Genomic DNA, 57,671 nt, shown 5'->3' on the forward strand with positions numbered 1-57,671 from the left:
CGAATCGAGCAGACTGATCAACGCTGCATTCACAGTAACCACAGGCCGATTAATCGACGATGTCACTGACAACACCACAACCCTGATCAGTGGAGAAAATAATACTACTCTCATATAAACTGTGGGTTTATCGAGCTAATCGTCGTCATTCATTAATCTAGCAATCGTAAGCCCCTACAATGGTATGACCACCGTGTCGCCGCTGGGCAACGGAATCACATAATAAGTGATGTCACTCGCGCCAAACTCGTAAGCCCCACTATCACACGCCCCGTCTCGTTGGTAGCCACGCTGATCTACCTTACCGATTGGAACTTTACAAAAACTAGTTAGCGCTAAATCGATAGCACCCGAAGTTGCCACCAGTGCGTGGGTTTCAGTTGGACCACCATTGTTCGCTAGTGGCGCTAACAGTGGGTCGCCATCGGCATCACCAGAACACGATGAATCACTAAACCAGTTTCCTTGCAAACCGGTGTCAGCGGGCACATTACAATCACTAACACCATTCAAGGCGATGATTGAATTAAGCAAAGACACACTCGATGACGCCCCTCCCCAATAAATACCGGATGCGTCGCTACCACCGCTGTTCTGAAACACGGTTGCATGAACTAGCGACGCATTGGAGTTACTCAATTGAATGCCTCCAATCGAAAACCCTGCTGTATTGAGCGAGACCGTTGAGTTCAGCAATTTCATTGCGGAGCCATTGGTAGCCGAAATTCCAGCAGCAACATTCGAACTATTCTCAGATATGGTTGAGCGTTCAATAGTTAACTCCGAACCGTCGATAGATACCCCGCCGGAGCTGTTGATAGCGGAATTGCTCTGAACCGAAGCGTCTCGCAATGTGACCGAAGAATTGCTTACAATCAATAAACCGCCCGCTTGATCAGCAGCATTGCTCATAATTCGGTCTCGAGTCATGACAACATCACTCGACGCTGCAACCACCATACCCCCGCCATAACCATCAGTAGAGTTAAGATTAATGAGGTTATTACTTAACCGTGTTGCATGTCCATTGTTAGCCACATAAACAGCACCACCAGCAACTAAGGCATGGTTGTTGGCCACATTATTATCGGATAGCGACAGTTCTGAATAGCCCGAATAGATTGCACCACCGCTAGACGCGTCATTACTGTTCAGAGTGGAGTTTGACAGGGTTAGCGTCGAGTTCCGCCCATCAACCCCGCCGCCAGTGCTGGCGGAGTTGAAGGTGACCGATGAGCTGTCAATATGGGTAATATTCGAGAGGCTGTATATGCCACCGCCGCCGCCAGTCATTACACTGTTCTCACTCAACTGACTGTTACTAAGCGTTAAATCAGCATCTTGGGTCGAAATGGCACCACCATCAAACCCAGCCTCATTGCCAGACATAGTCGTTTGCTTGATTGTGACCACACCAAAACTCACGCCTACCGCACCACCGGACTCATCTGCCTGATTACCAGTGAACTCGGAATCGCTGATATAGCTAGAGACCGAATCTATGAGAGCCAATGCACCAGCGTTAGACGCACTGTTGTCATTGATTTGCACATCGCTAATCGTCGTGACGCAATATTCAACAGCAACACCGCCACCGGTCTCTGCTTGATTCGCAGATATATCGGAGTTGCTGAGCGAGACCGAACTCGTTAGCGCAAAAATAGCGCCACCGGTATTCGAAACGTTATTTGAAAAACTGGATAAGCCATTGACCGTCAATGAACAATTGTCGCTAGCGATAGCGCCACCTTGGATGGAACTGCTATTGCGCTGCAAATTAGAATTAGACACCGTCAATGTGGCTTGCGTACAAAGAATACCGCCACCAGATGGCGCCATCCCGTTGACTATTTCAACATCGTTAATCGTAAGGTTTCCGGCGCTGCCCACCGTAAGTAACCGAAAGTCCGGAGTCGTTAGCGACGCGCTCCGCGCTAACGATGAATTACTGCCTTGTATAGTGATTTGTGAATCAACAACCGGCAATGCTGAGCCGCCTGAAATATCGACTCCGGGCTCGGCGTTGGAATAAGTCAAGGTCCCTGAGGGCAAGAAAATCGTATCCGCACCAGAGCCGGCTGAACAACCCCCAATCGGACTATTCTGATTCGCCGATATGATCGCATTCTTGAGCGTGCAAGCACCACTCACACTAATTGTTGCCGCCGATAACGGACCAGATGTCGCCAGCGATACTGCCAACGCTACCTTAGTAAAAGCCGCTCTAGTCGAAGTTAACTTGGTAAATTCAAATCCAGCTGAAGTAATACTAGTTGAAGAATTGAATCCTTTTAAGCATGTTCTGTTTAGCATGTTATACCCTTTATCCTGACTCCCAACCTAACCACACTGCCACTTCCTTAATTGGGCCGCATAGCACTCGGTTGAGAAATTACCCCACACTCTTCATCATACCCATATTTTAGTTTTGGTAGCGATCATTTGGCATCTAGCTTGCTTTAGCGGGCATCGTGCCCTCTAAGGAATCGAAAATTAGGTATCTACACTCATGAAATACCGCTAGCGAACATTCAAAATAGACTTCTGTAAAATTAACTAATAGCCGTATCAATATTCATTACCTAAATCATGTATGACACGAGCGTTTTGAACATCTAAATGCCACGATTTTCAACTAGCATTTACCTAGCTCACGTTTTCCGCAAGCCACGCACGGGCGAACAACGGCTCCAGTCAATAACCATGGCACTAGTGCACTCCGAAGATACGACAACCCAAACTTGATTTTAAGTTGAAATATCCTGATCACTCATTTTTCGATGCAAAACCGATTCAACTAGGGTACAAATAGACTATGCATACCCTGCTAGAACGTGACCAACAACTCGCTAGCCTTCTCGAAACTATTGAAGGTTGTAAGCGCGGCCGCGGCGGTGTGATACTGATCAGTGGAGAAGCCGGAATCGGCAAGACGACGTTATTGGCTGCTGCACACGAACAGCTCGACAACGACCACGAAGTACACTGGACCGGGTGCGATCCGCTATTCAACCCAAAGCCACTCGGACCGCTATACGATCTACGCGGCGATATTGGCGACAAGGTGATGCCAGTCTTGCGTCAAAGCAGCGATCAAAATGAAGTGTTCAAAGCCTGTCTTAACGCGCTCGATCGCTCAAAAATAAATAACTTTCTAATTATTGAAGATGTGCACTGGGCCGATAACGCCACGATTGACTTTATTAAATATTTGGCGCGGCGGGTTCAGTTCATTTCCTGTGTAATGTGCTTAACTTTTCGCACCGATGAAGTCGTTCCTACACACCCATTATATTCGGCATTGGAAGTACTCCCCCACGCTCACACCACACGAATAGCATTGGAACCACTGAGCGCTGGTGCGGTTGCGTTACTAGCAGATCAAGCGGGGCAGACCAGCGACAATTTGTATGATATTACTCAAGGCAATCCGTTTTTTGTGACTGAGTTACTTTCCGACCCAGCGAGCGACGCGACTGACTTACCATCATCCATTCAGGATGCGGTTAATGCGCGGATAAATCGACTCGTTGCAATGGAGGCATCTTTTCTCGAAACTATCAGCCTGCTTCCTACTGGTGCGAGCCCAGCGATTCTATCGGCGTTATTTCCTGGTCATGGGGAAACGCTCGCAATGGCTTGCGTGGCGCGAGGGCTACTAATTATTGATACGTCGCATGAGTTTCGCTTTCGCCATGAGTTGGCACGGCTCGCTACTAAAACGCGCATACCGACTCATCAGCAACCCGCCAGACACGCAATCATTTTTAAAGCGCTTGAGACACAAACCGATGTTGAGCTTGGCACCTTTGTGTACCATGCCGTTGAATCACAGAATAGCCAAGCCGTATTACTCTATGCCAGTCAAGCCGCCAAACAAGCGTCACTGCAGGGCGCACATAAAGAGGCCACTTCGTATCTGGCCACGGCACTGAAATTTGTCGACGCGGCAGACACGCAGACCGCCGCACAGCTGTATGAAGACTGGGCTTATGAATCCGGTTTATCACAATCAATAAGCAATGAAGTGATCGAAGCTAGAAAGCTAGCAATTACCCTTTGGCGTGCTCAACAACGACCCGACAAAGTAGGCGAGAACTTGCGCTGGCTCTCTAGGCTACATTGGTACCGAGGCGAAGCTACCGCCGCCAACCGTTACGCTGATGCCGCCATAGACACCTTAGAAAGCTGCCCTCCCTCAAGCGAACGTGCCATGGCCTATTCTTTTCGCTCACAATTAGACATGCTGAACGACCGCATGAGTGATGCTATTTATTGGGGCGAGAAAGCACTCGAAATGGAAACCCAGCAAAACAATATTGAAGTCCGGATCCACGCCATGACTAACATCGGCTCAGCCCAGGTCATGCGCGGCAACGAAGAAGGCAAAACACTATTACTGTCGAGCCTTGAACTGGCTCTGGCGCACGGCTTTCACGAACACGCGGCACGGGTCTACACCAACCTATCTGATTACGCCATGCGGTACCACCATCTTGAGTTTGGTGAACACATCATCAGTGAAGGTATCGCATTTGATATTCAACACGAGCTCGACTCTTGGACTTATTATCTAGTTGGCATTCAAGCACAACTACGCCTAGAACAAGGTCGCCTACTGGATGCAGAGTCTATTGCATTGGGCGTTCTTGGCCTGAGTCACCAGACTAAATTAATGAAACTCCCTGCAAGCCTGGTACTAGCCAGAGCACAATTGCGACGCGGCCAACCGGACGCCAAGAAGAGCCGAAAAGAGGCACTGGCAGTGGCCAATGAAGTGGGGGAACCGCAATACAGCGTACCTGCTCGACTTAGTTTTATTGAGGCTGCGTACCTTGAAGACAACACCAGCGAAGCATTCGAACACTTAGAACAATTAGCTACGCAAGCTGATTCAATGTTAGATAATTGGCGTGCCGAACTCGCATTATGGTGCCATCGATTTAACTTTTCGTTGGCAAACCCCGCCACTCTACCCGCCTCAATTGAACTTGAAATTAAAGGCGACGCAGATCAAGCAGCCAAACGTTGGCTCGACATGGGTATGCCAATCCATGCCGCACATGCTTGGCTGGCACAAGCTAGTCCTACCCTGCAACAAATCACCAGTGCCTCTGAAATCATTCAAAGTTGCCAAGCACACGGCTTGCAAGGCAAACTAGCTCACCACGCGAATCGACTAAACGCGCCCGCCCTAATTACCAAGAATAAGCGCGGACCTTATAACGCCAGTCGACAGCACCCTTGTGGGTTAACCGCCAAAGAACAACAGGTATTCGCGATGGTCTTGCAAGGCTGCAGCAATCGACAAATCGCCGACACACTTTCAAGGTCAGCTCGAACCATCGAAAATCACGTGTCGTCGATCCTAAGCAAGCTCAATGTGCATTCTCGCATGGATGCTGTTTTACGTGTGCAATCGGAACCGTGGTTGGAACCTAAACAGCGTAGCTAAACTCGCTCAGCCCTCATGTTGAACGATATCATTTACTCAAAACTTAACTACTTAACTAGTTTCAAACTTAGTTAATTTCGTAACACCAACACGGCTAATCATTCCAACTCCTTAACCTAGCCCAAGCCTTCAAGAGCTCGGCGAAGACACAACGCTCACGATAACCGCAGCCAACCAGCCCGTTTAGCTCAATTAGCATTAATGACGTGCATCCTCCCGGATTGTTGCTCAATCAAGCCGACTCATCTAATACTTGCGTCGCCTCGCCGGAGCTGTCTGTGGCCAACGGCCGATACAATTAGACTAATACCACGCTGCCCGCCAGTGGCGCTGCAGTGGTCGACGAGTTTAATCGAAGCTCTGTATTCATTGGCTAAAACGGTGTGCTTTCTTACACAATTACTAACGACGCACCAATCGAACTCCCCGGAGGTTTTGATCAAGCCACGCTGGTAGTAGGTCAAGCGGGTTCAATTTCATGCCTAATTAAAAACAATGAGCCGTTCTCAATCACGGGTATTGAGATTTCAACCAATTTGCCCATCCAGCTAGACCTAGATACAGTCAATTCATCAACGATCTGTAACCGTTCGCACAATATTATTGCATCAGTTGATCGCTGTAATATCACCGATGCCACCTTTGCTCCTAACTCGAGTCGGTCGATTATCATACGTTTCATCACTAACGCAGTAGGCACGGCCAGTGTTGCCACAGCTCATAATTTCGAGATTATTCTAACAACCGTAACCAGCGATAAAGCCGCTTCAACGCCCGCCCAAATGTCGGCATATAGACAATCGTTGAGCCTTAGTAAGCAGCTTAGCGATAAAAAGGGAATACAGTTTTTCCACAACACGCCTTTCTAGTTGAATTGACAACTAGGCGGATAACAATCAAAAAAGTCTCCAGCCTGTTTGGTTATACATGAGCGGCGAAATGGATGCTCTTCCGCTGTCTAAGGGCGTTCAACAAACGCCCAAAGATCAACTTACTTTAGATCACGTGATCGTATACAATTGCGCGCTGCCATGACGCTCACTCCGCCAAAACACCATGAATAGAATAATTCTTACTTGCTTTTTCATTAGCACTCTATCTTCTTGTGGTGGTGGGGGCTCGTCCAGCGGCGGTGGAGAGGATATGGTCGATAACAACGTATCTCATTGCGTCATCGAGACCACTAAAAGGACTCAAATCGCACTTACGGATACTAGTTATACAAAGATTGAGTACACATGGATCAATAACTGCGGCTTCACTGTGAATTTGTCAACAGCCTTTCTAACGTCAAGCACGATTGAGACAATTTCACTGGCCAGCAATGAAACTCACTCCGATTCAACAATTGCTATTCCTATAAAATTTGTTGCATGCCGGCCTCCGTCAACCGGAATTGACGTGGCCCCAGAGGAAGCACTTCTCCAATTTGGTTGCAGCTAGTCCGCCGGCTACGAGTAACCGCGCAGCCTGTAGCAAAAATAATTCATACCGTCCTAGCGACCGTTTAGAGTCGAGCAATGAAGCTACCGTTAACGCATGCTGACATACCGAACTAGAGCCTACTGGCCTAGCGGAAACTACATGAGCCAATATTTAAAGGCACTGCCCGCCAATTATGCTTTTTTCAGGATGCGAACAACGAGTAGTAAGAAGGCTGCTCCGGCAGTTGCCGTCACGATAGAACCGATTAGTCCTCCGGCTGCAATACCCATAACACCAAATATATAGCCACCTAGCACCGCACCGACCACTCCAACGACGATATTGCCGAGCAGGCCAAAGCCACCACCTTTCATTAAGGTACCCGCCAACCATCCTGCGATGGCCCCAATTGCCAAAAATATAATTAGACCTGTGATATCCATAAATTCACCTTTGTAGTTAATGTTTTGTTGTCATGATGGAGTCGAACTACTCATTTTGAAGCAACGACTTATGCTTAGTGCGCCGCTTGTCCAAATTGCTTAAGCCGTTTGCAGTATGCGCTAGATTTCACGACAGTACTACGACCTCGCGACTTTACCCTTGAAAAGTGATTTCCTTGTCTCTGTGCTGGTCATTGGTGGTGGGTCGCTTCATATACAGTACGTTGTTTAGGCCACGACAATTAGTTAGCGAGACCAGCTTACTGAACGTTGACGATCACCCGAGAATAACGCGTGAGTCTCGGTGTACCATGATCCGTCACCGCTAAAATAATATGCATGGTGCCGGTACCTGGCGGCATTACACGCTTGGTTTGAACGTCAAACCAAGCCTTTGCTTGATCATGATTTTTGATATCGAGCATTACCCCAGTGCTCGCATTCGAAATACCTCGCGTTCCAGCCTCAGCATAAACAAACCATGCATACGACAACGCATCTCCATCAGGGTCATGCGACGAGGTAGCACTTAACTCAACGCGCTCACCGGGCGCAGCCTCGATGTAGGCTGGATGATCCAATTGCACTACCGGTGGATGATTCGCATCCTTGTAGTCTTTGATACTCCAATCCATTCGAGCTGAGAAGTCATTTTGGTATGCCGAGCGCCAACGCCAAATACTAGCGTGATTACTAGTATGCCATTTGCCATCTGTACCAAAAACTTCATCCTGAGCATTAGTCCAGATTGGACGGGTCTCCTCTTCGAGAAACCATTTCTCTTTACGCGGGGTATACAACTCGTAGCGCCCGCCCCATCCTCCCCAATTCGGGTTCTCTGGTGCATTTAAGCCATTATTCAACAAATACAGAAATGCTGGCGTGTCGCCTTCCATCATAAACTTCCAATGTGGATAGACTCCTCCCAGCGGACCTTTGCTACGCACATTTTTATTCAACCATTCATTAGTAACCAGCTGGTAATTTGCGCCTCCAAAACGGCCGTGGAAATTATCGCCACCAATTGCGATCCACGTAGCATGATGAAAGCCACCTCCGGCATTTACTCCGGGCGTGACTATATAGAATAAATTTGGAAATTCCTTGCGAATCCACGGGCCACTATTATCTTGATCAGATATGGCATAGACGCGTAACTTACTGACAAACTGCTGCAGTTCCAAGTCAGTACGTGTATTACGAACCTTCCATAGAGCCTGCGCAAGTACATTAGGGCCGCCCCAAACATTCACCCATAAAGGGCGATCATCATCACGATCTACTGCTCGTATTAGCTGATCAGAACCAGGAGAATCCTTACCTTCACCGACTCCGGCCATATCATGAATAGGGACGCCCTTAAACACCACACGCAGCAGCTCATCAGTACTAGGAAACCCCTTCTCATGGCGTTCCAAGTTGTCTCGTACTTGGCTATAGGCGTTTATAATGCGCTGGATTTTCTCAGGGTGTAATTGATTTTTATCCGCACCAGTAGGGGTTGCCACCAAGCCTTCAATGTCGAAATGGTTAGCGTACGTAAGCAGGCGAACCATTGACATTTGATCATCAGGGTCACCACCGATGTCAGTCAACACAAACAATCGGTGTTTCATACCAACTGACTCATCGACAGCATCACCTTGCGCCGACGCGAACTGATTCGACGTAAGCACCACCATCACCAGCAAAGCACAGCAACGAGACAGACGAGATATTAGATCATTGCGCATACTGATCCACTTATTACTTATACCCTGCATTTATCTATTCCTAGTTAGTTGTCACAATGCATCGCTGCAGACACAGCGCAACGCCGTTTAAACAGTCTTTACGCTAACGAGTTATCAAGCTTACACCGAGATGCCCAGCTTCACTAAATTCGCAAGCTAGCTTATCATTTAAAAAACCACAAGCGCTTATCATGCGGCTGATTTTCTGTCATAACAATTGCATTTGCCTATTATTCAACCTCGCGCACCAACATCACTTTGCCCAAACCAGTGCGGAAATTCGAATTTTGAATACCATCTAAAAAGTCAAACAATGGTGCGGTGTCGTCTCGGCCACTCAACAAACTAATCTCCGCTGTCCAATAAAAATTATTTCTCGATTGAACATTGGGAAATATTGCTAGATTAATGGCCGGGCTTCGGCAACTGTAGTTTACTAAGCTACGGTATTCGTCCACATTTGGAATACGCCAATCTCGATAATCAGCCCATTCAGAGTCGGCCGCAGCCTGCATAGCGTCACGCCAATTAAATTTGGCATCTTCACCAAGCTCGCAAGATTGGCCAGAGTGTCCAACGGTGCAGCGCGCCCACATCAAACCGGTTAATTTATCGGTTACCGTGGAGTCTGCATGGACGATGTATCGAGCATCGGGCACGTCATCAATTATATAGTCGATACAAGTCTGCTGACTGTAGGCTACGCTGCTCACGCTTAACACAAGCACAAAAGTTAACGCGCATGAAAATTTTTTTAATAGGTAATTGAATATCATGTTATTTCACCGAGTCGAAATTTTGATAGTCATCAGTTCGCACTAAGCGCACATGATAGTGACTATATTGCCCAGAGCGATACCAAGACCGATCCACCGCATCGTCGAAGTCAAAGCGGCGCGCACGTCCGATGTCATCGCCGTTTTCAGGATGACCTGGCGTAGAACTCCAGTAGTAATCAGTTTGGGTATTCGGGAAATAATTCGTATCGATGCTGGGCCCGATAGGCTTGCCACGGTCAAGCAGGGTTCCTAACTCTTTAATATGAGGCACTCGCCAATCGTCGAAACCACACAACGGCTCGGTGTTTGCGGCCTCGATCAACGGATTCCAATCATCATAGTAAATTCCGTGTGCGCCGTCGACACCACGACCCTCAGCACTAATGCCGCCCCAAAAATAAGTATTATCAGTATCGCGTAGGCCGCCATCGTCAGTCTTAACTTCCCAAACAAAGCCAGTGACATTGTCTCGAACACAGGCCCAACTTTCGGCTGAGGCGGGCAAGTCGTTACCGTTAACATCAAGCTTGGTGTAGCTAAATCCTGCTCGGCCATCTGAATCGTCGTAGTCGCTTACGTCACGCCCGTGTGAGCATGTCTGTTGGCTAACTACAGCGCCACTGCAAGTAGCATTGTTCCCAGTTGGGTAATTACCTGCGATTAACACACCGGAATCAGGAAGGCGGTAAGTGACGGAAGTTATTGGTGCCGAAGGCTCGTTATCTAACAACAATAACGACATAGCGCCAGTCGGTAAACTCTGCTGCTGAGCCACCACCTCAGCGCTAGTAGGCAATAATAGTAAGGCTAAAATGCCACTTATGCATTTCGTCGCAGTGCACTGACTTCTCGACTTCACGGTGTGACCATTCACTGCAACAGTTTGGTAGCGTCGCCATGACAGGCTCCGAATTAAACTATTGATTCGAGGAATTGAGATTTGAAAAATTAAGGTCTGAGCGGTTAAGACGCGCCCTTTATGTAGTTGAGTCACTACTTTACTAGGTACTATTTTATAGGGACTAGGCATATAGATTCCATCGCGCTAAGGTTATGTACCCCAAGCTCATCACTGAGCCCCTACCGCCGTCAAATTATCATAAATTGACAAACAAATGGAAAAAACTAGCTGAGAATAATCATTACTCCACATGGCTACGTTACCCGTGATACTGATCCAGCATCCACACGTTTAAGCCTAGTTACCGCATCATTATAGCTAAGCGTCCGACCAAATTCCCCTCGTGACCTAATTCTCATACCCAAACTAATCACAATATCGTCACTTGAGTTGCTCAATTAGGGTTAGTATTCTGCTAACTCTTAATCAAGCATCGAGCTAGCTCGATGCCTATTTTATGCATGTGTTATGAACAATATTAAGCTCCGAATACTCTCTCTAATTTACTTTGGGATGTTTGCTGTTTTGCCTTTCGCCTATGCGGAGTCAAGCAACCACAAAAACTATCCGGCTATCATCACCGACATCCAAGCTTGTTCAGCAGCATCGGTAGATGCCGAACGACTCAGTTGCTTTGACGCGCTCGCGCAATCAGTCGCACAACCCAATACCCAAGTATCGGTAGAATCAAGTAACAACAAGGAACCAGAAACATTACCTGACAACATTGGTGGCGGAAAATTTAACGACAACACTGAAACCCCAGTGGGCGTTCGTGGATTGGTCACATCGTGTCAAAAAGCTCACGACGGAAAATGGTTCTATATTTTTAGCAGTGGCCAAGTATGGAAACAAACAGATCGCTCAAAACGTCGATATCGCGAGTGCCACTTCTATGTCACCATCTTCGAAGACGGTTTTGGGTATAAAATGCGCGTCGACGATGAGACTCGAATAACCCGAATAAAACGACACAAATAGTCGTTACTAGGAAATCGAACTAGGCAACCGAATAGCAGCGCACAAGGCTGTGCGCCTAGATTTTTAGCGGCGATGAAAGATATCCATCAAACTGACTTCGTGTAATCGCCCAAACTCGACACATCACGCAATATTGCTTTTCAAATCAGTAACTGGACACTTGTTTTGTTGCCAACTCTCATCTAAGATAATAGCTGAGAGGAAAAACACAATAACATCAAGTATTTGCATCAGTAAGCAAGCTGGTATCGTTAAATACTTGATTCCTGTGTTTTCGGAGAAGTCGGGTTCTTCCGACTAAAAAGCGTAAGCCCAAAGCGATTCTAATATTGCGTATGCGATCTACGGGAGTTCAAACTTTCGGATCTATGTCTTAGTCGACCATATGCTGCCGATAAACGGCATCAACTCACACTTCACCTCTTTTTGCTAAATCACAAACGAGGAATCGGTGGTAGATTGCGGCCCAGCCTGGTAAACGATTACCTTGCATATCTCGGCACCTCGCTCAAGGCTTACGAGCAGTCAGTTGGTCAGGAGTTAGCAACTCTAGTCCAAACTGAGAGCAATCGACCGAAGGTGTGTGCTTAGCGGTGATTTTAGAACCTACTGTCTATCATCACATGGCGCTGGTTATTCCGGCACCAATCCAGCATAGCTCAATCTTGCGTCTTTAGTTGTTTGCTAACAATAATTCACCACTAAGGAGCCAACAATGAAATCACTTATTCAAATCCTACTTGTTTTAGTATTTTCGACACTATCTTACTTTTTCTCGAGCACGCAAGCCTACGCACATGGCCTCATGGTCGACCCGCCCGCTCGTAATGCGCGATGCGGCTTACCTGAAGACCAGAAGCCCCACAACGCAACCGAACCGGCCTGTGTCGCAGCATTCGCCAATGATCAGAATGGTGGCTACCAATTTATGAGCGTACTAAGCCATGATGTCGGACGCCAAGGGGTAAGTCCATTACCGAGCAATGTTTGCGGGTTTGATAGTGAAACTTGGGACAATTACAACAATGGCAATACCACACCATGGGACTTGCCCTTGAATTGGCCAACCAGCTCGGTAAATGCTGGAGCGTTCGATATCACTTGGAATATTTCTTGGGGCCCACATTTTGATGACACCGAAGAGTTCGTTTACTACATCACCAAACCAGGATTCCAATACCAAGTCGGCACACCACTCACATGGAACGATTTTGAAACGACCCCGTTTTGCAAGCAAACCTACAACGATGCAACTCCCAACGCGAACCCGAATGTTATTGCCGATAAAGGCGCGACGACCTTTAAAACCTCATGCACACTGCCGAACCGCAATGGTAGACATGTAATCTATGGCGAATGGGGCCGAAACTATTTCACGTACGAACGCTTTCATGGCTGCATCGACGTCAGTTTTGGAGGCGGAACCGGCAACAATACTTCGCCAGTTGCAACCGCACAAAACGTGTCGGTTGATGAAAACTCATCAGTGCCAATTACGTTAATGGGCAGTGACAGCGACGGTACCATCACCGCCTATACCATTGTCGCGGGACCAAGCAATGGAACACTTACCGGCAGCGGAGCTAACTTAGTTTACACGCCAACTGTAGGCTACTTCGGCACTGATTCATTCACCTTTAGTGTTACCGATAATGATGGAGCGGCCTCGTCTGCCGCCACCGTCAGCATTACCGTGAACGAAGAGTCTACTGGAGGCAATCAGGCGCCTCTGGCAGACTTTAGCTACAGCGCATCAAACCTAAGTGTAAGCTTTGATGCTAGCGCGTCTTCCGACCCTGACAACGGACCTCAGCCCCTGAGCTATACGTGGAATTTCGGCGACGGGCAAACCGCCTCCGGAGCAAGCGCATCACATGTTTTCGCCACTTCCGACACCTACTCTGTGACGCTCACGGTGGACGATGGGCAAGACAACGCCACGCAGACCAAAGCTGTCACCGTCACCTCAGAACCCAGTACCGGCGATGTCAGCTGCGAATACGTTATCTCAAATCAATGGAATTCTGGATTTGTTGCTGAGATTCGAATCATAAATCGTGGCACAACAACCGTAGACGGCTGGAATGTAAGCTGGAATTACAACGATGGTAGTGCAGTGACTAGCGCTTGGAATGCCAACTTAGTCGGCAGTGGTCCTTACACGGCTAGCAACATTGCATGGAACGGCTCTGTCGCTCCAGGCGAAACAGTAGCCTTCGGAGTTCAAGGCACACATGGCGGCTCTACGGCGCCGGTAACAGTAACTGGTGACGTGTGTAATTAGTCAGTAATTTTATTAGCTTTGTAATTAGGCGCAGAAGCACATGCTTCTGCGCTTGGTTACTAAACTCAATCTATTATTGTGGGCACTTGCCAGGTCACACAACTCACACAAACCAGCCCCAGTCCCGCAGCGTGTATAAAGTTCGAAAATGCACTTAACCTGACTCAAGGTAAGCTCTCAGCATCGACCCACTAAATTAGCGACGCTAATCATATTAATAATTCAAAAAGGTCGACTTGCGTGAACCGTTGACTACCTAAAGACACATTAAAAATAGACACGTCAATAAATGTGCTAGAAAACAATTCAGATAACTTCTCATAGCCCAAGATCCAAATGAGTATTAACTAGGCACTATCAATTTCTCCAAGCCACGCCGGTCATTCACGACCTGCATTGTCATTTAACGAAGAATACTTAGAAGTTCTTTAAGGTTGACTAGCGAAGATTTGCCTAGTATCTTTTTGCGCTTGCCAAGGATCGGGGCTCTTCAGTGCATGCCCACCACTGTCCTCAATATTGGTGAGAGCTAATGCGTTTTAGATTGCCATCAAGCAACTCACGCCAGTCGCCGCCATTGATAGTAATTCCGCATGGAGGCCCTCATGGCGTACGCGACCATTGGCAATTCGACGAAGAAACACAGCTCTTAGCAAACCGTGGGTATGCAGTACTCAAGGTGAATTTTCGAGGCAGCGGTGGATACGGCGAGGCCTTTGAAAAGCTTGGGTATAAGGAATGGGGCGGCAAGATGATCGACGATATTATCGACGCCACTAACTGGGTTGCTGAATCTGGCCAAGTTGACCAACACCGAATGTGTATTTATGGCGCTAGTTATGGTGGTTATGCTGCACTTATGGCAGCCATCAGAGCACCTGACTTGTATCGCTGCACGGTAGGTTATGTTGGGGTCTACGATTTACCTACGATGTATTCTGATAGTGATATTCCGCGTAATTGGGGCGGCGTAGGTTATTTAGAAAAAGTGATAGGACGCAATGACAAGCAGCTTGCCGAGTATTCGCCTGTCAACCATGCAGACAAGATCAAAGCCGAAATCATGCTCATTCACGCCACTGAGGATCGTCGAGTGCCGATTAAGCATGCCGACTTGTTACGCGAAGCGCTCGAGGATGCAAATAAAAAATTCACCTACCTTGAGTATGGCGACAGTGGGCACGGTTTGTGGAATGTCGATAAGCGCAAAGATATGTATACAAAACTGCTAGCTTTCTTCGATAAAAGCTTGAATTAATCAGGTCGAGGCAGAAACGAGCGATTCTGGCCAGAACCGAATGCAAATTCGGGTCTACCTATAATCTTGTTAATTGTCCGAAATATGAAAAACATCCGCCTCGGCATTGCGATTAGGATGCAGTGTCGAGTCGCGCAAATGGCTAGTTTGTTGCCATTCAATCAGTTTCTTCAGTGCCCACTCAGGAGCACGGTCTTGATGACAGTCATTGCAAGCATTCGGTGAATTTTCAACACCGTAGCGAATACTTAAATACGGGTTAGGAATACTACCCATATTGTGACTCCGCACATAGTGAACATCGCCGGCAACCGCATTCGCAATATTTTTCGGCATGTGGCAATCATAACAATATGAACCGGCTTGACCAGCCGCGTGCTTAGTGTGCGCTAGTTGGTCGCTAGCAATATCAGCGTGGCAATCTAAACAAAACTGATTGCTGGCAAAAGAAGCACTTTTTAGTCCAGCAGCCGCCTCAAGCTTATTATTATGCGCGTCGTGGCAGCTGTAACAGCGCATATCCGTTTGTGCATAGTGTCGTGAGTCGGCGAAAGAACGAAACAACATACCCAGACCTTTCGGACGGCCGTCTTTCCAGACTTCAACAGTTGGGGCATTACTACCGGGTATTAGCTTTGCTTCAGTAAAGTACCGAGACAAATCGTTATAACGACCATGCTGATCAAACCCAGGTTCATAAGTTCGATAGAGGTCCATGCGCTTGCGCTTTATGTCGGAGCCGTGACAACGAGCACAAACGCTAAGCGCAACACCTTTGTCCAAACTCGAAGCATTCATAATGTACGGCGCAGTTTTTTCATTGAGTATTTGATTAAAGAAACTCATTAGGCGGTTGGTAGGCTTGCCTCCCATGTACTCAACATGTTTTCTACCGGGGCCATGGCAAGTCTCACAGCCAACTCCTGGCTCGGTCCAATTAGTATTCGCTATGGTGTGAGCAGGGTCTTTTGCCAGCACATCTAAGTTAGTCGTGTGGCAGCGCGCACAATACAAGTTCCATGCTGAGTTTAACGGCTGCATTTGCTCCCATAAATCTTGCACCGAATGCTGACTTTTTTCTTGCTCGTTCCAATATGAGAAAAAGTCACCGCGGCTAACCGACCATTGCACCGGCAGTCGCCTGAGTACACCGCCTCTTTCTTGGGTTAAGTAGGTCTGGCGATACTGATAACCAACCACACGGTCAACTTTAAACGGGTAATACTGGGCGCGCCCTGGATAACGCAGTGCCATAAAAAAGCTATCGCCTTGCGTATATGTTTTAATCGCGGGCAAGTCGTCTAATGGCGTTTTACGGTCTTTTTCAGGCAATAACCATTGGCCATTGTTAAAATCACCGACTACCGTATCGACGTTTGGCTCTTGCGTAATTTTGTGGTGTGGCGATTGCTTCCATGCAGCATGATTAATCACATGGCAACCACCGCACACATCACTGCCTATGTAGCTTGATTGGTAAACCTCAGTGTAGTCATCGTGCAAAACCCACACCGCCAAACCAAGCAGTATCAAGGTGATTGCAAGCCCTGCACCGATCGCCTGCACCAAGCGTATTTTCAAGTGTGATCCCTCATACAACAATCATAGCGGCACTAATGGGCAAACGTCAAAAAACGAACAGCTAATATAGTTCCCTGTTCAGCTGCCTCAGGTAAAACTAACTCAATTGTAGCTAGACTTAATTACCCGGCTCTAGCTAGGCGTCAACGGTAACTGAGTAGTTTGTTTCAAGGTCTCCATTACAAAAGCGGCGCTTACGTCGAGCAACTTCGCTTTCACTAATTTCTTATAGAGTCGATCATAGCTAGCCATATCAGCCACCACTGCTTTGAGTAGGTAGTCTAGGTCGCCGCTCATACGATGAACCTCAAGCACTTCAATCAGCGACTCCGACAATTCTTTGAACTCCTTATACCAGTCGTCATCGTGCTGATTAGTGCGCACTGAGATATAAACCGTTAGTGCTAAGTTGACTTTCTGTGGGTCAAGAACCGTGTACCGCCCTTGTATTACCCCGTCAGCTTCAAATTTTTGAATTCGACGCCAACATGCAGATTTGGAAATACCAACTTTATTGGCGATCGCTTCAACCGACATTGAGGCATCTTTTTGGAGTAAGGAGAGTATCAAAATATCGGTCTTATTGAGTTTTATCACTGTGCTTTACTCGGTCAATGTGGCGCTCAGAATTACCCACATATTACAGGAGAAAAACGGAATTTCTTTCCGATTTACCGCAAAAATCAAACCATATTCGGAACACTATTGTGCAGCGTAAGTTCTATCATTTAGCACAACATTATTCATTTCTTCGCCAACTAGCATGAGCACACTTCTCAAGAATATACGTCAATCAGTGATTGGCGACGGCATATTGATCGACACGGCATTTGGTGAAAAGCCTCTGATCTATGCTGACTACACGGCTTCTGGGCGCTCACTAGAATTCATTGAAAATCTGATTCGCGACCGCGTACTACCCTACTACGCCAATACTCACACTGAAACGTCGCACACCGGCGCCGTTACCACAAAACTTAGAGAGCAGGCACGTAATGAAATACGAGAGGCGCTAAATGCATCGTCAGACTACAGCATACTGTTTTGTGGCTCTGGTGCTACCGCAGCCATTCATAAGTTAATCGAGATATTAAATCTGCGAATACCCGCTGACCTAAATGCACGCTATCAACTTGATCAGCATATTCCCGACGAGCAGCGGCCAGTGGTGTTTATTGGCCCCTACGAGCATCACTCAAATGAACTACCGTGGCGAGAATGCTTGGTTGAATTGGTGGTGATACCGCTGGATGAACAAGGAGGCATTGATCAAGCGGTATTAGCCGAACGTCTCAGCTATTTTCAAAGTCGACGGTTAAAAATTGGCAGCTTTTCGGCCGCATCCAATGTGACAGGAATAATAAGCGATGTGGATGCTATTAGCTCCCTCCTGCACGAACATGACGCACTTGCATTCTGGGACTACGCCGCCGCTGCCCCTTATGTGGCGATCGACGTGCAAGGCAAAGAGACCGCCAGCATAGATACCAGTAAAGATGCGGTGTTTCTGTCGCCACATAAGTTCGTTGGCGGCCCAGGCACGCCCGGCGTTCTGGTAATAAAAAACACATTACTAACGAACCGTGTTCCCGCCGTTTCGGGAGGAGGTACGGTGACTTATGTAACACCTCATGATCATTGTTACACCAGCGACTTTGAACGTCGCGAAGAAGGTGGCACACCGGCTATTGTGGAAACCATGCGTGCCGGTCTAGTTTTTAAGTTGCAGCAACAAGTCGGTACTGACCTAATCAAAAAACTTGAATCAAATTTCATAGAGCGCGCGATTGCTCGTTGGCAAAAACACGGTAACATTAAACTCTTGGGCAACCTTTCGGCCAAGCGCCTCTCGATTGTTTCGTTTACGGTCAGCCATCAACAAAGACAGCTGCATTATGGTTTTCTGGTGGCAGTACTCAACGACCTATTTGGAATCCAGTCTCGTGGCGGATGTTCATGCGCTGGCCCTTATGCACATCATCTGCTCGACCTGAGTATGAGCCATAGCAAAGAGATCGAAAGCCAATTAGTCGCGGGTCAAAAAATTCTGCGTCCAGGCTGGGTCAGACTCAACTTCAACTACTTTATTGACGAAACAACATTCAATTATATCGTCAGCGCCGTGGAACTCGTGGCAGACCATGCATGGCGTTTGCTTCCGTTTTACGTCTATGATTCCGAGCGAGGACTCTGGAATTATCAGGGTCAAACTCGGCGACTTCCTCTTGGCTTTGATGATCTTGACTTTAATTGTTCAGATGCAATGATCACGCCTATGCAGCGGAAGGTTAAATCAGCACAATTAACAGATTACCTACAGCAAGCAAGTATAGAATTGAGACGCGACCGCACCAACGAAACCCGCCATCAGCTAGCGCTACCCGAGAGCACAGAAGCATTGCGTTGGTTTGTGTTACCGCAGGAGATTGAACTAACTGCATCTTAAAAATCGATGAATAAAGTCAATCCACGGTCACGAGCACTGCAGATAATCGACACGGTTAAAGGCATAATCTCGGGTTTGAATTACTAGCCATAAACCGTTCTCACAATCTGGATTATTAAACTATGAAAAAACTCCTAATCACACTCCTCGCAGTAAGCTCGATACTCTCGGGTCAACTGGTAAACGCCATGGACGAAGAGCTAAGTGCCAAACTGTCAACGGCTATGCTGGGCGACCATCGTAGCGACAAGAACAAAGAGCGAAACACCTATCGCCATCCAATTGAAACGCTTGATTTTTTCGGCATGAACGCAGACATGACCGTGCTGGAAATTGCGCCAGGCGGCGGATGGTATACCGAAATTCTGGCTCCGGCGTTACGTGATACCGGAACCTACATTGCCGGCAGCTACGACGTCACGGTTGAAGGTCAGCCAAAATATCGCTACCGCCAACACCAAGCGCTACTAGAACAAATCATCAAACAACCCGACTTATACGGACAAGTAAAGGTCGCCACTTACTCACCACCGCAATCACGCACGCTGTGGCAAGCAGACTCAGTGGATATGGTGCTGACCTTTAGAAGTAGCCATGGTTGGGTTCGAGAAGGTCTAATTGACGATGTCTACGCTGACTTCTATAAGGTTGTTAAACCCGGCGGCATACTTGGAGTAGTACAACACCGAGCACCAGAAGGCGGTGATGCTGTTGAATGGGCCAAGCAGGGTTATGTACCCGAATCCCGAATCATTCAAGCCGCAGAAAAAGCGGGGTTTGTACTAGATGGAAAGTCTGAAATCAACGCAAACGCCAAAGACCTGAAAGACAATAATGAAGGTGTATGGCGCTTGCCACCAACTCTGAGCTTAGGCGATCAAGACCGAGAGACGTATCTAGCCATCGGCGAAAGTGACCGTATGACGCTTAGATTCAAAAAACCAAAAAACTAGCGTGAATAACGGCTCATTGAGTCGCCATTGATTATCATGCCGAGAGTGGCGCAAGGTATGCGTGCTCTCGGCAGCTACCCGAATAAAACTAATCGATACTTGTGTGTGAGCGACCAAATGGCACGCAGTACCCTCACGCATTAAACCTGTTTATTTGAACTGCGACCAATCTAGTAGCCCGTCAATGCCGTGCGAAATTTATAATATTTGCTTTTACCCCGCCCTATTAACTAACATACAAGCCTAGAACTAACCGATAAGCTTGAGCTCTCAGTTATTAGCAATCCATTCAATGTCAATCTACTACTGGATTGGAATACGCGAATTCTCACTCTCTATTGTGCATTAGCTCGGCTACGGCACGACAACACAGCAATTCACTACTTGTTTCAGAATCCAAAATTATAATGTCAAAAATCAGCTTGTTCAGTCTCTTAATAGTCAGTGCGTTCTGCATAACCACAGTCAATGCGCGTGACTATTTTATTTATGGAGACAAAAGAGAAGGAACAAAATTTCGCGAGGTTGTGTATACATGGCCAGTCTCGTTAAAGAAAAAATATGCGCGCTTAGCTGAAGCTGAAAAACAAATTGTTCGGGCGAGCTACCCAAATTTGAACGAAGGCGACACGCCTCCATACCCCAAAAAAGGAGTCATCAAAATTCTTAAGCCGTATGTTAACAAGTTTCGCTGGTTCGGCGACGATACCTCAGGGCTACTACTCGCAGACATCGGCGTTGATGGCAGAGCAACAAAGGTTCGAACAAAAGAATGGGTAAGGCCTGAAATTGTAAGATATATGGCGACGGTTTTACACAAAATCCAATTCGACCCAGCATTATGCTCCGGAGTTCCGTGTGCAATGACCTTTCAAATTGAACTGCTGCCGATTGAAAACCCGATTAGAAATAACGAAATTTTTTAACACAGATTGTAATTGCATTAGTAATTATTCCTCAACACTACCGAAATGGAGTTTCCGAATGAAATACCACGGCCGCCGTCTTTATTGTGCACTATTCACCTTACTAGCACTAACTACTGCACAGGCAGACAGCATAACACCACCGCAATTTGTCCCTGGTTCAGATAAAACATTTTCTGCGTATCCAGGCTCTGAGGTAAGAATGGCTCGTACAGCGCGAGTGAATGTTGCCTTTATGGTGAACAAGGATGGAACCGTGAGCGAACCCTTGATCGAGCAAATCAATAACGCTCGATTTCGTAAAACCGTTCTGAAATGGCTGACACACCGACGCTATGAACCCGCTTCGATAAATGGCGAGCCGATCGACTCAGTGATCCGTGAACGTTTTCGTTTTAATATTGGCTATGACCAACGATCGCCACGCGTCTCAACGACCCTATTTAATAAACTTTATAAGGAGTTTGGCGAAAAAATCATTCAGGAAGAACCCGATCAAAAGCGCTTAAAAACCCTATTAAAGAAACTCGCTGGGGTCAAACATGGATCAGCGCTAGGCTATGAGTTTTTGTCGGCGGCGAGATACAAATACGCCAAGCGTTTCCTCGATCGTGATGCGCAGATCTATGCAGTGCGCGAAGTGATTCTCTCCAGCGACAGAATGCCAGTTGCGTTGAATGGTAGGAACGCAGAAGAAATCTTGCTGCAACTGCTCATCGACGCTGGCTACCAAGGAGAAGCCATGGAAGCTTATTACATTGCACTAAGGAAACTAAATAGAAATCCACGAAGCCAGTTTATGGCCCAGTTTGGACCGACAATTGATCAAATTAGACAAGCCATGGTGAGCGACGAACCGTACACACGACCGATTTTTATCGGTGAAAGTGGTTATACCTTTCTGCCGGTGTCAAAGCGCAAACTAACATTTGACAACGTCACAGGTAAGATTGATAGCCTTAAAGTTAGGTGCGAAAAAAAGTTCTCCGAATTTAAATTTAGTGTTGAGTCCGAGTTCGAGATACCTGAGAGTTGGGGAGCATGCCACGTGCAAATTCTAGGCAAAGAGGGAAGCAGCGCGCAGTTGATACAACTCTAGACTCAGCAAACAATTCATAGACTTTCAGACCACCGTCGCGGGGGCGTTAACCAGCCTGCCCCCGCTTCTCAAAGCTCTAATTTACCAAGGCAAAGGAGCAATGATTTCGTCAATGCCAATCGTCTCGCCGCGCATAAATGCCTGCATTACCGAAAGCACCTCAGGCGACGTTTTAAACAAATTGTGCCCAGCATTAACAACAGTAACCACCTTACGGTTCTGCAAGCCAGCGGTGGCTTCGAGCTGGCTATCGAGATAGATTCGTCCGTCAAGGGTTCCGCGCAACACCAAGGTCGGTACCTCACTGACCGGCGCCTCACGAAACTGGTCACCCAAATCTATGTCCGGTATAACATCGGTTAAATGGATGCTACCGTTGAGTTGCGATCCAAGCAAAGCGGTTTTAGCTTGGCGCATAACCAAATCATAATGCGTTTGACTTTGGCCCGACGCCAGATCCATTCCGGTTGCCATTGCACTATAAGAAATCGGCGCTTCGAGATCGCCAAACATTTGCAGTACTTGCACTAACGGCTCTGTGATGCCCTGTTCAATAGCATTATACAGCTGCATTAGCTGCAATGCGTACTGCGGATCGGAGATCATGACCGACGCCATTCTCTGCATATCGGATTTACCAAACTTAAGATCAAGCATGCCCCCATTAGTTGATGCCGATGTCGACGCTGGTGTAGGTACTAATAAACTTAACGGTGTCTTTTCAAGTTTAGCGTGGACTCGTCGCATCATTCCCTTGATATCTGGAAACTGCTCGCGCAACGACGCTTTAGTATTAATTGCGAGCTGCAATCTATCAAAGTATTGATCGGTGCGAGCCGGCTGTTTAATCGTTTGATCTAAGCCCTCAACGGTTGCAATTATTACGCGATCCAACCGATCGCTCATGGTCTTTAACGCCGCAAGAGCCAAATGCGAACCATATGATATACCCCATAAACTGACACGCTCTGCATTTAGATGCAGACGTAGATCTTCAATGTCTGCGACGCTTTCAGGCGTTGTATATCCGTAAATATCGACGCCGGCTTGCTGCCAAAAGCTCAAGCATTCAGTCAACGCCTTACGCTTCAGTTCTATTCGCTCGGGCTCGGCCAAAGAACCGTCTAACGGCAATTGAAGCGACGAGCGACAGTGCAATCTGTCACTCTCTACGCCGGTACCTCTTTGATCTAAAGCAATCACGTCGCCATGCGCTCGCATTGCCATAAAAAGCTCAAAGCGTCTATTTTTTGCAGTTCGAATACCTGAACCACCAGGCCCTCCGGCCAAATAAATAATTGGAGAACCCGGATTCTTAGTGGTCGCAGGAAAGCGCACATAGTGAATTGTAATCTGCCGACTGTTTGGATTTGCTCGATTTTCAGGCACCATTAGCTGGCCCTCGAACGCGTCAGTACTTTGTCCGTCGGACGATGTAAACGTAATGGCTTGCTCAGTGGCCGCGAAACTTGGCATGTGGACGAGCGTAAGTAGTAAAGCGATAGATAAAATTCTGATCATAGGAATGCCTCAAGTAGCGTCGGTGGACTGTTCAATGAATTGCCACCAAATTAATATCGTAGGGCATACGCTATCATCGCATGCGGTCAAGCCAGCAAAGAGACCGTTCAATGTACCTAGCTATTCGGTAAACGGTTTCAGCTAACTACCGCCACATCGGTAAACGGCAGCAAAAAATCGGCGAACGGTAATGCTTAAATCAACACCGACGAGTAAAGTAGGCTCATGATTAAACACCTAGCAAGCTCTCTTTGGTTAATATTGGCATTCGGTGGAGTACCACCAACTACCGCTGCGCAAACCTTGGGGACTATCGACGAGAATGTGATTGTCTGTCCAGACACCGGCGCCAATGAAGTGCTGCCCGACTTCGGGTCGACGCTATGTCATGTCGCTGACTTTTATTCCATTGCTCCGGCCGATCACTCACTGTGGATTAGACGCATCGTCACACTTGACCAAGCTCAGCTCAGCCAACCTTTGCCTATAGGTTTGTTCATTTCAGGGAAAGTCGCCAGCTATAGCTATGTAAACGATCATCTAGTCGGGCAAAACGGTGAGCCAGGCACCAATAAAGCGAGTGAAATACCAGGCTCGATGGATGCAGTTTGGTACGTACCGAAAAACTTCCTAAGAGTTGGCGAGAACCATTTAGATCTTCGAATTTCGAGCCACCATGGTTATTTCGAGCTCGCCTACCCTCTGCATTACTTGGGTCTAGCGCCCTACGCGAGCCCAACTGACACACTCCTAAATCACTATTGGAAAACCCTATTACCACTCGGCGTGTTAATCCTAGGTCTGCTCTACTCTGGGGTCTTGGCAGTCAAACAAGAAACCAAGATGCCACACTTTTTGCTGCCCGCCATGGCACTGTTTACCAGCATACAGTTGTGCGCCGAGGTAATAAGAGGTCTTGTTGCTTATCCCTACCCGGCACACGACATTCGACTAATGATTATTCTGATTTGCTCATTGTGCTTTGGCTTGAGTCTGCTGGCGCATGTACTGATTACACTTCGCGCGCCATATCCCAAAGCCAGCTTCGGCGTGGCCGCCAGCGCCACAATTTTGGTGCTGATCGTTGCACCTGGATTTGATCATAAGTCGGCGCTTGCGCTGGGCGTGCCATGTGTATTTAGCTTAGCCGTCGCGGTGTATAACGTCAGCCGTAACACACCTGGCGCTTGGGCAATTGCAGCTGGAGTTGGGCTATTTTTAGTAGCAATACTGATGTCCCCCGGCGAGTTTCTCGATACCTACTATTTCTATCTGGTTGCGGCTCTCATCCTGTTTCTATTTATTCAACATAGCAGCGTGATCACTCGGGCACGCGAACAACGATCTGCCGAAAAGGCGCGCGCCGATAAACTTCAGTTCATCGTAGATCAAAATCGGCTTGATACTGACAGCCCCACCTTGAGTATCAAGTCTGCTAACAAAACGGAGCTGATCTCGATAAATGATATAGCCTACTGCAAAGGCGCGGGAGACTACGTAGAGTTAGTGCTCGACAGCGGCCAACGCGTGCTCCACAACGACAAACTAAATGACTTAGAGGAAACCTTACCGTCAACTTTTACTCGAGTACATCGCTCGTACATTGTGAACACCACTAAAATTGTGTCAATCGAACGTAAACCATCTGGCACCGGCGCAATCGAGCTCAGCAATCACGACACTATTCCGGTCAGTCGACGAATAATGCCAAGCGTACGCGAACGCTTAGTGGCGGTGTAACCCTCACTATTTCTGTGATTTAAATTGAAGAATAGACTAAGCCTCGCTGCCATCGAGTCTCAGCGACACCAATGCGGCAATGCACAAGAATACCGATGAAATAAGTAAACAGGCGGCCAATCCGAACAGCTGAAACACCACACCGGACAAAACGGTTCCTATTAAGCGCCCCATCGCATTAGCCATATAATAAAAACCGACATCCATCGACACGTTTTCCGCTTGCGAATAGCTCACGATTAAATAGCTATGAAGCGATGAATTAATTGCAAATACCGCACCAAACAACATCAGTCCACCGACCAAGATGGAAGACGTATGATAATCACTGTAGACCGCTGCGGTAATCAGCCCAGTTATTATTGCGAGCACCAAGGCCCAGCGAGTCGCACTGCTGCCAGTAGGGGTATCGCCTGAAGTCGCTCCCGTGATAATTGGCGCCAGCGACTGAATAAGGCCGTACCCAATTACCCAACTGGCAAAGAAAGTGCCAACGGACCAATGCTGCCAACCCAACGTCTGAGTAAGATACACCGGTAAAGCGACGACAAACCAAACATCACGCGCACCAAATAGAAAAAGTCTTGCCGCAGACAAGGTATTGATTGATTGGCTTTTCGAGAAGATCTCAGAAAATCTAGGCTTTGCGGCGGCCGCGTCGACAGTGCTTTTCAGTAACATCAAGCTACACAAGAACACAACACACAAACCCACCAGCATCGCGAGCACCGCGTCATGAAACCCCAAAGCAGTGAGCAGAAACCCACCCAAAAAGAATCCCACGCCTTTGAGTGCATTTTTTGAACCCGTAAGAATCGCGACCCATTTGAACAGAACACTCTCGGCATTGGCTGGAACTAGGTTCTTAATAGCACTCTTCGCACTCATTTTATTCAAGTCTTTGGCAATGCCCGACAAGGCTTGCGCAATCATCACCCATGCTACAGTCATAAATGGTGTCGGCACCAGCAACATCGATAAGGCAACGATTTGAATCGCCAAGCCGATATTCATGGTGGTATTCAAACCAAGCCTTGCGCCTAGCCAACCGCCTACCAGATTGGTGATCACGCCGAAGACTTCATAAAAAAGAAACAGCATTGCGATCTTTAATGGGCTGAAACCGAGCTGGTGAAAATAGAGAACCACCAGCATTCGCAACGCACCATCACTCAGCGTAAACGCCCAGTAGTTTCCAGTGACCACTAGATACTGCTTTAACTCCGACGACAGATTTGGAAACAGCGCCATAAAATTAACCCTAAATTGATTGCCCAACCATTCGAACAATCTCGGCAGTACGGTTAGCGTAACCCCATTCGTTGTCGTACCAGGCATAGAGCTTTACGTGAGTATCATTGACCACCATTGTCGACAACGCGTCGATGATGACCGAGCGTGGATCCGTACGGTAGTCTATCGACACCAATGGTCGCTCTTCAAAGCCCAGAATACCGGCCAAGTCGTTTTCCGACGCCGCCTTAAGTAATTGATTTACCGCCTCTGAACTGGTCGCTGTCTCGACTTCAAAAACGCAATCAGTCAACGAAGCATTAGCCAATGGTACGCGCACCGCGTGGCCATTTAGCTTGCCTTTTAGCTCCGGAAAGATATGCGTTATGGCCGTCGCCGACCCAGTGGTGGTTGGAATCAAACTCATCCCACAAGCTCTGGCGCGGCGAAGATCCTTGTGTGGCGCGTCAAGAATAGTTTGTGTGTTAGTAATGTCATGAATCGTTGTCATCGACCCGTGTTTAATCCCCAAATTCTGGTGAATCACTTTGACCACTGGGGCAAGACAATTAGTGGTACACGACGCCGCGGTGACAATGTTATGGACCTTAGCATCGTAAAGGTGATCATTGACACCAAGCACAATATTCAACACACCGTCTTCTTTAACTGGTGCGCTAACCACCACTCGCTTTACACCTTGCTCTAGATACGCGTTTAACACCGCTTGTGACTTCATTTTACCCGACGCTTCTATCACCACATCACAACCAGACCAATCGGTGTCTTCAATCGATCGATTCTGAGTGACTGATAACTTATGCTCACCAATAACAATGCAGTTCCCGTCATGCAATGCCTCGTGTTCCCAACGCCCATGGACACTGTCAAAGTTTAGAAGATGCGCTAAGGTTTCGGCATTTCCAGCGGGGTCATTTATTTGAATAAACTCAACATCTTGCCAATTATATGCCGCTCTAAGCGCCAGTCGCCCAATACGGCCAAAACCATTGATACCGATTTTAATAGTCATGCATACCTCACATTAGAAAATGTTGTTTAAAAGTTAAAATGTTCGCAGTCAGTAATGTGTTTCTTGTTGCAAACCATCTCGCTTACTCATGCGCTACCGGAAACCAATGTTTCGTTCTATTGATAAAGTAGACCAAAGACAACATGACGGGAACTTCGACTAACACGCCGACCACAGTGGCTAGAGTCGCCCCCGAATGTAAGCCAAATAAGGAGATAGCCACGGCAACCGCGAGCTCAAAGAAATTAGACGTACCAATCAGACACGCTGGTGCCGCCACGTTTTGCGGTAATTTAATTATCAAAGCCGCCACAAAAGCGATTAGAAAAATGCCATATGTCTGTATCAGTAACGGGATCGCGATCAACACAATGGTGAGCGGCTGTGCCAAAATCGACTTAGCTTGAAAACCAAACAAAAGAACCACAGTAGCCAGTAAACCGATCACCGACCAAGGTTTGACGTTAGCCAAAAAAGACTCAATACGGTCTTCGCTAGGTTCGCTGCGCAGATGGCGACGCGTAATAACTCCCGCAACTAAAGGCAACACGACGTACAAAAGCACGGAAAAAAGCAATGTCTCCCAAGGAACCGATATGTCGCTAACGCCTAACAACAAAGCAGTAATCGGCGCAAACGCGAAAATCATAATGACATCGTTGACCGACACTTGGACGAGTGTGTAGTTTGGGTCGCCTTTAGTGAGCTGACTCCAAACGAATACCATTGCCGTGCACGGTGCAACTCCCAACAGTATCATCCCAGCAATGTACTCATTGGCACTTTGTGGAGCGACCATCGACGCGAAGAGCACGTTAAAAAATAGCCACCCCAATGCCGCCATTGAAAATGGCTTAATCAACCAATTGATAACCAAGGTTAGTGCCAGCCCTTTAGGCTTACGACCAACGTCTTTTATCGCTGAAAAATCGATCTGCACCATCATCGGATAAATCATTATCCAAATCAAAACAGCCATCACAAAATTTATATGTGCCCATTCCAATGACGCAATGAACACGAATAGTTCAGGTATTAAGTTACCCAGTAGCACTCCAGCAATAATGCACAACGCCACCCAGACAGATAAATAACGTTCAAAGTTACCCATTTCCACTACTCATTATCCTTGTTTATGGGCTGTTAACACCGGTTAGGGCGTTCCTTTGATGTAGATAAGGTCTTGAGGGCAATGTCTAAGGGTTTGCGGTAACCCACGCATGCGGCATCTAAGGCACCGACCGCCCATTCTGGCAAATCACTATTTAACGAGTAATAAACCCACTGCCCTTGCCGACGATCGGTTAATAGCCCACATGCACGTAACTGCGCGAGATGCCTAGATACCTTGGGCTGACTGTCATCCATTGCTTCCATCAGTTCACAAACACACAACTCACCTTCTTTATAAATCAACAATGTCGCGAGAAGACGTGTCTCGTCAGCCAAGCATTTAAATAGTTGGGAAGGATTAATCATGTTTTTATATTCTTATATACGGATATCCATATATTAATATATTAAATAGGTAATGCAAGTAAATATGATAACGAGACTCAAACTAGTTAGCTGTTAGCGCAAACAAGCAAGCATTGCGCCTAGAATTCCATCACACACGACTACCGTCAGTGTATATTCGCGCCAGCCATTATGCTGAGCTGGGCCGCACCTGCTTTTCCTAAATAGCGCCCGTAATGTGTAAGCGAGCAACGCGTAGATATCGGCGCCTATAGCCGCTATTTTCAAAACATTAGGCCCCATGATAAATTGCGCCTTTACAATCAAATACTGACCTCAAACAAACTATTCATTATTTACATAATAAGAAGATGAGATAACATGCAAAAAAATATCGGAAACGTTTTAACTCTATTCGCGTGCCTACTCAGCACCTTAATAGCTATTGCCGTTCAGGCACAAGAGTTTGTACCGGCTAAGGTGATTGAAAGCAGTGTGTCGGAAAACTTATATGAAGGTATCTGGCCATCAAGAATAGACAGTGGCGTTGCTGAGCTGGTGTTTATGGTCGATAAGACAGGTCAGCCGAAAGAAATCGAAGTGCTGCGCTCATCGCGGTCATTCTTTAATGGACCAGCAATCAAAACTATTGAAACCTATCGGTACCAACCAGCTACGGTAAATGCTGAGCCCGTTGAATCTCGCCAAGTAGCTCGAGTCGAGTTTGACCACTCTAAAATTGCCAATATAAGAGGCTTTGTTAACCCTATGGACGCGCCAGATGGCTACATGAGTCTCTACAATCGACTGCGAAAGGAACTAAATAAGGAGTCTCCCAACCATCGAAAGGCTGTACACACACTCAATAAAATACACCGATTACGATACAAAACTTTCTTCACTGAAGTGCATACGCAATTGGCCCGTTACTATCTCGCAGTTGAGTTCGGCAGCAAAGAAGAACAGCTGGAGCCATTACTAAAAGTCATGATGTTCGAAAATATAGAATGGGGAGGTAAGCGAGCGCTGGATGATGAAACCAAAAACACTATCCAGCTAGCGATTCTTAAGTTGATGCTCGATTTAGGTCACAATGCAGAGGCGCTCAAAAAATATAGCGAGTTCTCCGCTACCAACTCCGACGTCAGCAATGCATTTTCGAGTTATATGCAAAAAATCAAACAGATTCAGCAGAGTGACTCCGTTCTAGAACGCCGAGTAACTTTGACGCCCGACGGCAAAGCCTTTCTATCATTATTAAAGAAATCTTTTGTGGTTGAATTAGTCACTGGCAGTGTTGATAACTTTCTAATCCGCTGTGAGCGTCGCTTTGCTCGCTTCGAGTATAACCCCGAAGCTCAATACGACATCCCTGCCGCTTGGGGAGAATGTGAAATGCAATTAAACGGCGCCCCAGACACACTAGTAAGCGTATTACAGCAATAAGCTGGTTTGATACACAAGTACTTGTGAGGAGTAGCGACCGAAGTTAGAAATAACGGTCGCATCTTCACAACATCAACGCTTCCTTACTCTCTCTTGATAATGTAAGGACGAGTATTTTCAGCAATCGCTTACCGGCAGGCAGTTCTGATTAGTGCAACAAGCTGGTCGGTACGCTATGGTGACTCAAAATATGTTTGGTAAGTGTCTTATGATAAGTTTGCAATTTGCCGCGCACTACCCGTGCGCTGGACGAGGTATTGCTTGAAAAGGTCGAGCGATGCGCAAGTAAAACCGAGCTTTTGGTCAGTCGCACTGACCAAAACAGTGGTAACACGAGCTATAAAAGTAGCCCTAATTGTTGGAACAACTTTGGCATTAATTAATCACAGTGAGAAGATTATTAGCCTATCACTCTCGGTTAAAGACTGGTGCAAAATTTTTCTTACCTATTTGGTACCTTACGGTGTTTCAACATGGTCTGCAGTAGGTGCGATAAGAGAAAGAAATTCAGACGCCCCACAACCATGACCTTGACTCGCAACACTTGCATTAAGCAAATGAATAATACCTATCGCTTAGCACTCTTAGTTTTGATGAATTCAGCTGGCCCTGAAAAGCTGTCTTGCCGTTATTTTTCAAAAAGTGAGCCCGAATCAATTAGTGCGGAAAATTGAATGACTAACATTCCACCTATTACAAAACCACCGTTCGCAACTTTCGACTGACTACACGCCGCGGCTCAAGACAGCAAATTGCAAAAGTAATTGAAGCTAAGCAATGCAGCATAGCTTAGCTGCCAGTCTCAATTTCTTCCGGCGATCACTCCGCCATCAACATCCCATATGGCACCAGTGACCCAATTGGTATCATCACTTAATAAGAAATCAACTGTTTTAGCTATCTCTTCTGGTTGGCCGATTCTACCGATTGGATGAAAACCATTGAAAGTAGCTAGCGTTTCATCCATCGCATTCGGATCAATAAACGACTCGAAAATCGTAGACTTAACTAAAGCGGGAGATACGGCATTCACGCGAATATTGTGATCAGCTAATTCCATTGCCATATGTTGAGTGAGTGCATGCAAGCCCGCTTTTGCCATTGAGTAGGCTGAAGAAGGCGTCGCTTTAATCGCCTGTTTAGCCCACATAGACCCAATATTGACGATAGCCCCACCAGAGTTAGCAAGCATATTTTTAGCGACCGCTTGTGATATAAAAAAAATGGCTCGGTTCAATTCTTGATAAGTGTCATAGTCATCATTACTGTGATCAAGAAATGGTGTGGGTTTAAAATAACCAGCTGAGTTAACTAAATACTTGATGTGCTGAGTGCTGTTGTTAGCAAGCTCAACAATTCGCTGTATACCTTCCACCTGGTATAAATCGGCCTGCATAGTTTCTAGGTCACCATATTCAGCAAGCTCCCGACGGGCTTGATTCAATTTCTCTAGGTTCCGTCCAACAACGATTGTTTTTATATTACGCTTCAATAATAATTTCGCGCTTTCCAATCCCATTCCACTTGATCCACCAATAATGAGTGCGGTAGCTTGGCTTGTGTTTTGCATCTGATAATCCTGTTACGTTTATGTAAGTGAATTAAAAGGTTACAAGTATTGGTTGCTCCTCAAAAGTAGGCACAATTGGGTAAGGTAGGTACAGTTAGGTATATCTTAATGATTAATAACAGAAAAATATTTTTGAGAAACTCTCCTCCAGAACGAAGCGCGAGGATGATAGAGAGTGTTTTTCGATGCAAATGGTCACTTACCGTGTATCAGCTTTTGGCTGAAGAAATTAATCGCCCAGGGGAGATGGTACGCAGTGTTGAAGGCCTTTCAACAAAAGTACTTAATGACTGCCTGAAGAAAAATATAGAGTTTGGCATTATTAAGCGAATTGAATACAACGAGGTTCCGCCAAAAGTTGAATACAAAGTGACGCCTTTTGGTAAAAGATTCATACGTATTCTTGATCAATTGAGAGAACTACAAAATGAAATGAATGTTTAGCTCAAAAGCATAACAACTCGCTTAGTTAGAAAACTTCGCGCTCTCATCTTGCCGCGGACGAGAGCGCTAGCGTAATCTGCTCCACCTCTTTATGTTTAGGGACGCTGGTGTAGTTTCCTTATTTGCACTTCAACGGCCGCCGATACCGAGCATTAGGGCAACTGGATACTAGCCAGACGAATTCGTGCGATATTGTTCATGAACGAAAGCTTGCAGTGACCAACTCGATTGCAAAGTTGTAAGAATTTATTCAGCGCCCTGTTTAACCGAGCGAGTATGACGAAGATACTCATCCAACGTGCGCACTCCCCAGCCAGAATAACCTTTTGGTACCGTTGGTCGGTCTTCGTCGAGGTAATCAACGCCTGCGATGTCGAAATGCGCCCAGACTTGATCTTCTTTAACGAATGAGCCGATGAATGCCGCTCCAACACTGGCACCAGGACTACCTACTCCGCCATTTACTATGTCGCCGTATTTCGATTCGATCTGTTTGAAGTGAGATTGGTTTAGCGGCAAGCGCCATACACCTTCACCGGCCGCAGCGGACGCTGCTGACAATTGCTCGATAATCTCATCATGGCGACCAAAAACACCCGCGTATTCATCACCCAGAGCACGCCCCACCGAGCCGGTCAACGTTGCCACGTCGATTAGCACTCTAGGCTCATAAATGATTTGACCGTAGTGCACCGCGTCCGCGAGCACTAAGCGCCCTTCTGCATCGGTCGATGATATTTCGATACTCAAGCCTGACATAGATTGCAACACATCACCTGGGCGGATAGCCGTCCCAGAAGGCATATTTTCAGCCAATGCCGCAAGCGCTACTACATTAATTGCGGCACCGCGTTTAGCCGCTGCGAGTAGCGTTCCGGTGACCACAGCAGCACCGCCTAAGTCGCCCTTCATCATCCACATGTTTTTATTTTGTTTAATTGAAATGCCACCAGTATCGAAGGTAATACCTTTGCCAGCCAATACCACCGGTGCCTCGTTACCGCCGGCCATATACTCAACAATAAGTAAGCGCGGGGGCCGTGATGAGCCTTTACCAACTCCCCACAATGCGCCCATATTAAGCCGCTGCATGTCCTCTTCATCTAAAACTTTGATTGAGACATTAGCTAAGTCGGCAAACTCGGTTCGAACACGCTCAACAAACGACTCAGGATAGATAATATTTGCCGGCTCTGAGCTCATATTCCTTGCAAAAAACACACCTTCTGCTAAGAACTTAAGGTCATCGTTATAGGCTGTTGCGGAATCATCATCGCTGAACAACTTAATGCTAGGCAGCGTATCTCGGTTCAAGGGTTCGGCCTTATGTTGATCAAAGCGATAGCTGCGAAGCTGATAACCTAGCGCTACTCGGGCTGCCGTGGCATCCGCATCGATATTTTCTTGTGGCCACAGAATTTGTACGCTACCACCTTCGGTATCACCAAGTAATGCGGACGCTGTACCACCAAAATTTTCAGCTGCTACTCGCCCAACGGTTTCAGAACCAACACCAATAAGGTCAATTCGAGAAAATGGCGTTACACCACGCAAGGTTAAAGTTGAACCAACTTCCCCAGTGAAGTGCGCGTCTTGAGCGGCAACGGTCAGTGCGCCTTTAGTCAATACGTCGATGGTACCCGCCACACCATTAAATGATTCACCTTCAGCCACCGGAAGCACTATTCGCCCATCTTCCGGTATGGTAAACGATGCAAACTCGAAATTTTGTTGTGCAACAGACGTAGAAACCAACCCCATCCAAACTATCAAGAAACCCAAAATTTTCACGACATACTCTCCAACTAGTAATTCAAATTTTCAAAACTTGAGCATGATTCTAAACCGTACGCCGCGACAAGTCGTGATTTTTGGCCACCACCGAATAAATCAGGAGAACCGTTGGTTCACCAAGGGGCTAGACAAAACATTCGTAGGTAACGAACATTACCGCAGCGATATTATTCAACACGTTAGATTGAAAAGGGTGCTATGGTGATTGCCACGAATAGGAAAACAGAGACGTATCCGACTCGTGACAATTTGCACTATCTGCAACCTTAACTAGGCACTAGAGGCCAATACCATGAGCAAGGAAAAGAAAGGTAATAAAGAAAACAAGAAAGCACCACTATTTACCGCAAAAGAAAAAAAAGCGGCAAAAATGGCAAAAAAAGCGCCTAAAGGTGTGTTCGACAAATAGCCTGTCAGTTGGGGACGTTAAGTGCCATTAATACGACACCACTTCCCCAACTTAATTAGCGTCTGCACCATAACAGCACGCTATTTTAGAGTTTTATTTTTAGAGCTCCTTGAATAAAACCCAGCCTTTGAAGACTTTATTAACTGCAGTTGCTTAATATTCACGAAACAACTGCTGAGTCTAGAGGCAAACAATCGCCAATTTGCCATTTACCGCTTTCACAGGCACACACACACCGTCTTCATCTGGCAGTCTGTTTTGTAAGCGAGCAATAGCTTCGCGGGCAGTTGAATTTACCATGCTAAAACTCCCACCGACTAAAAGATCACCGTCTTCTTGCTGCGCAAACGACTGCACCTGTCCATGAACACTGGCGGTAAAGTCAGCGTCTAACGAGCCATCGGAATTGAGGCGAGCAATCCCCATCATCGGTACACCGTTGACAGAGGTGAATACACCTCCTAGCAGGATTTTCCCATCGGTTTGAACAAGTATGGTGTTAACACTAGCGTTAACACTAGGGCTGAACTCGGTATCCAGAGAACCATCCGCATTAAGCCGGGCAATCCTAAGTCTTGGTATGCCATCTACTGTGGTAAACGATCCACCGAGGAGCATCTTACCATCGGCTTGAGCCACTAACGGTTTGGGTAACTCGTTTAAGCTGACTGCATAACTGGTGTCGAGTGATCCGTCACTATTTAGTCGCGCGAAGCGATGCCTTGTGACGCCCGCCACACTAGTAAAACTACCCGCAATATAGATTTTTCCATCAGCTTGCTCTACCAATGAAAATACCGTTGCGCCGACGTCCGGGTTAAAAGCTTCAAGCTCGCCTGCAGGTGATATCACCGCCATCCGGTTACGGGTTTCTCCATCTATCGCCGTGAACCCTCCGCCTACCGCAATATTCCCGCTGGCGAGCTCGACAAGCGTAAAAACCGCATTATCAGCATTCGGGTTGAACGACATGTCGAGCGAGCCGTCAGCATTTAGCAATGCGAGCCGGTTGCGTGTAACGTCATTAACTTTAGTGAGAAAACCACCGATCATTATTTTGCCATCGTCGCGCACCAAAACCGTACTTACCGACCCAACAATATTAGGGTTGAAGCTCATGTCGACCGAGCCATCCAGGTTAACCCTTGCTAGCGAAGTACGCTCAACCCCAGCAATGCTGGAAAAGCCGCCGGCGATTAACAACTTTCCGTCATCTTGCTGAGCCATTGCACGAACCGTGCCAACAATCTCAGGAGCAAACTCCAAATCAAGGTCACCATCTGCCGCAATACTTAGGGACTGTGTTACAACCAAAACGAGTGAAATATGGAGGAATTTTACAAATCCGTTTATGTGGTTTTTCATGCAATCTCCTTGCAGTTAATAGTGTTTTAGGCTGACAAGCGTACTAACCCGCTGCCATAAATAGTTGATGTTAAGCACAATACCACTCGCAAAATCCGTGATCACTCATCAAGTTTGCTAATTTAACTCGAACTCAGAGATCGAAAATCGCCGTGTTAACCTGATCTTGTTTAGCTAACTATTTACTTAATCTATCTTCATGCTATATTTGTACACTATTCAAGAACGCGATTGCAAAAACCACCATGACCTCACCACAGCGCCAACTAAACTTTGATGTCTTTGGCGATGCTAAACCGGTATTGCCCAATGAATTATCTGAATTTCGCGCCCCCCTGTTTGGCAGCTATGTGCCAGCTGGATTCCCATCACCAGCTATGGACCTGCGGGAGGAATCTTTGGACCTAAATGAACTGTGCATCCAAAATCCGAGCACTACTTATTACGTGCGCGCATCAGGCGAATCTATGACCGGTGTAGGCATTCACGATGGCGATGTGTTGGTAGTCGACCGGTCAATCCGTGCTGTCGATGGCAACATTGTGGTTGCAGCGTTGAATGGTGACTTCACGGTCAAGGTTTTACGCACGTCTCCGGAACTCGTATTAGAACCACGTAATGACGCATTCTCCAACATTGAGATCGGTAGCAGTGATGATTTTGACGTGTTTGGCGTTGTAACCTTCGTTATTCATTCGACATTTTGAGCTTACCTATAAGCCAAGCGGTATAACGGATTCATCATCAAAACTCGGGCATCGCATTTGCCGAAACATGAACCGTTATACGTTAAAACATTTGCTTAAATAGCGTCATGCACGACTCTTGATTCAATAAGCACTTTTAACATGAACAAAAGCAGTTATGATCGCCCTATCGAGAACATAGGACAAGAACATAGGAGATTATCCATGCCACGCAACGGTTCCAAAGAAAAAGCAGATTTTCGTAAACAAATGGCTGACAAAGGCTATTCGCGCATCGCCGTCTACGCCCCTACAAACGCTAAGGAGCTTCGAGCTGAGATTGTCGAGGTAACCACTCGCATGGTTGAAGAGTACGAAGCAAAGCCTAAAGGAGAGTCCGGACTGTAAAGCCGATAAATTCGGTTTGAGGCAGCTCGGCCACTCTTGAGCAACAGGTCCACTATAGTGAATTCCCTAAAACCTACTGAACTCGCTTACGATCATCACCAAGGTCAGGGACCTTGCGTGATTTTTTGTGGCGGTTTCAATTCTAGCCGAATGGGCAACAAGGCTGTTGCTCTAGAAGATTATTGTGCAAGCAATGGCCAAGAATATATTCGTTTTGATTACCAAGCACACGGAGAATCAGGTGGCGACTTCGGCGATTGCACCATATCGACTTGGCTGGATGACACGCTGTCGATAATAGACTCGGTAGCCGAGAACCAGTCAGTTGTGCTAATCGGCAGTTCATTCGGTGGATGGCTGGCGCTACTCGCCACACAACGAAGGCCAGAAAAAATAGTTGGCTTAATACTCATCGCCTGCGCAGTCGATATGACACACTACTACCCTGAGCGACTACGTGGCGTGCCACTGAGCACCGACTCACTCGGGCGCGCTTACTATGCCCTACCGAACCAGTACGATGACGAACAAGACTATCGGCTTTATCAAGCAATGATCGAAGACGGCGCCCAGTACCGTTTATTGGAATCAGATGCGGCATTTTCACAGCCCATGCATTTAATCCATGGGCAAGATGACGATGTTATACCTTGGCAGCGATCACTCGCTATTCTCGATCAGCTAGCGAGCGGAATCGCTTCATTTACCTTGATTAAAAACGGCGATCATCGGCTCTCATCGAGCTCGGATTTAAGCGGTATCAATCATTCATTAGCCGACTTATTGGCGACGATCAATGGCTCGTCAGACTAAGCTTCGTTACTGACATTTATCGCAATGTAAGTCACCATAGTAATCATTGCGATAGTTACATTGAATGGTTCGACTCTGTGAGTTTATAAGTGACTGAAAGAATTGTTTTAGAGTGGTCATAGTAAAGTCCTAAATAAGTTGTAGAACGACAGTCTCGCACTTTATTGCCGCCTTCCACACTGGGGAATATCGAACCTCACGATCTAAAAAACTCATCATTTGCGACTCGTGTTACTAATTAGGGCTATCACTGGCGATCAGATGAAACTAACAATCACTATTCACTGTGCCGATTTCTAACGTATGCCACGCGCTGTTTTGCGCTTAGCAAGCGAGTACAATTTACCCAGACCACGCAGCCGCCACCGCGGCATACTAGGACGCTCTAGGCTCTCACCGACCATTAGCAACATCACCGCAACCATCGCCAACCCATGCAGCTGTAGCAGCATCAGTGGCAATGCCATTAATGCCCAACATGAACCAACACACCAGAATCCATGTCTTAGGCCAAACCGCACGGCATCGATATCAACAGCAAAACCATGAGCACGCAGCTCGCTATGCTCGTGATTGCGATTTAAACAGCGCTGCTTAATCGGCGAACATTGCCAGATAAACGCTATTAGAATACCCATTGCAACAAGCCAATAACTCTGCGACAGCAACACCGCTAAGCTCGCGACCAAAAGGTGGATCAGCGTGCCCGCAACTAACCACACAACGCTGTAACCAAGGCAAAACAACATAATCGAGCGGGCGCGTCGTTGCTTGAAACTTCGTTCATAGACATGCTGAATTGGGCTAACCAGCGTCGGTAACATCATCGCAAGCAACATTAAGAACCATGATTTGGTATTCGATATAGATACGATATCAGCGACAATCTGCGTAAAGGACGCCATCATAAATTGACGCGCGACTGCCCCTGTTTGGCACCAATCTGCGTGAAAAGCAGTGCTTTGCGAGGCACCGCCAGACAGCCAACCGATTAACAGCAGGGACCACGCAACTGCGCTGGCCCCCACTACACTAGTCACTATCTGTCGATATACACGAATGTGTTCACTCACAGATTCCCTTCACGATAAATACTAATTCGACCAACACTTAACTCTGCTTCTGCAGCTACACCTCGCTCAGGCAGGATTTGCACATCCAAAGCATCGACGTCTAGTGCGTTATCTAAATGCAAGGTGTCGATAATGCTTGTAATGTCGACCTCAAGCGTCAGCCCTGATCCTCCGTGCTCACCGTCTTTCATACTCGCTCGGCGTAAACCAAACAGCGCCACTGAGCCCGCAGGGCTGCCATTCACAAACACGTTTAACTTATTCGCATCACGTGTGCCGCGCACATTTTCGAGCTGCAAGTACGCGCGGTTCGGCGGCGCACTAGCCGAGGCTGCCGCAAAACTCGAAAGCATCTTATTCCGAGCACCGGAGTCGAGTTTGACTGAAGCTCGGAGTCCAGAACTTTCGATTTTCTGCCGACCGTCTTGAGCACCAAGTAATTCGGAATCGCTGTCGCTATTATCTGCCATAAGAACTGCCTCTGAAAATTCAACACCAAATTGAGCCATGCGTTTGGTACTTGGCAAGGTTGCGCTAACTGGCTGAGCAGCCTCAGCGCTGAGCCCAGCATAGGTATAGTCAACCTTCGCCATATCGTCAACCTCCTGCGGAGTGTAAACCCATGGCGTGGCTCCCGGCTTCGGCATAATGAAACCACGCTCACCAGCGGCCGCCGGACCTTGCAGCCATTTGTCCGATGTTGGGTTCACATTACCACTCGCGTTCCATACCGCCCACATTCGGTCAATATTAGCGTGATGCAAATAGAATATTGGGTCGAGAGCCGCAATACCAGGGTCCGACATAAGCCCCCAGAGACTCCCATCCGGCGCTTCACCACCAACATCGACGTGCACTTGGTTATGCGGATTGCTTTCAAGATTTCCCGACTGCCGGCCGTTGTGCGAGAACCCAGTCTCAGGTCCACCAAACCCTGGGCGCGGTGTATTAATATTACTTCCAGTAAATAGATCATTGCTCATGCATTGTCTTGATACCGGTGGAATTGGAATATAGATGTCTGCATCGCCCTGTGGGCCATAACGTGCGGTAACAAACAAAGGGTTTGGCGTTGCGTCCGGCAAGGTTCGCTGTTGGAAAGCTGGTGGCATTTTGTACTCAGCGCCCGCACCTAAATAATTCCAATAAGGTAACGCCCAATTCTTTGGCCCGCCGAGCCCAATAATCGCTTCTCGAAGCTGTTGTTCAAGCGCAATCAAATAGCCGCGATGCCACGGTAAAAAGTACCAGCTCTGGTGCTGACACTGATTCCAGTAAGTATCATAAACAGCTTGCGATGGCAGCGGCGATGTGGGAACCGCTGGTGTCGGCGGAATGTAGGCCCAACCCGGATAACCTCGTTGCGGCGTGTAAACATACTCACCGTGAATAGCGGCAAAAAACCACCAACTGTTTGGATCATCTAGACTGCGCGACTGCATCACACCAACCCCTTTTGCATACCAAAATAGATCGCTGTTCTCGAAGGTTCCGTTATGGTCCCATGCGTTTGATCGAGTGTAGTTCGACATAATATTCCATTCTCCTTGGTCAGTTAAAAACCAGCTAATTGCTGATTCAATCAGTTCACTGGAGGAGAAATGCGTAAAACTTACGCTCCTAGACCAAATCACTCGCAACCAACACCCAATGCCATCGCTGTTATCCACACGATAGCTGGTGTATGTAACGTATCCCCCCAGATAAACGACTACGAGCAGGTTCATTCGCTCGACTAATTTACATTAGCCCATGCACTAGATCATACGCAATTGGACTAATGTCTAATTATCACACTCCTTGTGATATTTGAGCATGTAGCTAGCAAGCGCGCGTGCAATCACCTACTAACAATATTGAAACCACTAAGCAAAAGCTGTTAGTGTAATTCGCTTAGAGAACGGCTCTATAGCCGCTCCATCAATCAACAGCTATAGGTGATTCGCATCAAAAAACTCCTCCTAATCGGACTCTTACTAATCGCTCTTGTCGCCCTAGGTGCAACACTATTTTTCAATAAACTCGATGGCCTAATAGCCGATGCTATTAAGACCGAAGGCACCTTGACGCTTGGTGTTGCGGTGGATGTAGGCCGCGTATCGACCGACCTTAAACAGGGTTCAGCCTCGGTGTTTGACCTAACCATCGCCAATCCGAACGGCTTTAGCAAACAGTCCGCATTTACCGCAGCTCATCTTGAGGCGGTGGTGAACTATCAAGAGCAGAGCATTGACTCAATCAGCATCAATGAACCGACAATTTATGCGGAGCTCATTGGCAGTAACAATAACTTTCAAGCATTATTGGAGAATATGCCTCCAGCATCACCGACAGATGCGTCGTCAGCGAACTCAGATGATCAAATCATTCTATCGATTAAAAAAATCGAAATCACCAGAGGGACTATCAACTTAAATATCATTGAGCCCGAACTAGGCGAACGCCAATTCGTGATGGACGACTTAGTAATGCGAGATCTACATGGCAATATTGATCAACTTGGTGATGAAATCCTAAGTCGCTTAAGTCAGCATGTGTCCGGGCAAGTCTCGCGGTACGCCCAAGATCAACTTAAGGCCAGCGCAAAAGATAAGATTAAACAAAAGCTTGAAGAAAAATTGGGCGATAAACTAAAGGGGCTCGGACTCTAGAGCAGGCTGATATTCCCAGACCGGTTGAATCGGCGAACAACAAGTACCCTCAGGAGATCCAGCCGAATCGCTATCGAAAAAGCTCTCGAGAGGACAGGCCACAGTTGTTAGGCCACAGTTGTTTGGACAGAGTTAAACCACAGTTAGGCCATAAAAAATGCCTCCGCCCAAAATTGGGTCGGAGGCATTAATTTATCAAATCATGAAGCTTATTAGCGCCAGTTAAGCACCGCTTTCGTGATCTAACTCCTCAGTAAAAAACTGACTAGAATACGAGTTTTTTAGTCTTAGGAGCATTGCGTGATGCAATAAACAGCAACAACCCCATTAGCGCGGCAGTCACTACGAAAATCGTAATCGACGAACCGTACGACGAGCCACCTGAGGCGGCCATCTCTGCCATTGGAGTAGTCGCTGTCATCTTCATGGCGGCCATTCCGGTATAGTGCATGCCACATACCGCCAAGCCCATTACAAACGCACTACCAATACGTTGGGCAGAGCCACGTAGGTTGAATGCAAGCCATAAAGCCGCGATCGCAGCAACCACAGCAATAATCAAAGACAGGGTAAATAGCACCGTGTCATACGAAACGGTCGCAGGCATGTTCATCGACGCCATACCGGTGTAATGCATGGCAGCCACACCCATTCCAGTGATCGCACCACCGACCAACAACTTCACTGTGCTTGAAGCACCACGACCTACAATAAATAAGCCGATTCCAACAAAAATTACGGCAAGAAGCATCGACACTATAGTCAATCCTAAGTCGTAGCTAACAGGCATTTGCATGTCAACGGCCATCATACCAATATAGTGCATTGACCAAATCGCTCCACCAATTGCGACAGCGGCCATACCTAACCACATCATCAGGTCACGACCTGGTTTTGCCTTCGGAATTCGAATAGCCAAATTTAGTCCAGTGTATGAACCAAATACGGCAATCGCGTAAGAGACCAGAACTAAGGTCCAGTCATATTGTGCTTCTATCATGTTGTATTACCCCTAATATTTTGATGTTAATTTGTTCAGGCAACGATTCGAAAACCACTGCGCAATAAGTGTTTGTTATACGTCGATAAAGAAAGTGCAGTCATTATTGGTTTCCGATCCGCAATTGGTTTCGCTCACCTCGCATTGCCCAACTGCAGGATTACTACCAAGAAAACCAGATATATAGCCAGCCACAAACTCGCAGCAAACCGGGTCTGAACTTTTATCCGCGCAGAACGGGCAGTTCATTAGCACCACAGACTGCTCATCCGTTTCCACCTTGCAGAACTCTTTAAGTGCTGGTCGCAATTCACGACTCAATGCTTTGGATATCTTTAGCGGGCTGCCCAAGTCGTAGTCACGCTGATAAATTCCAGCACCAACCTTACTTCCCAACGTGCGCAGTCGCTCGTTGCGAACATCACTTTCCAATGAAGCTGCATAGCTTTTAACAATGGGCACGATTTTGGGATATTTTTCACCAATCTTAGCCAACACTCGCTTCTCTTCAGCAATGCTGACCGGGTCAGCCGACGCCGATGTATTACTCGGTGTAGCGCCGGACGACTGAGTACCAGATTTAGAGCTAGACTTAGCGCCAGATTTAGACTCGGCAAATTTAATCTTCAATAAAGTGCAACCCTCGATGGAACTCAAGTCCTCGATGATCGTATCTTGCGGCTTTCCTGACATACTCTCGGCAACCACGTAGATTACGTGCCCGCCCTTTTTAGAGGGCTCTTGTCGTTGCGACATAAGTCGATAATCAGCCTTAATTAAATAGGAGACTACTTTGACCAGCCGAATGCTGTCAGACGCCGTCTCGAGCGCACATGAAAATTTCACTTTATTAGCCTATATATTGATACTTAACCCCGACCACTCATTAACCAATCCTAGTTATGAGCACCTGTGCGGGCGGATGTTATACGAATAAATAAATGGCGCTAGTACTTTTCAATCGATTTTAAGTTTTTTTACAATCACTCTCTGTCATGCGTCAAGCAACTACGCTAAATATCGGTTTTTAAAAGGAATATGACCTCAGCGATGACATGCGCTGCGTTAATTTTTATAGTAAAGCACACGTTCGACCCAGCTAAATTTAGTAGTAAAATCGATTCTTAATCGCTAGACCGGCCCTAGATTTTCCAGCAATCGCACTAAACAAAAATCCTAATTCACCTTCTACCTATGAACAGTCAAATGTCCGACCATCGGCCACACTCATCTGTTCTGTACAGCAAACTTTTACCGCACAATTAAGCCGAACAGTCCAACTCATGTTTGCTCTAGTAGTGACAGCTCAGCGACCTAAATTGCTCGACTAACACTAGGCGATTTTAGCCAACGCTTGAGCCAGTCGCATCACCGCAAATCGAGCATTTGCTAACTGCATTGATGATTTAGCCGCCAATGTCAGAACACAAGGTTTACCCACCAACATACAACTCAAAAACAAAATATTACCGTTGGCGGTCTCAATCGTAGTGGTTTGTGATTCGACCAGCATGATTTGCCGAGATGCTGAATCGCTAAGCGAGCCAATGGTACTGGCAATCGCTGACACTTTATCGGCTTCAACGCTTAATGTTTCAGACGCGAACGATCTAATATTGAAACCATCGGCCGTGCACAGGCTAACTAGGAATATTTCCTGTGAGTTGACACAAACTGATTTCAACATCTCTGAAACTTCGGCCATAACTCGGTCGTCGAAAAAACTATTCTCCACATTCATTGAATTCAGCTAACTCCTAACTGTTTAGTATTCTGATATCGGCTAATTGCATTGAGAGCCACAAGCACCATCATAGCTGAATTTTTATCTCTAGCATCGATATGCAATACCGGCGCGTTGACCCCATGGCCTTGTAACGCGGAACGCATTTCAACACCAAGTGCATGCAACTCTTTTGCGTTAGCATTCTCGCTGTGCGTAATCGCCGCAACCACGCTGGTGTTACGATTGGCAGGATCGAAAAAAGTCAGCAAACGATCCAGTTGATCTAAGTCCGGCGACTCGTCGAGGGTCACTAACAACACCAAACCCCACAACGATTCATTGACCATGTCCCACAGAAAGGAATAGCGCTCTTGACCTGGCACACCATACAAGCCAAGCGCAGCGTCATCACTTAAACTAATACGCCCGTAGTCAATACCAACGGTGGTGAACTGTTTACCTATATCAATACTCGACTCGACCTCAGTCTGCAGTGGGTTAATCTCGCTCAGGGTCTGCACTAATTGGGTCTTGCCCGAGCCGACTTCACCTATTATGGCCAATTTTTTATAACTCATTCGCGTACCCCACAACTATGAACTGTTTCATTTTGGCGTAGAATCTAACCGCGGCGGTCTCGAGTACTGGCAATACCGTTGTTGCGTGCTGCTCTGCAACATTCAATAAACCTTCTGCGTCAAATTCAATTAGCAAGGCATTAAGCCTACTTCGATCTCCAGCAAAATCTATATCAAGTACTTGCTTGTAACTATGTTGCGATGATACCAACTTGGCACAGAGTTCGATATTGGCGGGCGTCTGCTCGACAACTGAGAAGTCCGGCCAGGTTGACAATGAAATAGTTTTACCGTCGAACGAGCGAGGTCGCGGCACCTCGATAGCATCAACGTCGTAGAACATTTTCAATAAATTCACAACGTCAACAGGTAAAGCGTTGATACGCCCATAGTGCTTCGACATAACGTTTACAAAACTGGAGTTAACGCTCAATTTTTCAGACAACTTCATGCGCCAATCCGGAAAAAACCGGTTAGCGATTGGTGTATCAATCAGTTTTACGACGTTTTGATTTCTCACGTCCGCACCGATTTGCTGAAACGTCTTATCCACCTCATCGGCGCTGCCTTCTAATACGCCTAAATAGTGTCCCGCCCGATAAGTTAAGATACCCGTTAGATTTCTTGCTGAATTGTTGGCCAATGACACTCGGTAAATATCCGAGAGACCAACTGGAATCGTTGCGCCATTTCGTCGGCACGCGACTCGGCTAATATACATAATGATTTTCACGAGTAAATTCCCTAAAAAGTTAGCTGTGAAATTTGCATGGAGCCAGGCTATACACGAACGATAGGCCCCAGTTAAAAATAGACAGATATAGGCGAAAGCGCCCGAATGGTGTTATTAACCCAAGATTTACCTCTCAGCGGTGGAAGTATCTTGGTCAAACGATTCAGACTAATACGGCTCCGTTGAACTACTTCTGTCTGACATCTGCCCATCTGTTATCTGCTGCGCTTAGATTCGGCGTCAGCAATACGACTCTATATTTCGAGCTGATCCTCGAACACTTGTACTTTGCGCCGAGCAAGCGCTAAATTTGCCTTGGCTTTATCGAGTACTAGGTAGATAAATAGGCCCGCATGTTTCACACTGGGTCTAATGATGTGTAGTTGATCCTTCAAGGTAATCAAAATATCGTCAATACTTCCTTCAATACCTAACGAATTCATTGTGGCCATCTTGGCCTTTACCACTTCGGAATTCCCTGCAGCGGCTAGATCGAGATCAACACCTCCGCCTTCGGTTCCGAGTGACATTCCTGATGTGTAGTCGACGATGCATGCGCCCATCGCCCCATCAATAGCTAGTAAATCCTTCAAAGTAGCGTTTATATCCGACATATTATCCCCCAAGAAAATTGTCATTTACACTTGTTGTCTACCGGCAGCCCTTACTGCTAGTGATTTCACGATACCTCAAAGATATTCACGCTGTCTAGCAAAAAGTAAAATTTACATTCCCTCTGAACATGACTGTCAAGCACGGCCACCGAACAAGGTTGCCGCAAGCAACGCGAAGTTAATTGCAATAGAAGTTCCAACAATGAGAAGCTGGTGAAGATAAACACAAAAACCTCATTTGCAATCATCTCAATCCGCCCTAATTCGCGCCAACACTGCTGTGCAGTGGCTCGGATTACAGTACTATAGCAACGGTTTCTATCAGTTTAACGGAGTTCACATAATGGCAAAATTAATACGCTTGGCCTACGCCAGCCGCGCTTGCTTTGAGCCCAGTGTTGGATCTTCCGAACTTGAGCCAGACATCATCGAGATTTTGGCACAGTCGCGCGTGAATAATCAAAGCGCACAAATCGGCGGTGTTCTCTACTACGCAGACGGCTACTTTTTTCAATGCCTGGAAGGCGATGAGTCGATGGTGTTGAACCTGGTAGAAAAAATTCGTCAAGACGACCGACACCGCGACCTAAAGATATCCTTCTGCAAGAAAATTCGGCGACGATACTTTAAGGCATGGTCAATGAAGTATGTTCCGATTGGTAATGCCGTCACAGACCTCATTAAAAGTCGTGGCTACTCGTCATTCACACCGTCTGAATTTGATGAATCAGACATAAATAGCTTGCTGCATCTATTTAGCCAACTAAAAGACACATCGCTCAAGAATGAGAAGCTGAAAGCTTGTTATCGATTAAAACTGCACTGGTGGCAGCGGCTGATCCCAGCTCGCTATTAAACTCCAATCTTCTGATACCCACATAGTACCTATTGGGATAGTACCTATTGAATAGTACCTATTGGCCATTTAGCTTTAAGCTCGGTCGCGTTACCGATCACAGCGTTGCGCCGCCGTTAGATCCAAGGCCATAAACTGATTAAACGAACTTTGTTGATAGTCAGAGAATGCCCCACAACTAACAAACCCAAAAGATCTATACAGTTTAATCGCTGGCAGAAACGCTTTGCCTGACCCGGTTTCCAGGCTCAGCGTTTGATACCGACGCTGTTTAGCCAGCGCTATAATATGGCGTAATAAAAATGCCGATACCCCACGACGCAGATGTGCATGATGCGTACGCATAGACTTTATCTCGCCATGCGTGTTGGAGAGTTGCTTTAACGCTCCAAACCCTAATAATTGCTCGCCTTCCCAAACAGCCCAAAACGACACATCCGGCGCCTGCAAACCAGAAAAATCGAGCGCATACACGCTTTCTGGCGGAGAGTTTTCTTGCATACCGCTTAAATGCTGTTGGAGCAGATTCAATAATTGTGGAGACGAAAAGTCTGCTTGCCTAATTTCCATTATGCTTGCCCATTGATGATCAGATAGCTGGCCGGAACCTCACCTAAGTTGCGAAAGCGCGAGCGACCACGGAGCTTAAGAGCCACACAGTCCAGCCGCGACATCGAGTAATCGGCACCATCAAACGACACGTTTAACGCGCCAGAGATTAGTACTAAATGCTGTTCCAGACCTTGTTGAGGAGGCTTTTGATAACGCACATCGGCCCCGGGCGGCAGCTCGCCATGGGCAATCTCGATGGCATAATCGTGAGTTGGTGGCGAGATCACAGTTCGTTTATAACCGGTTTCAGGGTCTTCCCAGGTCTTGGCATCGGCGAACAGCAAATGACGTGGACTCGCCGATTCAACTTTCATCATAAGTCGCGACATAGTGATGCCATAGGTCGAACACAAACGCCCCAAGACACTCGCCGTAGGGCTAGTCTCTGCACGCTCAATACGCGACAAAGTGGCACGACTCACTCCTGAGGCTTCGGCAACCTCCGCAAGCGACAGCTCATGTTGATGCCGAATACTTTCAAGGTGCCGCGCTAATTGCTTATCTAACATTCAATTCTTACTCTTTTCAATACTCACTCTTTTTTTTTCGTAGCCCCGTCACTTCACGCAATGACCATATTCTAGATTCAATCCCAATTATGAGATTCTAAACCAAGCCAGTCACTACAACAAGTCAAAAACACGCACTCTACCCACTGATTAACACCAAGGTCGATTTGTATGCGCGCGGTAAACTATTAGTGTGTTTCGATAAAAAACTGGACGAATATAAGTTAAACTTAGCGCGGTTGGGTAGATATCTCTGATTCATCACCTAGGAACTTTATGTCTACCAATAATTTTTTTAGCACTTGGCTAGCCCTGTCAGCGACCCGCTCTTGCGCGCTCATACTACTATGGTTAACGGGCAGCGCCTTTGCTATGAACGCTTTTGCTGTCCACGCGACTACCTCTAAAAGCATCGAGCTCTTCGGTTACGCAAGCAGCACGACTCTGGCAAAAAAGCACACTGACCCAGCACTCCACTCGATTACGGTTAATCCCGCGGCGCGTGAGTCTGACATAGGTACTGAATTAACCATATCCTTGCCAGATAACACGTCTATCAAGCTCACGGTAATCAAAAAGCGTACCTTGCAAAATGGCGACCGACAAATCGAAGCCACCTTTGCCGATAACGGCAATGCCATCATGACCTTTGGCAATCAGGCTACGTTCGCCAACATTAATAGCCCGACTCATAATTACTCGATTGATGTAGACGAAGACAAACTCCCGGTGTTAGTGGATCAACAGTACCTAGAGCCCAACATAAATCTTGAAAATGATATGCGCTACCCACCGGATTTCACGCCGCTGAGCGACGCGCAATTTAAGTCTGCCAAAGCTGAACTCGAAGCCCTGCCGGCAGCAGCTTCAGCGAAAGTCGAAATCACGTTACTGGCAGTATATTCCAGTGAATTTGCCAACGGGTTTGGTGACCCAGTAACACGAATTAATCAAGCCATTGGATTTGCTAATGCCGCCTATGATCGCAGTGGCATCAACATTGACCTCAAACTGGCTCACGCACAACAATGGGCATTTGATAATAATGCGAACGTAGGCTCTCTACTGTCGATGGTTCGAAACGATGCGGAGGTTGCAAGCTCAAATGGCGACTTTGTTGGCATCGACGCTATTCGAGACCAGTACTACGCTGATTTGGTCACCGTGTTGCCATACCGTGCGGCTAATAGTTTTGGGGGCATTGCGTATGTCAACGGAAATCACCCTGGTTATGCCTTCTCGGTATCGCAGTTTGCACGGTATGAAAATGGAACAAACTCTGTGTTTACTCATGAAATTGGTCACAATCTAGGTTCAGGCCATGAACACGTATCAGCTAACCCAAATCAACGGTCTGCCTGCGACGGCGGCTTTACCGGTTATGCCTGCGGTCATGGCAACGGCAGTCAAGGCACCATCATGTCATACCTAAATGACGCAGCGTGGGGATACGTATTTTCCAACCCCCAACAAGACTGTCTCGGTGAACCCTGCGGCATTCCTAATGGTCAGCCAAACCCAGCTGACAATAAAACCAGCTTTAATATTAGTGCACCACTAATCAGGGACTTTCGCATCGACACCACCAATGATGATGACAAAGACAACGTAAAAAATGACGTCGACAATTGCCCGAATGTCGCCAATCCAAGTCAGACGGATACCAACTCTGATGGTGAAGGCGATGCTTGCGACAACGACGATGATGGAGACGGCGTTAACGACGGAATTGATAATTGCCCGTTGCTAGAGAACCCTGAGCAATTGGACTCTGACAACAACGGTACCGGTGACGTATGCGAAAGTGACCTGTGTCTGCCACTCGTGTTAGCCAACCGGAAGGTCGCCATGATATGCCTTTAACGCAAGCCTAATATTGAGTCTTCGCCATTGGTTTTGCTGCCGCTCCGGCATCGAACCCAATGGCGGAGCTGCGCTACTTTGGCGCGCGTACGCGAGATAAAAAGCGTTTGCAATCCCCACTCATGCATTGCTATGGTCATTGCATGTGAGAACCCCAACCATCTGTGTAACTTATGCGATCTTACGTTTCCAAGCTTGTTCTATCTGCCTGCCTTAGCGCGACTGCCTGCAACACAACGAATGCCTCTGCGGCAGTATCCGCCTCACCAGAAGCAATCGCGTTAGCTCAGTCTTCAATTATCGTGGATGGCCATATTGACGTCCCACATCGAGTATTCGAAGCATGGGAGAACGTATCGGCGGCGACGAATAGCGGGGATTTTGACTTTCCGCGCGCCAAGCTTGGCGGGTTAAACGCGCCGTTTATGTCTATCTATGTGCCCTCATCATTAGACGGTACCGATGCGTCAACCCAGCGCGCTCACCAACTAATAGATCAAGTCGAAGCGATAGTCGGGCGCGCTCCAGAAAAGTTTGCCATCGCTCGCTCGGCCAACGAGGTTCAGCAACAGTTTGATAAAGACTTAATTTCACTCCCCTTAGGCATGGAGAATGGTGCGCCATTGCAAGGCGAACTTAAAAACCTCGATGCGTTTTATCAACGCGGCATTCGGTACATCACGCTAACGCATGCAAAAAGCAATGATATTTCTGACTCATCCTACGATGACAACCGTCAATGGGATGGCCTAAGTCCGTTTGGTGAAACAGTCGTACAGCGCATGAATCAATTAGGGATCATGGTCGACATTTCCCACGTGTCCGACGCCGCATTTTACGATACACTCAAAGTCAGCCGAGCCCCAGTGATTGCATCACACTCATCTTTGCGCTCATTCACGCCCGGCTTTGAACGTAATATGGACGATGCGATGGTCAAAGCATTGGCAGCCAACGATGGCATTATTATGATTAACTTTGGTTCGTCGTTCCTGACTAAAACAGCTCAGGACTGGTATAACGTCCGCGACCAAGCCCAACACAAAGTAGACGCTGAATTCGGTGCTGAGAGCCCGCAAGCAAAACTCTTCAGCGACCAGTATCGAGCTAACAATCCGTTTCCTTATGCGTCATTAGACGATGTTGTTGAGCACATAGACCGTGCGGTAAAGCTGGTCGGTGTCGATCACGTTGGTATCGGATCAGACTACGATGGTGTAGGTGATTCTCTGCCAACCGGCCTCAAAGATGTCGCCACGTACCCGAATTTGGTGCAAGGTCTTATGAACAAAGGTTATTCAACACCGGACATTCGCAAGATACTCGGTGGTAACTTACTACGAGTGTGGCAACAAGTTGAAACGGTAGCGGCCAAACTTAGTGGCCCTAGCACGTAGTACCGCGACGCTGATTGACACCAACCGCACCTTTTTAGTACATATCTGGTAGAAGATTTAACGTTGGATCCCGCAAGCCGTTTTAGCCCGGGCAGTTTATTCTATTCAAGGGGAGTAGAAACTTTATGAAGTATACAATTATCATCGATTCTATCGCTGGCATTCCGAACCATGTTCTGGAAAGCCGGCCATTCAAGGTCATGCCAGTCACTGTTGAATTAGACGGTAAGATCATGCCCGATACCTTTGATGAAAAAACCTTGATTGATTTTTACCAAGGCGATTCCTTGAATATCAAGTCACAAGTTTCATCGTCAGCGCCCAGCGAAGATGATATCTCGAACTTAATCGCACGCGAGGTCGCGCCGTATAGCGACTATGCATTTTGTCAAACCGTGTCTCGCCAAGTTAGTGACACGTACGATAATTTTGAACAAGCGGCTAGTCATATCACCAGCCGAGTTCGCGCAATACGCGACCGAATGAATATCGAGCATCCGTTTCGCATGTCTTGTGTTAACACCGGCACTACCATTGCCGGTCAAGGTTTAATTGCGATCTATGCTGACATGCTGCTCAGCAAAGGTGCCGACATGGCTGAATATACGAAAACCATGAACAAGTTAGTCAAACTGGTGCATTGCTACCCGGTGGTGGCGGATATTTACTATTCACGCGAACGTGGACTCGAACGCGGTGTGAAAACCGTTAGTCTACCCGCTGCGGTTCTAGGTAAAACAGTCGGGCTTAATCCGATAGTTCAAATCAAATATGATCACATCGCCAAACCCGTTTTAACTAAGCGCGGTCTGCCTAATTCAATAGGTCACCTGTTTAAACACGCAGCCGCCATGATTGAAGAAGGCTTGTATGTGCCGTTAATCAACCTAAGTTATGCCGGCGACCCGCGTGAACTTGAGACATTTGAACACTACGATTTAATGATGAGCACTGCCAAAAAACATAAGATAACGGTGCTTAAAGGCGTTATGAGCTTAGCCGCCAGCGTGGTGTATGGCCCCGGCGCATTTGCCCTTGGCATCGCACCGAAAAATCAAAAAGCGCTACCAGCTTAGACCCAGCATCGTAAAGGATCAGTTCATGCTGCGCACTGCCGTCCAATCTTGACTCGGTGGCGTGGCAACATAAGCCAAACATTGCTGTAAAAAATACTGTGCCGCTTGATCGTTGGGTCGCAATACCAAGACTTCACGATATGCATTGGCCGCTTCGGCAAAACGCTTTGCTTCATAGGCGGCTAAAGCTGAGGCTGATACGGCTACCAAGGCTTGCTGCTGATCACTGGCTTGCTCACGCCATGTGATCAGTTCATGCACCAATACCCCTTGCGATTTACCCTTGACCGCTACTCGCTCAATCGGCCTACACAGAAAGTTATCAGCGACACAGTTGGCGGTAAATTCACTTACTAAAATCGAGGTGCCATACAATTTATTCAACGCTTCAAGCCGTGCCGCCAAGTTAACTGCATCACCAATCACGGTGTAATTCAAACGATGCTCACTGCCCATATTGCCGACCACCAAAGCTCCAGTATTCAAGCCAATTCGGCAGTCAATCTCAGGCTGGCCAGTACGACGCCAATGCGCCTGCAAGGCACCAAGCCGCTTTAGGTTACGCAGTGCGGCATCGCAGGCATGACTAGCGTGATCTGGGTCTGACTCTGGCGCGCCCCAAAATGCCATAATGGCGTCGCCAATATACTTATCAACCGTGCCCCGAGTAGCAATAATCTCCTCGGTCATTGCGCCCATGTACTGACCAAGAAGTTCCACCAACTCAGCAGGTGGCAGACGCTCGGCGATATTGGTGAATCCGACAATATCCGAAAACGATACCGTTAAAACTCGTTCTTCACCGCCCAATTCAGCCTCGACACCAGTAGTGATCACGGAGCGCACTAAATCGACCGGCACAAACTTACTGAATGAGCGCAACCCAGTTTTCATTTCTTCGGTAGCCTTCGAAAGTTTTTCAACCTCCCATAACCAGGTCTCGGGCAGCGGCGTTGGGTCAATTTTAAACTGCCCTATTTGCGCTACTTCAGCGGTTAAGCGACGCAGTGGATGCGCAATTGCGCGTGCCAAAATAATACCCACTAGAATCAAGGTAAGTAAGCTGGCTATAGCAATCCAAACAACCACCATCGTAGCTTCTTCTACTGATTCGGTTAGCTCATGCTTAGCCACCATGATAGCCACCGACCAATCCAAACCTTGAACGTTAATCAGCGGTTCGGTAAAACCAAGATATTCAACCCCAGCCACCTGCCATTGGTACTCGGCAATGGGCGACTCCGTACCTATTTGCATGGCGTGACCAAAGCCTCTAATAACTGGGTCGGGGGCGTGTGACGAGGTGTGTAATGAGGCGTTTGGATCAGCCTTAGCCACGGGCTCAACCACTTGCCGAACATCAGGATGCGCAATGATCTGTTGCCCAGATAAAATAAACGCTTCGCCAGACTCAAACACATTAAGTGTGCCCAGGTAAGCGCCTAATGCGGTGAGTGCAAAGTCGGTAGTCAGCACACCGATTAAATCACCGTCGTCGTCATAAACTGGCGTGGCGCAGGTTAAGCCGGGGTATTGCTGGCCTGGCGCCGTACCAAACATATACACATCAGTCCAAGTTTGCTTAGCTGACTTTTCCGCTGCTTGATAATAAGGTCTTTGACGCTGATCATCCTTGGTCGGCTGGCCGTCTTCATTTGATATCCAAGCGTTCGACTGCCATTTAAACGATTGCTTTATCCCTTGGGTAATCCGCAGCTGCAAAAGCTCACCATCAATGGTGCGTTGCACATGCAGATAGTCGCCGCTTTCACTAGTAAACGACAAATAACTGAAATCAGGAAATTGCTCGATTTGGCGGCGAAAGTCATCAGCTAAACGATCATCGTTCGGCTCCACATGTTGAATCAGATCGCGATTTGCATAGCTAACCGCCGACGCCTCGTTCAGCAAAGACGATACTTCAGCACGAACCCGCTCGGTTGCCTGATGAATAATACGTTTGCCTAAATCATCGATAATTTCAAGGGCATTGTTGTACGCCACATACCCAAGCAAGGCGACCATCACAATCGGCAGAGTCAACAAGGCAGCCATAAGTGCCTTGCGTAACGTGAGTGTGAAACGTCGAGATGCATTAACTGTTTTGTTGCCTACTTCCATGCGACTCCCCTACAAACCAATTCCGCCTACAATATAACGCTTGCTGAAGTGAAACACCAAGCCAACACAGGCAACACTAGGTAAACCAGTTTATCTTAGCGGTTTGGCGGCATCGAACACGCCGCCAGCGCTGATATAAACATTAAAGTGATAAATGCTGCCGTAAAAATGTGTCCATTTGTTTGAAGAATTCGAGTCGATGCTCCTCATTACTCAGGTAATGGCTACCACCTTCAAGCTCTAGATAGACTAAGTCTTTGCCCGCCTTCTCCATGCTTTTACGCATACGTTTAGCTTGAGCGAAAGGCACACGCAAGTCCTTAGTGCCGTGTGCCAACATAACCGGAATGGATATATTATTAGTTCGATTGACCGGTGAACTAGCGTCCAATTTATTGCGCTCAGAACCCACTTGCTGTTTGACAATATCGTAATTAGTATAATGGCGAGAACTGTTAACTAGGTGCCTTAGGTCAGTCACTCCGGCAAAACTGACAGCGCATTGATACAAGTCAGTATCGTTGGTCGCCTCCATCAATGCGACATAACCACCATAGCTAGCACCAACAATACAAATTCGCTTCGGATCGGCTACTCCTTGTTCAATCATCCAGCGCGTGCCATCTTCGACATCGGTCTGCATCTTTCCGCCCCAGTCCTGCAAACCCGAGGTCATAAAGTCATACCCATAACCATACGATCCGCGAAAATTCATTTGCAGCACAGCATAGCCCTGACTAGCAAAATACTGTGTCCAATAGTCAAAGCCTTTGCCGTCATAACTAATAGGACCACCATGTGGAAAGATAATGGTCGGCAACGGTTTGGCTGACTCTAGCCGAGGCTTGGTCAGATAACCTGAAATAGTCAACCCGTCGCGCGCTTGGTATTGAATGCTTTGTTTAACTGCCATTCGCTCTGGATCGAGAGACTCGTAATTGCTTGCTATGCGCTGCATCGTGCCTTTGTCGCGGTCCCAGTAGAAATAGGTTCCAGCGTCTTGATCGCTGCTGGCTAACACTAACAATTTTCGTTCATCACGACTAAAGTCGACAATCTCGTTAGTACTTGAAGGCAGCGCTCGGTTAATCGATTTCTGTATTCCCTCATATTCAGGCTCCCAAAATATATAACCCGCTTGGGTCGCGTGCTTTAGGCCCACAACCCGCTGAGCCTTCTCCGAATAAATTAAACTACCGCTAATATCTCGATCGCCCTGTGAATACACGAGCGTTGGCGCTTGCTCAGTGTTCCTAAGATCCATTTTAAACACCGCATCGAACCCGTTATGCCGGGCTGAGTAGAACAATATATTTGGATCATAGTCGAAGCCTAACGGCCGACGCTCGTCCTCGCTAAACACATTAAATTCAAACAGAGGCTGCCAGCGCTTCTTTTTACTGGTTCGATAACTGTATTCCATTCGTGTGTCGTCTTGCACTTCGGCAACTCTAAGCGCGTGCTGACGGTCGGTAATCCAGCCCATGGTTTGAGCGCGACGTCGATGAACCCGTTTAACCTTTTTTGTGCGGTGATTAACACGATACACCTCGGTAGCAACCTGATCACTGGTGCGTAACGCCACAATAAATTCGTCGGGGCTATCTGGCAGAAAATCGATAATTTGGTCTTGGCGGGTTGGCACATAATCCAGCCGATCAAACAAGCTTGTCGGGATTGCCGACGTCACTTCTGCTGTCTTGATATCAATTCTAAGTAAGCGCGTACCAGTAACGGGTGTGCCATAGACTTTTGTCGGGTAGGCCGTGCTTAATAATAATGTGTCGTTATTCGCCCACTCGATCCAACGAATTACAAAGCGCTCATTATTAGTCGAAAGAATAGCTTTCTTGTCGCCGGTGACTAAGTTTACCCAGTGCAATACAACACCTTTTTTCTCGTCGGTTTCAAACCGTAGCAACGACACCGCCTGCGCTCCATCTGGCGATAGACTTACTTTCGACACATCGGGTAAACGCGCAAATGTCTCTGCCGTCAGAGCTTGCTCTGCCTGACTTATCGAGTTAAAACTCGCCAATAAAAAGATACCGAGTGCCACAACAAACGCGCGGCAGCGCAGACGTACTATCAAATAATCCATTTTAAATTCCCTCCAACGGGGTTCCTAAGCGAGATTCAATGCATTGGAACAAAGCAATGCAACTTAGTCAAACTCCTTGTCGAGTCAAGACTCAAAATCAGAACAAGATGAGATCACAAGAGGATCAAGACAGGTACAAGAAAGGTACAAGCCAGGAAGTAGAACGAAGTCAAAACGAATAAAGCAAGAATAACTCTTGCTCTATTCGCCGTGAATACTCAGTTAATCAAAACCACAATGGCTATCTTCCTTGTTTAGCCGGCCAGCGAACCAAGCCAAGCCAAGCCACCAGGTTCTAACTAGTATGGTTTACAGTTCAACCATCAATTTTCCGGTATTGCCACCAGTAAACAATAAGTTAATGCCCTCAATAGCGCTCTCTAAGCCATGCAATGTATGAGCGCGATATTTGATTTTACCTTCCATCAAATAGCCAGACATCGCTTGCATCATACTGGGTATTTTGTCGTAGTGATCTGGCATCGTGAAACCTTGAATGGTTAGACGCTTTTTGATTATGTTCATCCAGTTTGGACCAACCGACGGATTACTAGTGTTGTAATCAGAAATCATGCCA

The 57,671-nt window shown here is 47.1% G+C and carries 49 protein-coding genes (1 of these 49 only partly in view); 21 read left to right on the top strand and 28 right to left on the bottom strand.

The window, feature by feature from the left end:
• Positions 1-174: 174 nt before the first annotated feature.
• Complete coding sequence (locus DFR28_RS08600) at positions 175-2,313, bottom strand: choice-of-anchor Q domain-containing protein (RefSeq protein WP_113953925.1); 2,139 nt, start codon at positions 2,311-2,313, stop codon at positions 175-177.
• Between the two features lie 502 nt (positions 2,314-2,815).
• On the opposite strand from DFR28_RS08600, the gene DFR28_RS08605 reads away from it, so the two are divergent.
• On the top strand, positions 2,816-5,455 hold the full coding sequence (locus DFR28_RS08605) for a helix-turn-helix transcriptional regulator (protein WP_113953926.1): 2,640 nt from the start codon (positions 2,816-2,818) through the stop codon (positions 5,453-5,455).
• 383 nt (positions 5,456-5,838) lie between these two features.
• Complete coding sequence (locus DFR28_RS08610) at positions 5,839-6,324, top strand: hypothetical protein (protein WP_113953927.1); 486 nt, start codon at positions 5,839-5,841, stop codon at positions 6,322-6,324.
• A gap of 747 nt (positions 6,325-7,071) precedes the next feature.
• Here the strand turns inward: DFR28_RS08610 and DFR28_RS08615 are convergent.
• The 4 genes from DFR28_RS08615 to DFR28_RS08630 all read right to left on the bottom strand — a co-directional run bounded on the left by DFR28_RS08615 (position 7,072) and on the right by DFR28_RS08630 (position 10,694).
• The gene (locus DFR28_RS08615) at positions 7,072-7,323 is read right to left on the bottom strand and encodes a GlsB/YeaQ/YmgE family stress response membrane protein (protein WP_113953928.1); all 252 of its coding nucleotides are present in this window, start codon (positions 7,321-7,323) and stop codon (positions 7,072-7,074) included.
• Between the two features lie 260 nt (positions 7,324-7,583).
• Complete coding sequence (locus DFR28_RS08620) at positions 7,584-8,939, bottom strand: nucleoside hydrolase-like domain-containing protein (RefSeq protein ID WP_342773297.1); 1,356 nt, start codon at positions 8,937-8,939, stop codon at positions 7,584-7,586.
• Positions 8,940-9,286: 347 nt separating this feature from the next.
• The gene (locus tag DFR28_RS08625; protein WP_170132033.1) at positions 9,287-9,769 is read right to left on the bottom strand and encodes an Lcl C-terminal domain-containing protein; all 483 of its coding nucleotides are present in this window, start codon (positions 9,767-9,769) and stop codon (positions 9,287-9,289) included.
• A gap of 64 nt (positions 9,770-9,833) precedes the next feature.
• Positions 9,834-10,694, bottom strand: a complete 861-nt coding sequence (locus tag DFR28_RS08630; RefSeq protein ID WP_170132034.1) for an Lcl C-terminal domain-containing protein — start codon at positions 10,692-10,694, stop codon at positions 9,834-9,836.
• Between the two features lie 510 nt (positions 10,695-11,204).
• Between DFR28_RS08630 and DFR28_RS08635 the strand changes: the two genes are divergently transcribed.
• The 3 genes from DFR28_RS08635 to DFR28_RS08645 all read left to right on the top strand — a co-directional run bounded on the left by DFR28_RS08635 (position 11,205) and on the right by DFR28_RS08645 (position 15,259).
• Positions 11,205-11,717, top strand: coding sequence for a hypothetical protein (locus DFR28_RS08635; protein WP_113953931.1), 513 nt, complete (start codon positions 11,205-11,207; stop codon positions 11,715-11,717).
• Between the two features lie 715 nt (positions 11,718-12,432).
• Entirely contained in the window at positions 12,433-14,001 is a 1,569-nt protein-coding gene (locus DFR28_RS08640) for a lytic polysaccharide monooxygenase (RefSeq protein WP_113953932.1), read from the top strand.
• 532 nt (positions 14,002-14,533) lie between these two features.
• Positions 14,534-15,259: an alpha/beta hydrolase family protein gene (locus DFR28_RS08645; protein WP_113953933.1), complete on the top strand. Its 726-nt coding sequence runs from the start codon at positions 14,534-14,536 to the stop codon at positions 15,257-15,259.
• Between the two features lie 69 nt (positions 15,260-15,328).
• Here DFR28_RS08645 and DFR28_RS08650 read toward each other — a convergent pair whose 3' ends face one another.
• The gene (locus DFR28_RS08650; RefSeq protein ID WP_113953934.1) at positions 15,329-16,840 is read right to left on the bottom strand and encodes a multiheme c-type cytochrome; all 1,512 of its coding nucleotides are present in this window, start codon (positions 16,838-16,840) and stop codon (positions 15,329-15,331) included.
• 132 nt (positions 16,841-16,972) lie between these two features.
• On the bottom strand, positions 16,973-17,437 hold the full coding sequence (locus tag DFR28_RS08655; RefSeq protein WP_211316932.1) for an Lrp/AsnC family transcriptional regulator: 465 nt from the start codon (positions 17,435-17,437) through the stop codon (positions 16,973-16,975).
• Positions 17,438-17,603: 166 nt separating this feature from the next.
• On the opposite strand from DFR28_RS08655, the gene DFR28_RS08660 reads away from it, so the two are divergent.
• From DFR28_RS08660 to DFR28_RS08675, 4 genes are all read left to right on the top strand, one after another.
• Positions 17,604-19,286: an aminotransferase class V-fold PLP-dependent enzyme gene (locus tag DFR28_RS08660; RefSeq protein ID WP_113953935.1), complete on the top strand. Its 1,683-nt coding sequence runs from the start codon at positions 17,604-17,606 to the stop codon at positions 19,284-19,286.
• 122 nt (positions 19,287-19,408) lie between these two features.
• Positions 19,409-20,239 (top strand): class I SAM-dependent methyltransferase, encoded by an 831-nt coding sequence (locus tag DFR28_RS08665; protein WP_147250966.1) that lies wholly within the window; start codon positions 19,409-19,411, stop codon positions 20,237-20,239.
• A 407-nt stretch (positions 20,240-20,646) separates the two neighbouring features.
• The gene (locus DFR28_RS08670; protein ID WP_113953937.1) at positions 20,647-21,165 is read left to right on the top strand and encodes a hypothetical protein; all 519 of its coding nucleotides are present in this window, start codon (positions 20,647-20,649) and stop codon (positions 21,163-21,165) included.
• Positions 21,166-21,223: 58 nt separating this feature from the next.
• Positions 21,224-22,264 carry an energy transducer TonB gene (locus DFR28_RS08675; RefSeq protein WP_113953938.1) on the top strand — a complete coding sequence of 347 codons (1,041 nt, stop codon included), beginning with the start codon at positions 21,224-21,226 and terminating at the stop codon, positions 22,262-22,264.
• A gap of 81 nt (positions 22,265-22,345) precedes the next feature.
• On the opposite strand, the gene DFR28_RS08680 is transcribed toward DFR28_RS08675, so the two are convergent.
• On the bottom strand, positions 22,346-23,785 hold the full coding sequence (locus tag DFR28_RS08680) for an alpha/beta fold hydrolase (RefSeq protein WP_113953939.1): 1,440 nt from the start codon (positions 23,783-23,785) through the stop codon (positions 22,346-22,348).
• Positions 23,786-24,010: 225 nt separating this feature from the next.
• Between DFR28_RS08680 and DFR28_RS08685 the strand changes: the two genes are divergently transcribed.
• Positions 24,011-25,525, top strand: coding sequence for a LytR/AlgR family response regulator transcription factor (locus tag DFR28_RS08685; RefSeq protein WP_113953940.1), 1,515 nt, complete (start codon positions 24,011-24,013; stop codon positions 25,523-25,525).
• 36 nt (positions 25,526-25,561) lie between these two features.
• On the opposite strand, the gene arsJ is transcribed toward DFR28_RS08685, so the two are convergent.
• From arsJ to DFR28_RS08705, 4 genes are all read right to left on the bottom strand, one after another.
• Positions 25,562-26,776 carry an organoarsenical effux MFS transporter ArsJ gene (arsJ, locus tag DFR28_RS08690; RefSeq protein WP_113953941.1) on the bottom strand — a complete coding sequence of 405 codons (1,215 nt, stop codon included), beginning with the start codon at positions 26,774-26,776 and terminating at the stop codon, positions 25,562-25,564.
• 10 nt (positions 26,777-26,786) lie between these two features.
• Entirely contained in the window at positions 26,787-27,791 is a 1,005-nt protein-coding gene (locus tag DFR28_RS08695; RefSeq protein ID WP_113953942.1) for an ArsJ-associated glyceraldehyde-3-phosphate dehydrogenase, read from the bottom strand.
• 82 nt (positions 27,792-27,873) lie between these two features.
• Positions 27,874-28,902: an ACR3 family arsenite efflux transporter gene (arsB, locus tag DFR28_RS08700; RefSeq protein WP_113953943.1), complete on the bottom strand. Its 1,029-nt coding sequence runs from the start codon at positions 28,900-28,902 to the stop codon at positions 27,874-27,876.
• Between the two features lie 32 nt (positions 28,903-28,934).
• Positions 28,935-29,270: a metalloregulator ArsR/SmtB family transcription factor gene (locus tag DFR28_RS08705; RefSeq protein WP_113953944.1), complete on the bottom strand. Its 336-nt coding sequence runs from the start codon at positions 29,268-29,270 to the stop codon at positions 28,935-28,937.
• Between the two features lie 360 nt (positions 29,271-29,630).
• On the opposite strand from DFR28_RS08705, the gene DFR28_RS08710 reads away from it, so the two are divergent.
• Positions 29,631-30,695: an energy transducer TonB gene (locus DFR28_RS08710; protein WP_113953945.1), complete on the top strand. Its 1,065-nt coding sequence runs from the start codon at positions 29,631-29,633 to the stop codon at positions 30,693-30,695.
• Between the two features lie 324 nt (positions 30,696-31,019).
• Positions 31,020-31,223 carry a nitrate/nitrite transporter NrtS gene (gene nrtS, locus DFR28_RS20160; RefSeq protein WP_425455478.1) on the top strand — a complete coding sequence of 68 codons (204 nt, stop codon included), beginning with the start codon at positions 31,020-31,022 and terminating at the stop codon, positions 31,221-31,223.
• A 274-nt stretch (positions 31,224-31,497) separates the two neighbouring features.
• Here the strand turns inward: nrtS and DFR28_RS08715 are convergent, their stop codons facing one another.
• A complete protein-coding gene (locus DFR28_RS08715) occupies positions 31,498-32,265 on the bottom strand; it encodes an SDR family NAD(P)-dependent oxidoreductase (protein WP_113953946.1) in 768 nt (255 codons plus the stop codon).
• 108 nt (positions 32,266-32,373) lie between these two features.
• On the opposite strand from DFR28_RS08715, the gene DFR28_RS08720 reads away from it, so the two are divergent.
• Entirely contained in the window at positions 32,374-32,709 is a 336-nt protein-coding gene (locus DFR28_RS08720) for a winged helix-turn-helix transcriptional regulator (protein ID WP_113953947.1), read from the top strand.
• Between the two features lie 246 nt (positions 32,710-32,955).
• Here the strand turns inward: DFR28_RS08720 and DFR28_RS08725 are convergent, their stop codons facing one another.
• Positions 32,956-34,500: a leucyl aminopeptidase family protein gene (locus tag DFR28_RS08725; protein ID WP_147250967.1), complete on the bottom strand. Its 1,545-nt coding sequence runs from the start codon at positions 34,498-34,500 to the stop codon at positions 32,956-32,958.
• 592 nt (positions 34,501-35,092) lie between these two features.
• Positions 35,093-36,277, bottom strand: a complete 1,185-nt coding sequence (locus DFR28_RS08730) for a delta-60 repeat domain-containing protein (RefSeq protein ID WP_113953949.1) — start codon at positions 36,275-36,277, stop codon at positions 35,093-35,095.
• A 245-nt stretch (positions 36,278-36,522) separates the two neighbouring features.
• On the opposite strand from DFR28_RS08730, the gene umuD reads away from it, so the two are divergent.
• From umuD to DFR28_RS08745, 3 genes are all read left to right on the top strand, one after another.
• Positions 36,523-36,984: a translesion error-prone DNA polymerase V autoproteolytic subunit gene (gene umuD / locus DFR28_RS08735; RefSeq protein WP_113953950.1), complete on the top strand. Its 462-nt coding sequence runs from the start codon at positions 36,523-36,525 to the stop codon at positions 36,982-36,984.
• A gap of 204 nt (positions 36,985-37,188) precedes the next feature.
• Positions 37,189-37,371 carry a hypothetical protein gene (locus tag DFR28_RS08740; protein ID WP_113953951.1) on the top strand — a complete coding sequence of 61 codons (183 nt, stop codon included), beginning with the start codon at positions 37,189-37,191 and terminating at the stop codon, positions 37,369-37,371.
• A gap of 117 nt (positions 37,372-37,488) precedes the next feature.
• Positions 37,489-38,184, top strand: a complete 696-nt coding sequence (locus DFR28_RS08745) for an alpha/beta hydrolase (RefSeq protein ID WP_281268379.1) — start codon at positions 37,489-37,491, stop codon at positions 38,182-38,184.
• Positions 38,185-38,480: 296 nt separating this feature from the next.
• Here DFR28_RS08745 and DFR28_RS08750 read toward each other — a convergent pair whose 3' ends face one another.
• Together DFR28_RS08750 and DFR28_RS08755 are read right to left on the bottom strand one after the other, a co-directional pair.
• Positions 38,481-39,257, bottom strand: a complete 777-nt coding sequence (locus DFR28_RS08750) for a copper chaperone (RefSeq protein WP_113953953.1) — start codon at positions 39,255-39,257, stop codon at positions 38,481-38,483.
• Entirely contained in the window at positions 39,254-40,984 is a 1,731-nt protein-coding gene (locus DFR28_RS08755) for a tyrosinase family protein (protein WP_211316933.1), read from the bottom strand. Before DFR28_RS08755 ends, DFR28_RS08750 begins: the two co-directional genes overlap by 4 nt.
• A 210-nt stretch (positions 40,985-41,194) precedes the next feature.
• On the opposite strand from DFR28_RS08755, the gene DFR28_RS08760 reads away from it, so the two are divergent.
• Positions 41,195-41,908, top strand: coding sequence for an AsmA family protein (locus DFR28_RS08760; protein ID WP_113953954.1), 714 nt, complete (start codon positions 41,195-41,197; stop codon positions 41,906-41,908).
• A gap of 265 nt (positions 41,909-42,173) precedes the next feature.
• Here DFR28_RS08760 and DFR28_RS08765 read toward each other — a convergent pair whose 3' ends face one another.
• The 6 genes from DFR28_RS08765 to DFR28_RS08790 form a co-directional block, all read right to left on the bottom strand.
• Complete coding sequence (locus tag DFR28_RS08765; RefSeq protein ID WP_113953955.1) at positions 42,174-42,908, bottom strand: MHYT domain-containing protein; 735 nt, start codon at positions 42,906-42,908, stop codon at positions 42,174-42,176.
• Between the two features lie 75 nt (positions 42,909-42,983).
• A complete protein-coding gene (locus tag DFR28_RS08770) occupies positions 42,984-43,754 on the bottom strand; it encodes a hypothetical protein (RefSeq protein ID WP_113953956.1) in 771 nt (256 codons plus the stop codon).
• Positions 43,755-44,241: 487 nt separating this feature from the next.
• On the bottom strand, positions 44,242-44,649 hold the full coding sequence (locus DFR28_RS08775) for a roadblock/LC7 domain-containing protein (protein WP_113953957.1): 408 nt from the start codon (positions 44,647-44,649) through the stop codon (positions 44,242-44,244).
• A 5-nt stretch (positions 44,650-44,654) separates the two neighbouring features.
• Positions 44,655-45,212 carry a GTP-binding protein gene (locus tag DFR28_RS08780; RefSeq protein WP_113953958.1) on the bottom strand — a complete coding sequence of 186 codons (558 nt, stop codon included), beginning with the start codon at positions 45,210-45,212 and terminating at the stop codon, positions 44,655-44,657.
• The gene (locus tag DFR28_RS08785) at positions 45,202-45,945 is read right to left on the bottom strand and encodes a BLUF domain-containing protein (protein WP_147250969.1); all 744 of its coding nucleotides are present in this window, start codon (positions 45,943-45,945) and stop codon (positions 45,202-45,204) included. The genes DFR28_RS08780 and DFR28_RS08785 overlap by 11 nt, the downstream gene beginning before the upstream one ends.
• 254 nt (positions 45,946-46,199) lie before the next feature.
• The gene (locus tag DFR28_RS08790) at positions 46,200-46,559 is read right to left on the bottom strand and encodes a hypothetical protein (protein WP_113954547.1); all 360 of its coding nucleotides are present in this window, start codon (positions 46,557-46,559) and stop codon (positions 46,200-46,202) included.
• A gap of 343 nt (positions 46,560-46,902) precedes the next feature.
• Between DFR28_RS08790 and DFR28_RS08795 the strand changes: the two genes are divergently transcribed.
• Positions 46,903-47,415, top strand: a complete 513-nt coding sequence (locus tag DFR28_RS08795; protein ID WP_147250970.1) for a BLUF domain-containing protein — start codon at positions 46,903-46,905, stop codon at positions 47,413-47,415.
• Positions 47,416-47,505: 90 nt separating this feature from the next.
• On the opposite strand, the gene DFR28_RS08800 is transcribed toward DFR28_RS08795, so the two are convergent.
• On the bottom strand, positions 47,506-47,985 hold the full coding sequence (locus DFR28_RS08800) for a GNAT family N-acetyltransferase (protein ID WP_113953961.1): 480 nt from the start codon (positions 47,983-47,985) through the stop codon (positions 47,506-47,508).
• Positions 47,985-48,536: an XRE family transcriptional regulator gene (locus tag DFR28_RS08805; RefSeq protein WP_113953962.1), complete on the bottom strand. Its 552-nt coding sequence runs from the start codon at positions 48,534-48,536 to the stop codon at positions 47,985-47,987. The genes DFR28_RS08800 and DFR28_RS08805 overlap by 1 nt, the downstream gene beginning before the upstream one ends.
• A 372-nt stretch (positions 48,537-48,908) precedes the next feature.
• Between DFR28_RS08805 and DFR28_RS19840 the strand changes: the two genes are divergently transcribed.
• From DFR28_RS19840 to DFR28_RS08820, 3 genes are all read left to right on the top strand, one after another.
• A complete protein-coding gene (locus DFR28_RS19840) occupies positions 48,909-50,399 on the top strand; it encodes a M12 family metallo-peptidase (RefSeq protein ID WP_211316934.1) in 1,491 nt (496 codons plus the stop codon).
• Positions 50,400-50,572: 173 nt separating this feature from the next.
• Positions 50,573-51,796, top strand: coding sequence for a dipeptidase (locus tag DFR28_RS08815; protein ID WP_113953964.1), 1,224 nt, complete (start codon positions 50,573-50,575; stop codon positions 51,794-51,796).
• A 125-nt stretch (positions 51,797-51,921) separates the two neighbouring features.
• Positions 51,922-52,872, top strand: a complete 951-nt coding sequence (locus tag DFR28_RS08820; protein ID WP_113953965.1) for a DegV family protein — start codon at positions 51,922-51,924, stop codon at positions 52,870-52,872.
• A gap of 18 nt (positions 52,873-52,890) precedes the next feature.
• Here DFR28_RS08820 and DFR28_RS08825 read toward each other — a convergent pair whose 3' ends face one another.
• From DFR28_RS08825 to DFR28_RS08835, 3 genes are all read right to left on the bottom strand, one after another.
• Positions 52,891-54,993, bottom strand: coding sequence for an adenylate/guanylate cyclase domain-containing protein (locus tag DFR28_RS08825; RefSeq protein WP_113953966.1), 2,103 nt, complete (start codon positions 54,991-54,993; stop codon positions 52,891-52,893).
• Between the two features lie 142 nt (positions 54,994-55,135).
• Complete coding sequence (locus tag DFR28_RS08830) at positions 55,136-57,094, bottom strand: alpha/beta hydrolase family protein (protein ID WP_113953967.1); 1,959 nt, start codon at positions 57,092-57,094, stop codon at positions 55,136-55,138.
• 309 nt (positions 57,095-57,403) lie between these two features.
• Positions 57,404-57,671, bottom strand: partial view of an NADP-dependent oxidoreductase gene (locus tag DFR28_RS08835; protein WP_113953968.1) — the 3' end only. Its footprint extends 725 nt past the window's final position; only the last 268 of its 993 coding nucleotides appear in the window; its start codon lies beyond the right edge, outside the window; it ends in the stop codon at positions 57,404-57,406.

Origin of the sequence: Arenicella xantha, from assembly GCF_003315245.1 — a bacterium.
GTDB lineage: Bacteria > Pseudomonadota > Gammaproteobacteria > Arenicellales > Arenicellaceae > Arenicella > Arenicella xantha.

What these genes read in the sequence shown, in the direction of transcription:
- DFR28_RS08605 (WP_113953926.1), top strand. Translation starts at nt 2,816, where the DNA reads ATGCATACCCTGCTAGAACGTGACCAACAACTCGCTAGCCTTCTCGAA.
- arsJ (WP_113953941.1), bottom strand. Translation starts at nt 26,776, where the DNA reads ATGGCGCTGTTTCCAAATCTGTCGTCGGAGTTAAAGCAGTATCTAGTG.
- DFR28_RS08675 (WP_113953938.1), top strand. Translation starts at nt 21,224, where the DNA reads ATGAAATACCACGGCCGCCGTCTTTATTGTGCACTATTCACCTTACTA.
- umuD (WP_113953950.1), top strand. Translation starts at nt 36,523, where the DNA reads ATGACCTCACCACAGCGCCAACTAAACTTTGATGTCTTTGGCGATGCT.
- DFR28_RS08790 (WP_113954547.1), bottom strand. Translation starts at nt 46,559, where the DNA reads ATGTCGGATATAAACGCTACTTTGAAGGATTTACTAGCTATTGATGGG.
- DFR28_RS08775 (WP_113953957.1), bottom strand. Translation starts at nt 44,649, where the DNA reads ATGAATGTGGAGAATAGTTTTTTCGACGACCGAGTTATGGCCGAAGTT.
- DFR28_RS08815 (WP_113953964.1), top strand. Translation starts at nt 50,573, where the DNA reads ATGCGATCTTACGTTTCCAAGCTTGTTCTATCTGCCTGCCTTAGCGCG.
- DFR28_RS08600 (WP_113953925.1), bottom strand. Translation starts at nt 2,313, where the DNA reads ATGCTAAACAGAACATGCTTAAAAGGATTCAATTCTTCAACTAGTATT.
- DFR28_RS08730 (WP_113953949.1), bottom strand. Translation starts at nt 36,277, where the DNA reads ATGAAAAACCACATAAACGGATTTGTAAAATTCCTCCATATTTCACTC.
- DFR28_RS08720 (WP_113953947.1), top strand. Translation starts at nt 32,374, where the DNA reads ATGATTAATAACAGAAAAATATTTTTGAGAAACTCTCCTCCAGAACGA.
- DFR28_RS08710 (WP_113953945.1), top strand. Translation starts at nt 29,631, where the DNA reads ATGCAAAAAAATATCGGAAACGTTTTAACTCTATTCGCGTGCCTACTC.
- DFR28_RS08805 (WP_113953962.1), bottom strand. Translation starts at nt 48,536, where the DNA reads ATGTTAGATAAGCAATTAGCGCGGCACCTTGAAAGTATTCGGCATCAA.
- DFR28_RS08820 (WP_113953965.1), top strand. Translation starts at nt 51,922, where the DNA reads ATGAAGTATACAATTATCATCGATTCTATCGCTGGCATTCCGAACCAT.
- DFR28_RS08715 (WP_113953946.1), bottom strand. Translation starts at nt 32,265, where the DNA reads ATGCAAAACACAAGCCAAGCTACCGCACTCATTATTGGTGGATCAAGT.
- DFR28_RS08800 (WP_113953961.1), bottom strand. Translation starts at nt 47,985, where the DNA reads ATGGAAATTAGGCAAGCAGACTTTTCGTCTCCACAATTATTGAATCTG.
- DFR28_RS08695 (WP_113953942.1), bottom strand. Translation starts at nt 27,791, where the DNA reads ATGACTATTAAAATCGGTATCAATGGTTTTGGCCGTATTGGGCGACTG.
- DFR28_RS08830 (WP_113953967.1), bottom strand. Translation starts at nt 57,094, where the DNA reads ATGGATTATTTGATAGTACGTCTGCGCTGCCGCGCGTTTGTTGTGGCA.
- DFR28_RS08685 (WP_113953940.1), top strand. Translation starts at nt 24,011, where the DNA reads ATGATTAAACACCTAGCAAGCTCTCTTTGGTTAATATTGGCATTCGGT.
- DFR28_RS08825 (WP_113953966.1), bottom strand. Translation starts at nt 54,993, where the DNA reads ATGGAAGTAGGCAACAAAACAGTTAATGCATCTCGACGTTTCACACTC.
- DFR28_RS08780 (WP_113953958.1), bottom strand. Translation starts at nt 45,212, where the DNA reads ATGAGTTATAAAAAATTGGCCATAATAGGTGAAGTCGGCTCGGGCAAG.
- arsB (WP_113953943.1), bottom strand. Translation starts at nt 28,902, where the DNA reads ATGGGTAACTTTGAACGTTATTTATCTGTCTGGGTGGCGTTGTGCATT.
- DFR28_RS08660 (WP_113953935.1), top strand. Translation starts at nt 17,604, where the DNA reads ATGAGCACACTTCTCAAGAATATACGTCAATCAGTGATTGGCGACGGC.
- DFR28_RS08755 (WP_211316933.1), bottom strand. Translation starts at nt 40,984, where the DNA reads ATGAACCTGCTCGTAGTCGTTTATCTGGGGGGATACGTTACATACACC.
- DFR28_RS08615 (WP_113953928.1), bottom strand. Translation starts at nt 7,323, where the DNA reads ATGGATATCACAGGTCTAATTATATTTTTGGCAATTGGGGCCATCGCA.
- DFR28_RS08680 (WP_113953939.1), bottom strand. Translation starts at nt 23,785, where the DNA reads ATGATCAGAATTTTATCTATCGCTTTACTACTTACGCTCGTCCACATG.
- DFR28_RS08765 (WP_113953955.1), bottom strand. Translation starts at nt 42,908, where the DNA reads ATGATAGAAGCACAATATGACTGGACCTTAGTTCTGGTCTCTTACGCG.
- DFR28_RS19840 (WP_211316934.1), top strand. Translation starts at nt 48,909, where the DNA reads ATGAACGCTTTTGCTGTCCACGCGACTACCTCTAAAAGCATCGAGCTC.
- DFR28_RS08665 (WP_147250966.1), top strand. Translation starts at nt 19,409, where the DNA reads ATGAAAAAACTCCTAATCACACTCCTCGCAGTAAGCTCGATACTCTCG.
- DFR28_RS08670 (WP_113953937.1), top strand. Translation starts at nt 20,647, where the DNA reads ATGTCAAAAATCAGCTTGTTCAGTCTCTTAATAGTCAGTGCGTTCTGC.
- DFR28_RS08640 (WP_113953932.1), top strand. Translation starts at nt 12,433, where the DNA reads ATGAAATCACTTATTCAAATCCTACTTGTTTTAGTATTTTCGACACTA.
- DFR28_RS08645 (WP_113953933.1), top strand. Translation starts at nt 14,534, where the DNA reads ATGCGTTTTAGATTGCCATCAAGCAACTCACGCCAGTCGCCGCCATTG.
- DFR28_RS08795 (WP_147250970.1), top strand. Translation starts at nt 46,903, where the DNA reads ATGGCAAAATTAATACGCTTGGCCTACGCCAGCCGCGCTTGCTTTGAG.
- DFR28_RS08740 (WP_113953951.1), top strand. Translation starts at nt 37,189, where the DNA reads ATGCCACGCAACGGTTCCAAAGAAAAAGCAGATTTTCGTAAACAAATG.
- DFR28_RS08620 (WP_342773297.1), bottom strand. Translation starts at nt 8,939, where the DNA reads ATGAAACACCGATTGTTTGTGTTGACTGACATCGGTGGTGACCCTGAT.
- DFR28_RS08635 (WP_113953931.1), top strand. Translation starts at nt 11,205, where the DNA reads ATGAACAATATTAAGCTCCGAATACTCTCTCTAATTTACTTTGGGATG.
- DFR28_RS08705 (WP_113953944.1), bottom strand. Translation starts at nt 29,270, where the DNA reads ATGATTAATCCTTCCCAACTATTTAAATGCTTGGCTGACGAGACACGT.